Raw genomic sequence first — 57671 nt, 5'->3', positions numbered from 1 at the left:
TCAGAATATCCTTACGATAAATCATGGGGATATCAGGTTACAGGATACTATGCACCAACATCGCGTTATGGAACTCCAAAAGAATTTATGGAATTTGTTAATCTTTGCCATAAAAACAACATTGGTGTTATTTTAGACTGGGTACCTGCTCATTTCCCAAAAGATGCTCATGGTCTTTATGAGTTTGACGGAAGTTATCTTTATGAATATGCCGATGAATTTAAAAGAGAACATCCGGACTGGGGAACAAGAATTTTTGACTATGGAAAAAATGAAGTTAACTGCTTTTTAATTTCCAATGCATGTTTCTGGTTTGATAAATACCATATTGACGGTTTAAGAGTTGACGCTGTTGCATCCATGCTTTATTTAGACTATGGAAGAAAACACGGAATGTGGAGACCTAATAAATACGGTGGCAACGGTAATATGGAAGCCAAAGAGTTCTTACAGAAATTAAATACACGAGTATTTGAAGAATTCAAAGGCGTTATGATGATAGCAGAAGAATCTACAGCGTGGCCTATGGTTACTTACCCTGTGTCTGACGGTGGGCTTGGATTTAACTATAAATGGAATATGGGCTGGATGAATGATTCACTGCTATACATTAAACAGGATCCGTTTATGAGAAAAGGTGTACATAACAACTTAACCTTTTCATTAACCTACGCTTTTTCTGAAAACTTTGTTTTACCTCTTTCACACGACGAAGTTGTTCACGGAAAGCAATCGCTCATTTCCAAAATGCCTGGCGACTATGAAGATAAGTTCGCTAACTTAAGAGCATATTACGGTTATATGTATGCACACCCTGGTAAAAAACTTCTGTTTATGGGCAGTGAATTCGGTCAGTTTATAGAGTGGAACGAAGAGAAAGAACTTGACTGGACGCTTTTGGGCTTTGATAAACACAAAGAATTAAATACCTTTGTTAAAGATTTAAATAATGTTTATATAAATAAAACACCGTTCTGGGAACTTGATAATACATGGGACGGATTTGACTGGGCAGCACTTGATGATGACAATAATAATATAATATCCTTCTTCCGTTATGATAAAGAGGGAAATGCAGTGCTTTGTGTATGTAATTTCTCAGGTGTTACTCATAAAGATTATAAAATCGGAGTTCCAAAAAGCGGAGTATATGATGAGATATTTTCTTCTGACAGTTCTCTTTACGGGGGCAAAGGTATCTCAAATGGTAAAGTAAATGCTAAAAAAGGAAAAATGCATGGCAGAGACTACTATATTTCCATTAGCATCCCTGCTTTTTCAACAACATATTTTTATAAAAAAAATTATAAGAAAAATAAATGACCGGAGGTAATTTAATATGGCTAAAAAGAAAGAAATGATTGCCATGCTTTTAGCAGGCGGTCAGGGAAACAGACTGTATGTTTTAACTAACCAACGTGCAAAACCCGCAGTTCCGTTTGGTGGTAAGTACAGAATTGTTGATTTTACACTTTCAAATTGCACAAATTCAGGTATAGATACCGTCGGGGTACTTACCCAATATCGTCCTTTGGAACTTAACTCGTATATCGGGAACGGTCAGCCATGGGATCTTGACAGAATGAACGGTGGTGTTTATATCTTACCTCCTTACACAGGAAGTTCTGCTTCCTGGTATAAAGGTACAGCGAATGCAATCTATCAAAATATTAATTTTATAGAGCAGTATGATCCTGAATATGTTCTTATACTTTCAGGCGACCATGTATATAAAATGGACTATTCAAAAATGCTTAGTTATCATAAAGAAAAGGGTGCTGACGCAACAATTGCAGTTATGGATGTGCCTATTGAACAGGCTTCAAGTTTCGGTATTATGAATACTAATGATGACCTTTCCATAAGAGAATTTGAAGAAAAACCAAAAGTGCCTAAATCTAATAAAGCATCAATGGGTATCTACATATTCAAGTGGGAAAAATTAAGAGAATACCTTATCCGTGATGAAGAAAAAGGCGAAAATACATCTAATGACTTTGGTAAGGATATAATTCCTGCAATGCTTAATGATAACCAGAAGATGTTTGCATATCCGTTTGAAGGTTACTGGAAAGATGTTGGTACAATAGATAATCTTTGGGAAGCCAATATGGACTTACTTAACCCAAGTATTGCTATAAATATATGGGATCCACTTTGGAGAATTTATTGCAGACATGATGTTACAACACCTCATTATATCGATGATAATGCAAATATCGTAAATTCTATGGTAACAGAAGGGTGTTATGTTAACGGTAAACTTAATTATTCTATACTATTCTCAGATGTAACCGTTGAAAAGGATGCCGATGTTGAATACTCTGTTGTAATGCGTAATACAAAAATAGGCAAAGATGCAGTTGTTAAATATGCTATTATTGCAGATGATGTTGTTATAGAAGATGGCGCAGTTATCGGAGCAGCCCCTGAAGAGTTTAAAAATCCTGAAAAATGGGGAGTAGCAGTTATAGGTCAGGGTGCAGTTGTTAAATCAGGTCAGGTTGTTTTACCTGGCGAAATGATTGCACCAAATCAGGGAAGAGAATAGGAGGAAAGTAATATGAATGCTTTTAGTATATTATTTTCAGACAATTACGGATACGAAACTGAAAGAGTAAATGAACTTGCGAGTAACCGTGCTATTGCATCTATTCCGTTTGGCGGAAGATACAGAGTAATAGATTTCGTTTTATCTGCATTGGTTGGTGCAGGTGTGCATAATATAGGGCTTGTTACAAAAAATAAATACGCTTCTCTTATGGACCACGTAGGCGGAGGTAAAGACTGGGATCTTAACAGAAAAAACGGCGGACTAAAATTCCTTACTCCGTTTTCAGAAAACAGCAGTACAGGTGTTGTTACAAATAAAATTGAAGCGTTAAACAGCGTTATGCACTATATTGAGAGTGCACTTCCTGAATATTGTATCCTTAGTGACTCAAATATTATTATGAATATTGACCTTAAAGATTTTATGAAATTCCATGAGGATAAAAAATCTGATATAACTTTTGCATATTACAAGAGTGGGGCAGGGCAGGAAAACGAACTTGAAGTTTCACTTGATGAAAACTCAAAACTTATTGATACTATGTATCACAGTAAAAATGTTCCTGAAAATGTTAATATTCAGTTAAATATTGTAATAATCAAGAAAGATTTGCTTATTTCTTTAATTGAAAAAGGTATCACTTACGGCTGGTATTCATTAAAGAAAAATGTTATTGCTCACAGTTTTAATGAATATAACATTTACGGTTATAAAGTTGACGGATATGTTTCTTCCATTAACTCATTAGAAGATTTCTATAAAACCAATATGGACTTACTTAATAAAGATGTAAGAATGGAACTTTTCCACGGAAAAAATCATATTCTTACAAGAATTAAAGATTCTGTTCCTACAATGTATGGCGATAAAGCAAAAGTTGTTAATTCACTTGTTGCAGACGGAGCAAAAATTGAAGGAACAATTGAAAATTGTATAGTGTTCCGTGATGTAATAGTTAAAGAAGGCGCAGTTGTTAAAAATTCTATTATAATGCAGGGAACAATTATTGAAAAAGATGCAAATCTTAACTGTGTTATAACAGATGTTGGTGTTAAAGTTACCGAAGGAAAACTTCTTTCAGGAACAGAAAAAATGCCATTTATGATAAATAAAGGTAAAACTGTATAGTAAAAATTGTTCAATATTCACATATGCAATCTATTAAATTTATGTTATAATATAAAAAAATGTATAGCCTTTGCAATATGCAAAGGCTATATGTAAGAATGGAAGGATAAAATATGAAAATTCTTTTCGCAGCGTCTGAGGCCGCTCCTTTTGTAAAAGTCGGAGGGCTTGGAGATGTTATGGGTGGTTTACCCAAAGAACTAAACCAAAAGGGTATTGATGCAAGAGTTATATTACCTTTATATTCTGCCATCAAGCCTGAAATGAGAAACAAATTAGAGTACATTACAAATATTAATGTAAGCAACAGTTGGAGAAACAATTATTGCGGAATATTTAAATGTGAAGTTGATGGAGTTATTTATTATTTTATAGATAATGAGCAGTATTTCCATCGTGAAAAAGTTTACGGAGCATATGATGACGGAGAAATTTTTGCATTCTTTTCACGTGCAGTTTTAGAAGTTCTTCCGATTATCGATTTTATTCCGGATATTATTAACGCGAATGACTGGCATACTGCAATGATTCCTGTTTATCTTAACGCTTATTACAGATTAAGAGACGAATATAAGAATATAAAAACTGTTCTGTCAATTCATAATATTGAATTCCAGGGTAAGTTTGACCCTTATATATTAGGTCAGTTATTTGGTTTAGATTTATGCCATAAATCTGTTCTTATGTATGACGGTGATATAAATATATTAAAAGCAGGTATTGAATCTGCCGACCTTGTTTCTACCGTAAGTAATAATTATGCGGAAGAAATTTTAAGAGAAGAACACTCATTTGGTCTTCATCATATATTAAATGCAAGAAGAGATAAACTAAGAGGAATTATAAACGGTATTGATACTAATGTATTTAATCCAGATAATGATGAATTTATAAAAACAAAATATAATTATTCTAAAATCAGGAATAAAAGATATAACAAGTTAGATCTTCAAAAGAGTATGGCTCTATCAACAGATGAGGATGTTCCTGTTATTGCTATGGTTACAAGACTTACCAAGCAAAAAGGGCTTGACTTATTCTATCCTGTTATGGACGAAATTGCCAACCTGCCTATGCAGCTTTTAATTTTGGGCACAGGTGCAGAAGAATATGAAAATATGCTAAGAGGTTGGGAACACAGAAGACATGATAAGATTAGAAGTATAATTAAATTCTCAGCGTCTATGGCATCAAAACTTTATGCCGGAGCAGACTTGTTCTTAATGCCTTCAAAATCTGAACCATGTGGATTATCTCAGTTAATAGCAATGAGATATGGTACAATTCCTATCGTTCATACAGTTGGCGGGCTTAAAGATACTGTTGAGCCTTATAACCCTGTAACAAAGGAAGGATGCGGTATAACATTCCAAAGTTACAACAGTTACGATATGCTTGACGCTATCAAAAGAGGTATTGAACTTTATTACGATAAAGAAAACTTTAAAACAGTTAGAAAAAATGCTATGGCAAAAGATGTCAGCTGGAATTATCCTGCTGAACAATATATAAAAATGTATAAAGAATTAGTATAATAGGAGTTAAAAATGAACATTACAGCAAAAGATTTTAAAGAAAGAATTGAAAAATATATAAAAATTAATTTTGGTTGCGACTTATCAGGAGCAGGTAAAAGACAGGTGTATCAGGCTGTTCTTGGGGTTACCAATGAAATACTTGCAGAAAAGAGATATAATTTTACTAAAAAAGCAAGAGAACAGGAAGCAAAACAAGTATATTATATGTCTATGGAGTTTTTAGTTGGTACATCTCTTAGAAATAACCTTTGGAATTTAGGCATTGAAGAAGAAATCAGAAAAATGCTTAAAAAGGAAAATTTTGATATAGAAGAACTTTACGAAATGGAACCTGATGCAGGTCTTGGTAACGGTGGTCTTGGTCGTCTTGCATCCTGTTATATGGATTCTCTTACAAGTTTAGGTTATAAAGCGACAGGTTTTTCAATTAAATATGATTTTGGTATTTTTAAACAGGTTATTGTTGACGGATGGCAGACAGAATTCCCTGATGATTGGCTGGATCTTGGCGGTCACTGGTTAGTTCCAAGAAAAGATGAATCTGTTGAAGTTAAATTCTTTGGAGATATCAACGAAATCTGGACAGAAAATGGTTTAAAAACAGAGCATGTAAACTATGTGCCTATAACTGCAACTCCATATGATTTATTTATCTCAGGATACGATACAGAGGCAGTTAATACACTAAGATTATGGGGCGCAAACTCTAAACAGGGATTTGATATGGACTTATTCGCACAGGGCGAACATCATAAAGCAAGTGAAAAAGAAGATATTGCAAGTTCAATTTCAAAAGTATTATATCCTGCTGATGACCATTATAATGGTAAATCACTAAGAGTTAAGCAACAGTATTTCTTTGTAAGTGCTTCTATGCAACAGATTACAAGAAAGCATTTTGAAAAATATAATACACTTGATAATCTTCATGAAAAAGTTATAATCCATATTAACGATACTCATCCGTCTTTATGTGTTCCTGAACTTATGAGAATTCTTATGGATGATTATGGTTACCTTTGGGATAAAGCATGGGATATAACCTGTAAAACATTAGCATATACAAACCATACTGTTATGAGCGAAGCTTTAGAAAAATGGCCAATAGATTTAATAAAATCTCACCTGCCAAGAATTTATTCTATTGTTGAAGAAATTAACAGAAGATTCTGCAATATGATTTATGAAAATCACTCAGAATTTGCAGGGGAAATCAACAATATGTCTATTATCGCTGACGGAGTTGTCAAAATGGCAAATCTTTGTATGGCATGTTGCTTTAATGTTAACGGTGTATCAAAATTACACTCAGAAATATTAAAACAGGATACATTCTCATCGTTTCATAAAATTTTCCCTGATAAACTTACCAATGTTACAAATGGTATTGCCCACAGAAGATGGCTATGTCAGGCAAACCCTCTTTTAACTGAACTGTTAGAAGAAAAGATTGGCGATGTTTATAAGAAAGATTTATCTAAAATTGCAGACTTTAATAAATTTATTGATGATAAAGAAGTTTTGGATAAACTTTGTGATATTAAATATAAAAACAAACAAAGACTTGCAGATTATATTTTAAAAACAAACGGAATTACTGTTAACTGTGATTCAATATTTGATATTCAGGTTAAAAGACTTCATGAGTATAAACGTCAGCTTCTTAATGTGCTTCATATTATATATATGTATCGCAAGATTAAGTTTGAAGGTTTAAGACCTCAGCCTAAAACATATATCTTTGCTGCCAAAGCATCAAAAGGGTATTATATGGCAAAAGATATTATCCGTTTAATATGTGCTTTATCTGATATGATAGAAAAAGACCCTGAAGTTAGAGATTATATGAAGGTTGTATTTATAGCAGATTACAGAGTTTCACTTGCTGAAATTATTATTCCTGCTGCAGATATAAGCGAACAGATTTCTCAGGCAGGAAAAGAAGCATCTGGTACAGGTAATATGAAACTTATGATTAACGGTGCAGTTACATTAGGTACAATGGACGGTGCAAATGTTGAAATTTACGAATCTGTCGGAGAAGATAATATCTTTATCTTCGGTTTAAGAGCAGATGAAGTTGAAAATCTATACAGAAACGGTTATAACCCAAGATATTATTATGATAATGACAAAGATATCCGTGATGTATTAGAATTTATCAAAAACGGAGTAAATGGTAAGAATTTTGACAATATTTATAATAATCTTATCAACTCAGATCCGTTTATGTGCCTTGCAGACTTCAAAGCATACTGCGATATTCATAATGAAGTTGACAAAGCATATGCAGATAAATATAAATTTGCTAAAATGTCTTTGAAAAATATTGCAAACGCAGGTCTTTTTGCCGCAGACAGAAGTGTATCCGAATATGCAAAAGATATCTGGAACATTAAACCTGTTGTATAATTTATTTATATAAAATTTAATAAAAATTTCAGTATACCAACACATACAGAGAAACTGTTAGTGTTGGTATACAAGCATATTTAGGAGAAGTTATGGAAAGAAAAAGTGGGGTTTTAATGCATATTACATCTCTTTTTGGCGATTATTCATCAGGAAGTTTTGGTAAATGTGCAAAAGAATTTATTGATTTTTTAAAAAAGTGTAAATTCTCGTACTGGCAGGTTCTTCCGTTCCTTATGGCAGACGGATTTAATTCGCCATATCAGTCATATTCGGCATTTTCTTCAAATCCGTATTTTATTGACCTTGATATTCTTTTTGAAAAAGGGCTTATAACAAAGGATGAACTATTATCTAATAAACAAACTCAACCATACAGTACAGAGTATGAAATACTTTGGGAAAAAAGATTTGATTTGCTAAGTAAAGCATCAAAAAGAGTTATTGATAAAACAAAAATTAATGATTTTATAAGTTCAAGAGAGCATATAGAAAATTTTTGTATCTTTATGGCAAAAAAAGAAGCCAACGATAATAAATCATGGCACGAATGGGAAAATGATTTATATAGCGAAGAAACGCTCTTTATGTGGAAATTTATCCAGTATGAATTTATAAGTCAGTGGAAAGAAATTAAAAAATATGCAAATGATAACGGAATAAAAATAATTGGAGATATTCCTATTTATGTATCGTATGACAGTTCTGATGTATGGGCTAATAAAGACGAGTTTCTTCTTGATGAAGATAATTTGCCTGTATGTGTTGCAGGTGTTCCGCCTGATTATTTCTCACAGGACGGGCAACTTTGGGGTAACCCCCTATATAACTGGGATAAAATGAAGAAAAACGGTTATAAATGGTGGATAGACCGTATGTCTTTTATGGCAGAACTTTTTGATGGTGTGCGTATTGACCATTTTAGAGGCTTAGAATCTTTCTGGGCTGTTCCTTATGGAAGTAAAACAGCAAAGAACGGGGAATGGAAAAAAGGGCCTGGAATGGATTTAATAAATAAACTTAACGAAAAATTTTCTGATAAACTCATCATTGCAGAAGACCTTGGAGAAATTACTCCCGAAGTTATTAAATTAGTTGAAGACAGTGGTTATCCCGGTATCAGAGTATTCCAGTTTGGTTTTCTTGGAGATGACGACAATCCTCATATGCCTCATAACTATATAAACAACTCAGTAGTATATACAGGTACTCATGATAATAATACACTGCTTGGATATATGTGGGAACTTCCTATGGATAATAAAAAAAGAATGCTTGAATATTGTAATTACATATCATCCGACTGGGAAGGCGGGTATGACAGTATTTTAAGAAGCATTTTTGCAAGTAATGCAGGTATAGTAATTTTACCTATTCAAGACTTATTAGGCTACGGGGGAGATACCAGAATGAATGTTCCGGGCCGTGCAGATGGTAACTGGAGATTCAGAATAACAAAAGAACAACTTAATTCCATAGATATCAGTAAATTCAAAAGATTAAATGAATTATATAAAAGATAATAACCTCACGAAATTCTAACAAACTATGGGTTACACACTTTAAAATTAACCAATCTCAAAGATATGAATAATAAGTGATATTGTGAGACAGGTCTCACAGTGATATTTTGCCTGTGGGCAAAGTGATATTGAAACTTGCAGTTTCAGTGATATTATATTCGCCTCCAAAACTGTCCGAAGGACAATATCACGATGCGTAGCATCATATCACTACAAAGTAATATAACTCGCCTTTGGCGAATATAACTGAGGCACCTTCCTTAAGGAGGGTGCCTCTATGCAAGGTTTTTTTATTGTGGAATTATGATTTCTTGCCCTATATATAAATTAGAGCCGATATTATTTACAGTTTTAATTTCATTTATAAATTTTCTTGTATCAACATTTTTTACATTATATTCCTGAGCAATTTCCCATAGAGTATCTCCGCTTGCCACATAATAGGTAATATATTCGTTAGTTGTTTTGGAATAAACTTTTCCTAAATTAAATACTGATACACATAATAAAGATACCAATGTGAACATTACAAGCAAAAATACTATAAATCTGAATTTGTTTTTTATTACTATTTTTTTCATTTATATCATCCTTTCTTATGAACATTTGTTCGACTGTTATTTGTATTATAAATCGAACAAATGTTTTTGTCAACACTTTTTTCGAACATTTGTTTGACTTTTTTATTTTTTTGTGTTAAAATACAGGTAAATCAACATTTGCGAGGTGTTTATTTATGGAAAATTTAACAAGAAAACAAAAAGAAGTATTTGAATATATAAAAAATTATATTGATAATAATGGTTATCCACCGTCAGTAAGAGATATTTGCACAGGGGTTAATTTAAGTTCTCCATCATCTGTTCACGCACATATCAATTCGCTTGTGGAAATGGGATATCTTAAAAAAGACACTCTTAAGAAAAGAGCATTGACTATATCAGAAGAATATAAAGATGAAGAATCTTACTCAGGAAGTGAAAACGGAGTTGACTACCTTGAAGTTCCTGTTATCGGTCAGGTTGCAGCAGGACAGCCTATTCTTGCAGTAGAAAACATTGAAAGAACATTTCCTTTACCTATGGACTTTGCAAAAAACAAAGATGTATTTATGCTAAGAGTAAAAGGGGACAGTATGATAAATAAAGGAATCTTTGACGGAGATTATGTTATAGTAAGAAGAGAAGATACTGCTTCAAACGGAGATATTATTGTTGCACTTGTTGATGACAGTGCAACGGTTAAAACATTTTATAAAGAAAACGGTTATTTCAGACTTCAGCCTGAAAATGATTCTATGTCTCCGATTATAGTTGATGAATTAAGGGTTTTAGGTAAAGTTGTAGGCTTATACAGAATGATGTAATAAGTTATTTAATATATTTGGTATTTTTTACATTTTATTATTGAATATAGATACAGTATATGCTATAATACTGTAAAGGACTGGGCTGATAATTTTAGCAGAGTCAAAAAATAGAAGGGGGAGTTTAAAATGAAAGCTATTATTAACGGAAAAATCATTTTAAAAGACAGGGTTTTAGAAAACCATGCATTGCTTTATTCCGATGTTATCGAAGGAATAATTCCGGTTGACAATATTCCTTGCGGAGTAGATATAATTGATGCAAATGGCGGTTATGTTTCTCCGGGATTTATAGATATACATATTCACGGTTATCTTGGCAAAGACGTATGCGACGGCGAAGAAGAAAGTATCCGTACTATTTCAAATGGTATTATTGCCAACGGTGTTACAGGATATCTTCCAACCACAATGACAGTTGATATGAAGGTTATAAAAAAATCTCTTCAGGTATTAAGAGACCTTAAAGAAGAGAGTAAAACCTGGGAAGGCAGTGAAATTTTAGGTTGCCATGCCGAAGGGCCTTTTATCAGCGAATCTAAAAAAGGCGCTCAGGACCCTAAATATATATTAAAGCCTGACGCAGATTTTGTTAAAGAATATTCTGACATTATTAAAATTCTTTCATTTGCTCCAGAAGAAGATTCTAATGATTTTGAAGCAATAAGAAGAATAAATAAAGAAACTGATGTTGTTATGTCAATGGGGCATACTTCTGCAGATTATGATACTGCAATGGCAAGTGTTTCCTGTGGTGTTAAACATGTTACACACTTATTTAACGCTATGACTCCTCTTGCTCATCGTGCTCCTGGAGTTGTTACAGCAGCGCTTAACAGTGATGTTTCTTGCGAACTTATAGTTGACACATTCCATGTATCTCCTGCTTTATATGATATGTTATATAAACTTAAAGGCAGAAAACTTTGTTTTATAACTGACTGTTTACCTGCAGGTGGTCTTCCATACGGAGAATATACTCTTGGCGGAAATAAAATAATTTATCGTGATATTGTTTGCCGCCTTGAAGACGGAACAGTTGCAGGAAGTGTTCTTAAACTTAACAAAGGTGTATGGAATGTTTACACAAATTCTACAATTCCTCTATGGGAATGTGTAAACTGTGCATCATTAAACCCTGCCAATGCAATCGGAGTAGGGGATAAAAAAGGCTCTTTAGAAGTTGGAAAAGATGCTGATATAGTTATTTTAACAAACGAATTTGATGTAATAAAAACTATTAAAAAAGGAGATATAAAATATGAATCTTAAAGTTAATGCGAAATTAGACCCTCAGTTTACACCATTATCTTTAGTAATTAAAGAAATGCGTGAAGCAACAAAAGAAAACGGACAGGACATTATAATTGCCATTGAAAGAAACAAAGGATATACTGTTACCTATAAAACCAGAGTGTTTAAAGATGGTACAGGTCATGACGACGAAAACTTTGATTTTGTTGAAAGAATGGTTAAATCTCTTTTATGGGTTGCCGGTGGTTATAAAATTTATATCGCAGGCAGTGAACTTATCGGTAACAAAATTAAAGAAGCATATACAGACGGTGGGCTTAGAGATTTCGATGTTCACTTTATGGAAAGAATATATGAAAATCCTTTTGAAGTTATTGTATGTTCATTAGAAAATGCTCCTGAAGAAAAATCAGCAGCAGCACCTATCGGAAGACATTTAGAAGGCTGCAGAATCGGTTTTGATGCAGGTGGAAGTGACAGAAAAGTTAGTGCTGTTATCGATGGCGAAAGCGTATATTCAGAAGAAGTTGTTTGGTTCCCTAAAATCACTTCTGACCCTGATTATCACTACCAAGGAATTTTAGACGCTATGAAAACTGCAGCATCTCATATGCCAAGAGTTGATGCTATCGGTGTTTCAAGTGCTGGTGTTTATGTTGATAACAGAATCATGGTTGCATCATTATTCCTAAAAGTAAGCGATGAAGACTTTGATAAAAAAGTTAAAAATATGTATATAGACGTTGCTAAAGAAATTGGCGAAAATATTCCGATAGAAGTAGCAAATGACGGGGACGTTACTGCTCTTGCAGGTGCTATGGACTTAAATGATAACGCAGTTTTAGGTGTTGCTATGGGAACATCTGAAGCAGGTGGTTATGTTGACCCTCAGGGAAATATCACAGGCTGGTTAAACGAACTTGCTTTCGTACCTGTTGATGCTTGCAAAAATGCTATGGTTGACGAATGGTCAGGCGATTATGGTTGTGGCGTTAAATATTTCTCTCAGGACGGTGTTATTAAACTTGCACCATATGCAGGAATTGAACTTGATGAAAATCTTTCACCTGCAGAAAAATTAAAAGTTGTTCAGGGTCTTATGAAAGACGGAGACGAAAGAGCAGCTGCTATTTATGATACAATCGGTGCATACTTCGGATATGCTATTGCTTTCTACTCTGAATTCTATGATATTAAACATGTTCTTATCATGGGTAGAGTTACATCAGGCGAAGGCGGAACAATTCTTTTAGAAAGAGCACAGGAAGTTTTAGATAAAGAATTCCCAGAACTTGCTAAAAAGGTTCAGCTTCACATTCCTGATGAAAGTTCAAGAAGAGTTGGTCAGTCTGTTGCTGCAGCAAGTCTTCCAGAAATTAAATAATTTATACATAAAAAAAGGTTTTGCGTAATGAACGCAAAACCTTTTTTATATTTAATCTATAACTTTATATCCTTGTGCTTCAACTGTCTCTTTTAATTTGTTAAAAGGTATTTCTTCTGTCATTTTAACTATTGCAGATGAATTTTCGTGGCTTACTATCGCTTCTGAAACTGCACTTAGTTCTTCTAATACTTTTTTAACTCTTGCTTCACAATGCTTACACATCATACCTTCAATTTTCATTGTAACTTCCATAATTTTTTTCTCCTTATTATTAAACTTAATATTATTTATTCTAAGAGCATTTGTAACCACAAATAAACTTGATATACTCATGGCGAAAGCACCGAACATAGGCGTTAATTTTAAGCCATATAACGGTATAAATACACCTGCTGCAAGGGGAATTCCTATAATGTTATAGATAAATGCCCAGAATAAATTTTCATATATGGTTTTTAATGTTTTTCTGCTTAATTTTATAAGTTTAGGTATATTTTTAAGGCTTGAATCAATAAGCACAACATCCGAAGTATTTATAGCAACATCTGTACCTTGTCCAACTGCAATTCCGACATCGGCAGTTGCAAGGGCAGGGGCATCGTTAATTCCATCGCCCACCATAGCAGTTTTAGACTTACTCATCAATTTCTTTATAATCTGTGCTTTTTCATCAGGTAAAACATCGGATATAACATCATCGGCATTAACTATATTTTTAATCGCTTGTGCAGTTTTTAAATTATCTCCTGTAAGAATTATTGTCTTAATTCCCATATTCCTTAATTCTTCTATTGCACTTATGCTTTCATCTTTTACTGTGTCCATAACAGCGATAACACCTAAAAATTCGTTATCTTTAGTAAAGAATAATGGTGTTTTTCCACTTATAGACAGTTTATCTGTTATTTCTAAAATTTCATTATTTAAACTTGTAAACTGAGAAATATACTTTGCGTTTCCTCCACGGATAATACTACTGTTTATAACTGCTTTAAGTCCGTTTCCAGGATGTATTTTAAAATCAGAAGTTAAAAGGGGAGTAATGCCATAATCTTGCCCCTTTTTTATTATTGCCTTTGCAAGAGGATGTTCGCTCTTTATTTCAAGTGAATATGCATAACTTAAAAGTTCGTTATCGGTTATATTAAATGGAATAATATCTGTAACTTCAGGTTTTCCTTTGGTAATTGTTCCTGTTTTATCAAGCGCAACAGTTTTTATCTTTCCTGTATATTCGAGTGCCTGAGCGTTTTTAAACAGTATTCCATGCTTTGCACCCACTCCGTTTCCAACCATAACTGCAACAGGTGTTGCAAGACCCAAAGCACACGGACAACTTATAACAAGCACTGAAATTGCTCTGGCAAGTGAAAAACCAATATCTTTATTTAATATATACCATATGGTAAAAGTAATAACAGAAATTAAAATAACTATAGGAACAAAAATTCCTGATACCTTATCTGCCACCTTGGCAATAGGAGGTTTTGAATTTGAAGCCTCGGTTACTCTTTTTATAATCTTAAAAAATAATGTGTCTTCTCCTGTTTTTTTCGCCTCACATTTTAAATATCCCGATTCATTATAAGTAGACTGTGAAACACTATCTCCTTTTTCTTTATCAACCGGTATACTTTCGCCTGTTAACATTGATTCGTTAACTGATGCACTTCCTTCTATTACAATTCCGTCAGCAGGAATTATTCCTCCTGGTTTAACAATAAAAATATCTCCTACTACAATGTCTTTTGCATCTATTTTAGTTTCCTTACCGTCTCTTATAACAATAGCAGTTTTTGGGGCAAGTTTTATAAGAGAATTTATTGCATCTGTTGTTTTCTTTTTAGACTTTGATTCAAGCATTTTTCCGAAAGTTATAAGAACTAAAATCATAGCAGCCGATTCAAAATATAATTCGTGAAGTTGATGAGATGCCAAATTTATATTACCTTCAACGTATAAATCAGTCATATAAAATACAACTGCTACACTGTATATAAATGATGCAAATGAACCAAGTGAGACAAGAGAGTCCATATTTGGTGATTTATTCACTATTCCTTTATATCCGTTTATAAAAAACTTTTTATTTATAATCATTATAATCAATGATAAAAGCATTTGTATTATTGCAACGGATAAAGGGTTTTTATCTAAATATCGTGGAAGAGGAAAGGAGAACATTGTGTACCCCATTGAAATATACATAAGAACAAGAAGTATTAAAATAGACGGTATTATATTGTTCTTTGATTCGATGTTTTCTTCTTTTTTTAGGGTATCTTTAAATTTTATGCCATAACCTGCTTTTTCAACAGCATATAGTATTTCTTCGTCGCTAAAACTTCCTGAAACTTTCATAGTATTTGTAAGAAGATTTACCGAACATTCTTTAACATTTTCTAACTTTTTAACTTCCTTTTCAACTCTTACAGAACAAGCAGCGCAACTCATTCCTGTAACAATATATTCTTTCATATAAATCACCTTTAATTTTTAAGTACAACTAAATAAATTGTATAACCCTCAGTATATTTTGTCAATACGAATTTATTTGTAACAATATATTAAAATACTTGAAAATATTGTATCTGTATTATATAATAAATACATAAAGATAACCTGAATACTTGATATTTCATAATAGATATAAATATTTATTATGAAAGAAGTTGAAGATAACGGGATTTCAAAGAGGCATCTCCTTGAGGGGATGCCTTTAAAAAGGAAGAACATATATTTTTTAAACACTACTTTTTATATTTACTGAATATATCATAATAAGAATCTCAAAATAATACTAATATTATTTAAAACAAGGAATTTTAAAAAATGTTTAAATTAAAATCAGATTATTCTCCCTGCGGAGACCAACCACAAGCGATAGAAACGCTTGTTAACAGCATAAAAAATAATAATAAATTTCAGACACTTTTAGGTGTAACAGGTTCAGGAAAAACTTATACAATGGCTAAAATAATTGAAAAGGTAAATAAACCTACATTGGTTTTAGCGCATAATAAAACACTTGCTGCGCAGTTATGCAGTGAATTTAAGTCTTTTTTCCCTGAAAATGCTGTTGAATATTTTGTATCTTATTATGATTATTATCAGCCCGAAGCATATATAGCAAATACTGACACTTATATTGAAAAAGACTCATCTATAAATGATGAAATTGATAAATTAAGACACTCTGCAACAATTTCGCTTTTTGAAAGAAAGGATGTTATAATAGTTGCATCTGTTTCTTGCATTTATGGGTTAGGAGATCCTGAAGATTATACAGATCTTGTAGTATCATTAAGACCTGGTATGGTTAAAGACAGGGATGAAATATTAAAAAAATTAGTAGAAATTCAATATGAAAGAAACGATTATGATTTTTCAAGAGGGAAGTTCAGAGTAAAAGGGGATACTTTAGATGTATTTCCTGCCAATACAAATGAAAATATAATGAGAATAGAGTTCTTTGGAGATGAAATAGAAAAAATATTATCTGTTGACCCTCTTACAGGCGAAATTTTAGGCGAATTAACTCATGCTGCAATTTTCCCTGCATCTCATTATGTTACATCGAGTGAAAAAATGAAAAGGGCAATAAAAACCATAGAGCAGGAACTTGAAGATAGAATAAGATACTTTGAAAAAGAAGGAATGCTTTTAGAAGCACAAAGAATAGCACAAAGAACAAACTATGACCTTGAAATGCTCGGGCAGATAGGATTTTGCCAGGGCATTGAAAACTATTCAAGACATATAAGCGGAAGAGAAGCAGGAAGTTGCCCTTATACTCTTATGGACTATTTTCCTGATGATTTTTTACTTTTTGTAGACGAATCTCATGTTACATTGCCTCAGGTAAGAGGAATGTATGCAGGAGACAGGGCAAGGAAAGACTCTCTTGTACAGTATGGCTTTAGATTACCTTCTGCATATGATAACCGTCCTCTTAACTTTGACGAATTTATGAGTAAGATAAATCAGGCAGTTTTTGTATCTGCAACACCCGGAAAACTTGAATATGAATTATCAAGTGTAACTGCCGAACAGGTTATAAGACCGACAGGGCTGTTAGACCCTGTAATAGAAGTTGTACCGACAAAAGGGCAGATTGATCATTTGCAGTCTGAAATACGAAAGACTATTGATTCAGGAAACCGTGTGCTTATAACTACACTTACCAAAAGAATGGCAGAAGATTTAACCGACTTTTACTTAAAGTCAGGAATAAAGGTAAGGTATCTTCATTCGGATATTGATACAATAGAAAGAATGGAAATTATAAGAGATTTAAGACTGGGCGAATTTGATGTTTTAATCGGCATAAATTTATTAAGAGAAGGTCTTGATATTCCTGAAGTATCGCTTATTGCTATCCTTGATGCAGATAAAGAGGGATTTTTGCGTTCAGAAACATCCCTTATCCAGACAATAGGCCGTGCAGCAAGGAATGTATCAGGCAAGGTAATTATGTATGCCGACAGAATTACCGACTCTATGAGTAATGCTATTAACGAAACCAACAGAAGAAGAAAAATTCAGGATAAATATAACAAATCAAATAATATTACTCCGAAATCAGTATCAAAATCTATTAAAGAAATAATCGAAATAACTAAACCAATTAAAGAAAATATCAATAAAAAGTCTAAAAAAGATATTACCTTAACCATTCAGGAATTAACTGAAATGATGATGGATGCTGCAAAAAATTTAGATTTTGAAACTGCTGCCAAATTAAGAGATAAAATAGAAGAACTTAAAAAATAAGGAGAAACAATGGAAAAAATTATTATTAAAGGAGCAAAAGAACATAACCTTAAAAATGTATCATTGGAAATTCCGAGAGATAAACTTGTTGTTTTTACCGGACTTTCAGGCTCAGGCAAAAGTTCACTTGCGTTTGATACAATTTATGCAGAGGGGCAAAGACGATATGTTGAGTCCTTGTCTTCTTATGCACGAATGTTTTTAGGGCAGATGGAAAAACCCGATGTAGAAAAAATAGAAGGTTTATCTCCTGCAATTTCCATTGACCAGAAAACCACAGGCAGAAACCCTCGTTCAACAGTGGGTACAGTTACAGAAATATACGACTATTTAAGAGTTCTATATGCAAGAATAGGAGTTCCACATTGTCCTAACTGTAAAAAAGAAATCAAGCAACAAACTATTGATCAGATTACAGATGCAGTTATAAATTATGGTGTGGGAAGCAAAATTTTAGTCTTAGCGCCAATTGTAAGAGGCAGAAAAGGCGAACATCAAAAAGTATTTGAAAATGCAAAAAAAAGCGGATATGTGCGTGTAAGAGTCAACGGTGATATATACGAATTATCCGAAGAAATTAAACTTGACAGAAATAAAAAACATAATATTGAAATAGTTATAGACCGTCTTATAGTAAAAGAAGAAATCAAAGCAAGACTTACTGATTCTATTGAAACTGCAACCTCTCTTTCAGACGGTATAGTTATAATTCATAAAATAGATGATAAAGATTACAGTTATTCTTTAAATTACGCATGTCCTGATTGTAATATAAGCATTGAAGAGTTATCTCCGAGAATGTTTTCGTTTAACAACCCTATGGGAGCATGTCCTGAATGCGGTGGTCTTGGCCATTTAATGAAGATAGATAAAAATTATATCTTAAATAAAGAACTTTCTATCCGTGAGGGCGGTATAAACGCAAACGGCTGGAATTTTAAAGGCGAAGATACCATGGCAGATATGTATTATTTAGGGCTTTCAAAGAAATATAACTTTTCTCTTGATGAACCTATTAAAAATTTATCCAAAGAAGCCATTGATGTTATTTTATACGGTACAAAAGGCGTTAAATACGAAATGACCTATAAGAAAAAATATGGTGGCGGAAAATTCATGGGAGATTTTGAAGGGGTCATAAATAACCTTGAAAGAAGATATAAGGAAACAAAATCAAACTGGATAAGAAATGATATTGAATCATTGATGACTAAGGCAGACTGCCATTTTTGCGACGGAACAAGATTAAAACCCGAAGCCTTATCAGTTACTGTGTCAGACAAAAACATAGCACAGATAACAAAATATACAATAGGCGAGTTACTTGATTTTTTTGATAACTTAAAATTAAATGAAAGAGAAGAAAAAATTGCACATTTACTGATAAAAGAAATTAAAGAAAGACTTTACTTTTTAAAGGATGTCGGTTTAGAATATCTTACATTATCAAGAAGTGCAGGTACTTTATCAGGCGGAGAAGCGCAAAGAATTCGTCTTGCAACCCAGATTGGCTCATCGCTTATGGGGGTACTTTATATATTGGACGAACCAAGTATCGGTCTTCATCAAAGAGATAACGACAGGCTTCTTGCCACTTTAAAAAAATTAAGAGATTTAGGCAATACCTTAATTGTTGTTGAGCATGATGAAGATACTATAAAAAATGCTGACTATATTGTTGATATCGGTCCGGGAGCAGGTATCCATGGGGGAGAAATAGTAGCACAGGGAACTATTGAAGAAATCAAGAAAAGCAAAAAATCTGTAACTGCAAAATATTTAACAGGCAAGTTAAAAATAGATGTCCCTGAAAAAAGAAGAAAAGGAAACGGAAATTTCCTTGAAATAACAGGCGCTAAAGAAAATAATTTAAAAAATATCAATGTAAAATTTCCTTTAGGCTGTTTATGCGCTGTTACAGGAGTATCAGGCTCTGGTAAAAGTTCACTAATAAATCAGATTCTTTACAGAGAACTTGCGCATATTTTAAACGGTGCAAGAATAAGGGGCGGAGATTTTGAAGATATAAAAGGTATTGAAAATTTAGATAAAATTATTAATATCGACCAATCTCCGATAGGCAGAACTCCACGTTCAAACCCTGCAACTTATACGGGAGTATTTTCTGATATAAGAGAAGTGTTTGCATCAACTTTGGAAGCAAGGCTTAAAGGATACGATGCAGGAAGATTCAGTTTTAATGTAAAAGGCGGAAGATGTGAGGCTTGTCAGGGAGACGGTGTAGTAAGTATTGAAATGCATTTTCTTGCAGATGTAACTATTCCTTGTGATGTATGTAAAGGAAAAAGATATAACAGAGAAACTCTTGATATAAAATATAAAGATAAAAATATATACGAAGTTCTCGATATGACAGTAGAAGAGGGAATATCATTCTTTGAAAATATCCCTAAAATAAAAAGAAAACTTGAAGTGTTAAAAGATGTAGGGCTTTCGTATATTAAACTCGGGCAACCTTCCACAACTTTATCAGGAGGAGAAGCCCAGAGAATTAAACTTGCAACAGAACTTTCAAAAAAATCAACAGGTAAAACAATCTATGTACTTGATGAACCTACCACAGGTCTTCATACAGACGATGTAAAAAAACTGATTGATGTTTTGCAGAAATTAACAGAAAACGGAAATACAATTATAGTTATTGAACATAATTTAGATGTTATCAAAACTGCCGATTATATAGTTGATTTAGGTCCTGAGGGAGGAAATAAAGGCGGTAAGATTGTAGCGCAGGGAACTCCTGAAGAAGTTGCAAAAAATAAAAAATCTTATACAGGAAAATATCTTTTAAAATATTTAAAATAGGTGCGTATAATGAAAAAACTATTAAAAACAACTGTAATAACTATCCTTTCTTTAATTACTGTGTTTTTCCTTTTTCTGATTTATGCTAATGTTCATGTGTTAAAAACCGGCGAAAAATATATAAAAAATTCTTATGATGTTCCAGAGAGTGAATATCTGCTCGTCTTTGGAGCGTCAGTTCAGGGAAATGAAGTGTCTTTCACTCTTTCCCAAAGGTTAAATAAGGCTATTGAACTTTATAATAATAAAAAATGCGAAAAAATAATTGTATCGGGCGACCACTCAACAAATGATTACAATGAAGTAAAAGCAATGAAAGATTATCTTGTTAATTCAGGTATAGACGAAAATAAAATTATTATGGACCATTTAGGAATAGACACTTTTAATTCTGTGGAAGGTCTTAAGGAAAATGTTAACCTTAATAATGCTATATTTGTTACTCATGAGCAACATCTTAAAAGAGCATTGTATTATGCAGAAAAATTAGGGATAAACGCATATGGAGTTTCATGCGATAATTATTCAGGCGAAAATTTAAAACAACAGAATAAAAGGGAATTTTTAGCAAGAGTAAAAGCGTTTATACTGTGTGAAATTATGGATAACGATATAAACAAATTAAATAAACTGACTAAGAAGATTGAATATGAAATTATTTATTGATGCAGACGGTTGTCCCGTTGTAAATATTACTTGTAAAATTGCAAAGAAATATAATTTAGAATGTATTATAATATGCGATACATCACATAGTTTTAATATTAAGGATATTGAAACAATAACAGTTTCTAAAGGTAATGACAGTGTAGATTTTTACCTTGTAAATAAAATTTCAAAAGAAGATATTGTTGTTACTCAGGACTATGGTCTTGCAGCGATGTGTCTTGCAAAAGGTGCATTACCGATAAATCAGAACGGAATAATATTTGACGATACAAATATATTATCCCTTCTTAATCAAAGGCATACTGCAAAAAAATTAAGAATGAGCGGTGTGAGGCTTAAAGGCCCGTCCAAGAGAAACAAAAAATGCGATGATGAATTTATTAAAAATCTTGAAAATCTTATTGAAAAATATATTTAATTATAGTATTATAATAAGATAGAATGTTTAAATATGGCAGTTTATAGTATAAAAGGAGTTTTACATATGGAAAAATTAGGACTTAATCAAATCAGAGAAGAATATCTTAAGTTTTTCGAAAGCAAAGGTCATCTTAAGATGAAAAGTTTTTCACTGGTGCCAAATAACGATCCGTCATTACTTTTAATCAATGCAGGTATGGCGCCTTTAAAGAAATATTTTACAGGGGAAGAAGTTCCTCCTAAAACAAGAGTTACAACTTGTCAGAAATGTATAAGAACACCGGATATCGAAAATGTTGGTAAAACTGCAAGACACGGTACATTTTTTGAAATGCTTGGTAACTTCTCTTTTGGAGATTACTTTAAAGAAGAGGCTACCCAGTGGGCATGGGAATTTATAACAAAAGTTATGAAAATGCCGGTTGATAAACTATGGGTAACAATATATCTTGATGATGATGAAGCATTTGATATATGGTCAAAGAAAGTTGGAGTTGCCCCTGAAAGAATTGTAAGAATGGGAAAAGAAGATAACTTCTGGGAAATAGGCCAGGGCCCTTGCGGACCATGTTCTGAAATATATTTTGACCGTGGCGTTGAATGTGGTTGTGGCAAGCCTGACTGTAAAATAGGATGCGACTGCGACAGATTTGTTGAATTCTGGAATCTTGTATTTACTCAGTTTGATAAAGATGAAAACGGAAATTATAACAGACTTGCAAAACCTAATATCGATACAGGTATGGGTCTTGAAAGACTTGCTGTTATTATGCAGGGCGTAAACAATCTATTTGAAGTTGACACAATAAGAAGTATTCTTGATACTGTATGTAAAATCAGTGGTAAAACATACGGTGAAAATGCAAAAGATGATATTTCCATCCGTGTTATTACCGACCATATAAGAAGTACAACCTTTATGATAAGCGACGGTGTTATACCGTCTAATGAAGGCAGAGGATATGTATTAAGAAGACTACTTAGAAGAGCAGCAAGACACGGTAAACTTTTAGGCATAAAAGATATGTTCTTAACCGACCTTGCAGATGTTGTTATCTCTCAGTCAAAAGATGCATACAGCGAACTTTATGACAATCAGGAATATATCAAAAAAATTATAAGTGTTGAAGAAAAGAAATTCTATAAGACTATTGACTCAGGTATGCTATTACTTGCAGATATTATAGAAGATATGAAGAAGAACAACAAAACAGTTCTTGACGGAGAAACTGCTTTTAAACTTCACGATACATATGGTTTCCCACTTGATTTAACAAAAGAAATAATGAATGAAAATTCTTTTGAAGTTGATGAAGAAACATATAAAAAAGAAATGAAAAAGCAAAGAGAACAATCTCAGAACGCAAGAGGGGATACATCTACTCTTGGCTGGGAAAGTGATATTGCAAAAATGCTAAAAGAACTAAACAACTGTGAATTTATAGGATACGACAATTTAGTTTGTGATGCAAAAATTATTGCGATTCTTAAAGAAGGCGAAAAATTAGACGAATTAATTTCAGATGAAGAAGCCATTATAATTACTGACAAAACTGTTTTCTATGGCGAAAGCGGAGGTCAGGCAGGGGATACAGGCTTAATTTCATATGAAAAAGGCGAAGCTTATGTTACTGATACAATAAAATATTCTGAAGGAAAAATAGGGCATATCGTAAAACTTACAAAAGGAATGATATGCGTTGGCGACACAGTTAAATTAGAGGTTAACAAAGATTTAAGAATGTCAACAGCAAGAAACCACTCTGCTACTCATTTGCTTCAGAAAGCGCTAAAATCAGTCTTAGGCGACCATGTTAATCAGGCAGGTTCCTTTGTATCAGCCGACAGATTAAGATTTGACTTTTCTCACTTTGAGGCTATGAGAGATGACGAAATTAAAAAGGTTGAAAAAATTGTTAACCTTAAGATTTTAGAATGTCTTGATATAAACTGCAAAGTAATGAATATTGAGGAAGCAAAAAAATCAGGCGCTATGGCTCTTTTTGGAGAAAAATACGGTGAAACTGTAAGAGTTGTATCTATGGGAGATTTTTCTAAAGAATTCTGTGGTGGAACTCATCTTACAAATACTTCTCAGATTGGCTTCTTTAAGATTTTATCTGAAAGCGGAGTTGCAGCAGGTGTAAGAAGAATTGAAGCGGCAACAGGTATAAACTTCTTAAACTTCTTTAATGATAACCTAAAAGTTTTAAATGAAACTGCAAGAATAATCAAAATAAATAATACTTTTGATTTACCTGATAAAATAAACGCATTATTATCTGAAAACAAGGAAAATAAACAGACTATTGAATCTTTACGCCAGAAACTTTCTAAAAACGCTGTAAATGATTTAATTGATGATTATAAAGAAATTAACGGTGTTAAAGTTATAATTTCCTCACAGGATAATTTAAGCGTGAGCGGTCTTCGTTCATTAAGCGATGCTATAAAAGAAAAACTTTCAAATGAAGCAGCAGTTGCTGTACTTTGCGGAATAGAAGACGAAAAGATTATGTTCCTTGCAAGTGCTACAAAATCTGCTCTTGAGAAAGGCGTTCACTGTGGTAAAATCATAAAGGATGTTACAAGTATTGCCGGAGGTTCAGGAGGAGGAAAACCTGATATGGCTCAGGGCGGAGGAAAAGACAAAGATAAAATAGAATCTGCTCTTAATTCTTCCTATGATATTATATCTGAACAAGTGAAAGGATAATAAATATGGACTGTCTATTTTGCAAAATTATAAATGGCGAAATACCATCACAAAAAGTTTATGAAGATGAATATGTATATGCTTTTAATGATATAAGCCCGACAGCACCTGTCCATGTGCTTATTATCCCTAAAAAACATATAAGCACAATAAATGATATTGAAGAAACTGACATAGAACTTATCGGTAAAATATTTATAGCAGTCAAGAAAATAGCAAAACAGTTAAATATAGCCGAAGACGGATACAGAATTATATCAAACTGCAATAAAAACGCAGGGCAGACAGTATTCCACATTCATTTTCATTTAATTGCAGGAAGAGAATTAGGATGGCCTGCAGGATAATTTAAAAACTATAAAACCATTGCTATCAGGCGATGGTTTTTATATATAAAAATTTTACAAAAAAATGCAAAAAAACTATTGCAATTTAAAAAAATATTTGTTATAATATTATGGCTAATGCGCACGGTTTATGATAATTTAAGTGGTGCCTAAATGGTTCTTACATTAGATGATTAAGCCGGAGGAAAAATAAAAACCAAAAAATGGAGGAAAAAAACATGAGCGTAATCTCAATGAAACAACTTTTAGAAGCAGGTGTTCATTTCGGACATCAGACAAGAAGATGGAACCCTAAAATGGCTGAATACATCTTCACAGAAAGAAACGGTATCTACATTATCGATCTTCAGAAAACAGTTAAGAAAATTGTAGAAGCATACGATTTTGTTAGAGATATCGCAGCAGAAGGCGGAGAAGTGCTTTTTGTTGGTACAAAAAAACAGGCTACTGATGCTATCAAAGAAGAAGCTGAAAGAGTAGGTATGTACTACGTTAACGCAAGATGGTTAGGTGGTATGCTTACAAACTTCAAAACTATCAGAAAAAGAATTGACAGATTATTCCAGTTAGAAAAAATGGAAGAAGACGGAACATTTGATCTTTTACCTAAAAAAGAAGTTATCAAACTAAAAGGGGAAAGAGAAAAATTAGAAAAATTCTTAGGCGGTATTAAAAATATGAAAAAATTACCAGCAGCATTATTTGTTGTTGACCTAAGAAAAGAAAAAAATGCTATCTTAGAAGCTAAAAAATTAGGTATTCCTGTAGTTGCTATCGTTGATACAAACTGTGATCCTGACGAAGTTGATTACGTTATCCCTGGTAACGACGATGCTATCCGTGCTGTTAAACTTATTGCAGAAACAATGTCTAATGCTATTATCGAAGGCAGACAGGGCGTTGATTCTTCTATCGAAGTTAAAGAAGAGGAAGAAACTACAGAAGAATAATTAAATATATTGGAGGATTAGTGTTATGATTACACCAGCTATGGTTAAAGAATTAAGAGAATCTACCGGTTGTGGTATGATGGATTGTAAAAAAGCATTAACAGAAGCAAACGGTGATATGGAAAAAGCTACAGAAATCCTTAGAGAAAAAGGCTTAGCTGCAGCTCAGAAAAAAGCAGGTAGAATTGCTGCTGAAGGTATAGTTGCTGACTACAGAGACGATAACGTTGCTGCTTTAATAGAAGTTAACTCTGAAACAGACTTCGTTGCTAAAAACGAAAGTTTTGTTGAATTCGTTTCTAAATTAGCTGAAATAGTTGCTAAAGAAAATCCTAAAGATGTTGAAGCTTTAAGTGAATTAAAATTTGATGCAGACAACACTGTTGCAGATGCATTAAGAGAAAAGATTTTAGTTATCGGCGAAAATATGAACATCAGAAGATTTGTTAGATACGAAGGTTCTGTTGCTACTTATATTCACGGTGGGGGAAGAATAGGTGTTGCTGTTTTATTTGACACAGACGTTGCATCTAACCCTGGTTTCGTTGATTTCGGTAAAGATATCGCTATGCAGATTGCTGCTGTTAAACCTTTATATGTTTGTCAGTCAGAAGTACCTGCTGAAACTGTAGAAAAAGAAAAAGAAATTCTTATGGCTCAGGCATTAAACGAAGGAAAACCTGCAAATATTGCTGAAAAAATGGTTATGGGAAGAATTGCTAAATACTACAAAGAAGTATGTTTAGTTGACCAGGAATACGTTAAAGACCCAGACTTATCAGTTAAAAAATATGTTGAAGCTAAAGCAAAAGAATTTGGCGGTAAAATTGAAATCAAAGCATTTGCAAGACTTGAAAAAGGCGAAGGCTTAGAAAAGAAAGAAGATAACTTTGCTGACGAAGTTGCAAATATGATTAAATAATTAAATACTAAAAATAAAGGGAGTGAGAAATCACTCCTTTTTTTTAATTATTTTTAAAGGGAATAACACCATTATATATAACTTACACTCTTTTTTATAATATAGGTTTTTATACAAAATAAGAATTTTGTATAAAATGGTAACTAAAAAATATAATGCTTTAAAAAATAAACAGTATTTGGAAGATTACAGTATTCCCAGGGGGTTTGATAAGTCTTTTATTACATTTTATCATATACTGATATTTATTTTATAATAATTATAATTAAATATAAAAATATTTTATAATTTTTCTTTTTATAATTTTTTAGAATATTTTTTAATAAAATTATTATCTTATATCTTTCTTTTATTTTTTACACTTAATTTTTGGCGATAAAAAATTTCCTTATGATACTTGGTATTCTTTAAATAATTTAAATCGATTTTTTGATTTGCTTTTTTATTTAAATAATGTTATTTTATCTTAATTTAATCAATTAATATGTTATTTATTTAATCAAACCATTTTTAATCTATATTCATCTATATTATAAAAAAATTGTTTTTTATCAATATAGCACCTGTTTTTCCTATTATCATTTATACTTAAATTAACTCTACTCTATTTTTCTAAATTATAACTTACTCCCTATTTGTTATTTTTTTAACAAACAGGGAGTAATATCTTTTGCATTTTATTTTTTCAAATTATCCCAGTTTACAAGTTCTTTAAAGCCAATGTTTTTAACTAAATCTTCATACTCATTAAACTTATTTAAAAGAGTATTTTTACTGTGGCTGTCGCTTGAGAGGATAACCTTACCTCCCCTTTTATATATATACTCTAAAAGTTCTATATCAGGATATGCTTTAGTTCTGTATCCTCTGGATATTGCTCCTGTGTTAATTTCAAACGGTTTATTAAAAGGAATAAGCATATCTATCGCATTTTTTGCAATATTTAGATATTCCTTATTATTCATATCAAACAAAGCATTATTTTCGTTATACTTTGTAACCAAGTCGAAATGGCCTATAATATCAGCATTTGTTTTATTAACAACATTGGATATAAGATTATAATAGTCCTTTGCAAAAAGATTATAATTATCGTTATAATTATCCTTAACAATGTTAATTAAATCTTCTTTTGAAGTGTCTATTGAATAATAAACATTATTTTTATATATATAGTGAACTGAGCCTATAACATAATCAAACTCATCTGTGGGATAATCGGAAAAATAGTCTTTCTCTATACCCAGACAAAGGCTTATTTTTCCTTTATATTTACTTTTAAGCCTTTTTACTTCATCGATATACTCTAATGTTTTTTCTTTTGTAAGACAGTAAGAATTATCGAATGAAGTATATATATGCTCGGAAAACCCAAGCCTTTTCATTTTTAAATCAATGGCAGCAAGAACCATATCTTCCAAAGAATCATTACCGTCTGTATATGAAGTATGAACATGGAAATCTTCTAAAATCATTTTGTCATTTTCTCCTGTTTTACTTTATGGTCAATAATATGACGGGATGCAAGTTCATCATGAATATCCTCATATGATATACCCATTTCAACCATAAGCACCATAATATGATATGCAAGGTCAGCAATTTCATATATAGTTTCTTTTTTATCGTTACCTTTACCTGCAACAATAACTTCTGTTGATTCTTCGCCTATTTTTTTAAGTATTTTATCTATACCTTTTTCAAAAAGATATGTAGTGTAAGAACCTTCTTTTTTCTCTTTTTTTCTTGATTTTAAAAGTTCTAAAAGGCTTTCTAAGGAAAACTCTTTATAATTATCATTTATATATAATTTGTTTTCAAAGCAACTGTCACATCCTAAATGACATGCAGGGCCGTCTTTTCTTACTGTAACCACCAATGCATCATTATCACAGTCAGAGGTTATAGATACTATATGTTGATAGTTTCCACTGGTTTCGCCCTTTAACCACAGTTCATTTCTTGAACGGGAGAAAAAGCAGGTTAACCCTTTTTCGATGGAAATTTCCAAACTTTCTTTATTCATATATGCCAAAGTCAGAACCTTTTTTGTTATTTCATCAACTACAATAGCCGGTATAAGACCTTTTTCATCAAACTTTAACTTGTTTGTATCTATCATAATAAGCCTCCTATAATCTTACATCTATATTATTTAATCTTAAATGGTTTTTCAAATCTTTTATCTTAACTTCGTTAAAATGGAAAATAGATGCTGCAAGACCTGCATCCACAAGGGGAACTTTTTTGAAAAGTTCAACAAAGTGTTCTATATTCCCTGCGCCACCTGATGCTATAACAGGCACCGAAACAGCATTGCACACTTTATCAAGTAACTCTATATCAAATCCGCCTTTGACACCGTCTGTATCAATAGAGTTAACAACAACTTCTCCTGCACCAAGTGATACACATCTTTTTATCCAGTCTATTGCATCCATACCGGTATTTTCTCTTCCACCTTTTGCAAATACCATAAACTTATTATCAACTCTTTTTATATCAGCAGATATAACAACACATTGACTTCCGTATTTTTTGGCTCCCTGATATATCAAATCAGGGTTCTTTATTGCTCCTGAATTTACGCTGACCTTATCAGCCCCACATTTTAAAACTCTGTCAAAATCGTCCAAAGTATTTATTCCACCTCCAACAGTCAGTGGTATAAATATCTTTTTTGCAACTTCTTTTAAAATATCAGTAAACAGTTTTCTGCCTTCAAAGGATGCAGTTATATCATAAAAAACAAGTTCATCTGCCCCTGACTTACTGTAAAATTCTGCAAGTTCAACAGGAGATGATACATCGGATATACCTTCAAAATTAACCCCTTTTACAACTCTTCCGTCTCTTACATCAAGGCAAGGAATTATTCTTTTTGTAATCATTTTGCCACCTCGATTGCTTCTTTTAAGGATATTGCCTTTAAATAATAAGCCTTACCTATAATTGCGCCATACATATCAATTTTTCTTAACTTGTTAACATCATCAATAGATGAAACTCCACCTGATGCAATAAAGTTTGCATTAAATTTTTCCGATAAATCTTTATACAACTTATGATTTGCGCCTTCCATTGCACCGTCTTTTGATATATCTGTGCAAATAAATGTGAAAATTCCTAAACCTATCATCTTTTCTATAAATTCTTCAAATTTATATTCAGATTTTTCTGTCCACCCTTTAATTGCAACATATCCGTCTTTAATATCAACGCCGACTGCAATTTTTTCTTTATACTGTGATACAGCGTCTATTAAAAACTGCTCATCCATTACAGCACTTGTTCCGAGAATAACTCTGTCCACTCCGCAATCTATGTATTTTTTTACTACCGATATATTTCTTATTCCCCCACCCACTTCAACAAAAAGGTCGGTATTTTTAACAATTTCTGAAATAATATCAAGATTAGGAGTATCCCCTGTTTTTGCACCTTCCAAATCTACAATGTGGATATATTCTGCTCCCTCATTGTAAAAATCATATGCAACACTTAAAGGGTTATCATTATAAATAGTCATATTATCATAATCGCCTTTATAAAGACGAACTGCTTTTCCTTTGTACAAGTCAATAGCAGGAAATATCTTCATATTTTTATCCCTCCCATTCACAGAATGCTTTTAATATATTAAGCCCAACATCTCCGCTTTTTTCAGGATGAAACTGGCATCCCATAACATTGCCTTTTGCAACTGCGGCAGTAAGCATTGAAGAATACTCTGTCTGAGCGATTACATGGTCGCATTTTGCTCCGTAATAAGAATGAACAAAATACACATAATCTCCCTCATTTATATACTTAAACAAAGGATGTTCTTCTTTATTAAACTTAAGATAATTCCATCCTATATGGGGAATTTTAAGGGTGTTATCTATAATTTCTCCTATATATCTTATTTCCCCTTCAATAAGTCCAAGACCCTCGTATTCTCCGTTTTCAAAACTCTTGTCAAAAAGCATCTGCATACCAAGGCATATACCTAAAATTGGCTTATTGTTTTTTGCTTCTTTTATAATTACTTCAAACAAACCTGTTTCTTTTAGTTTGTTTACAGCATCGCAAAATGCCCCAACGCCTGGAAGAACAATTTTTGACGCTTTTTTAATTGTATCTATATCCCCTGATACGATAGTTTCAACTCCTATCCTATCAAAAGAACTTTTAAGAGAAAATAAATTTCCAACACCATAGTCTATTATAACAATCACTATAAAACTCCTTTCGTTGAAGGAATTTCATCTTTATATTTTTTACTTAGACAAACTGCTTTTCTAAGGCTTCTTGCAACTGACTTAAATGTACCCTCAATAATATGATGAGTGTTTTTTCCGTCAAGTTGAGATATATGGAGTGTTATTTTTGCACATCTTGTAAATCCTAAGAAAAATTCTTCTATAAGTTCAGTATCAAATGTTCCTACCCTTAAAGACGGAATGCAAAGTCCGTATGCAAGATATGCTCTTCCTGAAATATCAACTGCTGATAAAATAAGCGTTTCGTCCATAGGCAGTATCATATAGCCATATCTTAAAATTCCTTTTTTATCTCCCAAAGCATTATTAAATGCTTCGCCAAGACATATGCCTATATCTTCTACTGTATGATGATAATCAACATTAACATCGCCATCACATTTTACATCTAAATCAAATTTACCATGACTTGCAAACAAGGTTAACATATGGTCTAAAAAACCACAGCCTGTATCGATATTACTCTCGCCGTTACCGTCAAGATTAAGTTTTATGTAAATTTTAGTTTCATTTGTATTTCTTACAATTTCGCTTATTCTCATTATATATCCTCCAGAATTTCTTTAAGATTTTTTATAAGAATTTTCATTTCGTTTTTTGTACCGATTGTGATGCGAAGATAATCTTTTATTCTGTCAATGTTAAAATGACGAACTAAAATATTTCTTTCTCTTAAAAGATTATATAAATCTTCCCCATTTATTTTATCGTGTTTTACAAAAATAAAATTAGCAGTAGAATCGGTCATTTTAAAACCTAAATTTTTAAGTTCTTCTTTTAAAAATTCCCTGTTTTCGCAGATTTTTTCAATATTTTCTTTAGTATATTCTTCGTCGCAAAGCACACCAAAACCTGCCGCAAGAGTCATTCGATTAACATTATAGGGATTAGTCGAAAATCTTAAAGTGTTTAAATCTTTTATAATATTTTCGTTCGCTATACCAAACCCTAATCTTGCACCTGCCATAGACCTTGATTTAGAAAATGTGCCTGTAACTAGCAAATTATCATATTTTTTTATTAAGTTGACAGCACTTTCGTTACCAAAATCAACATATGCTTCATCTATAACGACAATATTATCAGGATTATTTTTAAGTATTTCTTCTATTTTTGAAAGTTCGAGATATAAACCTGTCGGCGCATTTGGGTTTGCTATAAAAATAGTTGAATTAATATTCTTATAGTCATTTATATCAATAGAAAAATCTTCTTTTAAAGGTATCAACTTATAATCAATATTATGAAGTTTCGCAAAAACTTTATAAAATCCATATGTAATATCGGCAAACGCAGCAGGGGTTTTATCATCACAATAAGCCATAAATGCAAAGTTTAAAACTTCGTCAGACCCATTGGTTACTATAACCTCTTTATTAGTTACACCATAAGTTTTTGCCAGTTTATTCACAAGATTTGTGCAGTCCGGGTCAGAATAAAGGTTAAGTCGTTTTAATTCCTTTTTTGCTTCTTTAATTCCCTTTTTTGATGGACTAAAAGGAGATTCGTTTGTATTTAATTTTATTAAATTGTTAACCTTAGGTTGTTCCCCCGGTGTATAAGGTGTAAGTTTATCAAACTTTTTAATAAAAAATCTGCTCATATTTGTTCCTCAAATCTTATCAATGCACTTTTTCCATGTCCTGTAAGACCTTCATTATCTGCAAAGACTGAAATATCTTTATAAACTTTTTTAAATGCTTCTTTAGTATAATATGTATATTGAGTTTTCTTAACAAAATCATCAACCGAAAGCGGACTTGAAAATCTTGCAGTTCCGCTTGTAGGAAGAGTATGATTTGTGCCAGAATAATAATCCCCCAATGCTTCAGGGCAATATCTTCCCATAAAAATTGAACCTGCGTGGCGAATTTTATCAAGGTAATCAAAAGGGTTATCTACACATAATTCCAAATGTTCAGGGGCAATTTCGTTTGAAATATCGATAGCCTGACTTAAATTATCGCAAACAATAATCTTACCGTTATTATCAATAGAACATCTTGCGATTTCTTTTCTTTCAAGTTTAGGAATCTGAATTTCAAGTTCTCTTTGAACTTCTTTTGCAAATTCTAAACTATCAGTAATTAAAACTGCATTCGCAAGTTTATCGTGTTCTGCCTGAGAAAGCATATCAGCTGCAACAAATTTAGGGTTACTTTTATCATCTGCTATAACAAGAATTTCACTCGGACCTGCAATCATATCAATAGAAACTTCGCCAAATACCTGTTTTTTAGCCTCTGCTACAAAACTGTTTCCCGGGCCGACAATTTTATCAACCTTTGGAATAGTTTCTGTGCCATAGGCAAGAGCCGCAATAGCCTGTGCTCCGCCAACTTTAAAAATTCTGTCAACCCCTGCAATCTTTGCAGCAGCAAGAATAACAGGGTTTATATTACCCAAAGAATCAGGAGGAGTAACTATAACTACTTCTTTACATCCTGCAATTTTTGCAGGAATAGAGTCCATTAAAACAGTAGACGGATATGCTGCTGTGCCACCGGGAACATATAGTCCTGCGCTGTCAACAGGTGTTATCTTTTGCCCTATAATAATTCCGTCTTCATCCTTTATAGAAAAACCGTCTCTTACCTGTTTTAAATGAAATTTCTTTATATTTTCTGCCGCTTTATTTAAAATTCTTAAAAATTCTTTATCAACCTTGTTGTATGCTTCATCAATTTCTTCTTTTGTTACCTCAAGTGAAGATAGTTTTGCTTTATCAAATTTTTCACAGTAGTAATAAAGCGCTTTATCTTTCTTTTCTTTAACATTTTCTATAATTTCCGATACAATACAAGAAACATCTACTTCATTTACAACACGGGAAAATATTTCTTCTTTTGTAACCTTTTGAAACTCTAAAATTTTAATCATTATTTTCCTCCGTTTGAAGTTTTAAAGATTTAACTATCTTCTCAATTTTTTCGCTCTTAAACTTAAAATTTGCCTTGTTGGCTATAAGCCTTGCACTAATTGGAATAATATCCTCTAAAACACATAAGTCGTTTTCTTTAAGAGTTGTTCCTGTTTCCACAATATCAACTATAACATCAGATAAACCAAGAATAGGTGCAATTTCTATTGAACCGTTAAGTTTTATAATATCTATTTCTTTTCCTATTTTTGCATAATAGTTTTTAGCAATATTCTGAAATTTTGTGGCAACGCGTATTGACTTTTTATCTTCATATAAAAAATCTTTTTTCCCTGCCACTGCCATTTTGCATTTTCCTAACTTTAAATCAAGAAGTTCATATATATCCGGCTCATATTCAAGAAGTATATCCTTCCCTGCAACCCCTATATCTGCTGCACCATGTTCAACATAAATTGCAACATCAGACGGTTTAACCCAGAAATATCTGACTTTTAACTTAGAATTTTCAAATATCAGTTTTCTATTATTCTCTTTTATAGCAGGACACTCAAACCCTGCTTTTTCAAACATTGAATATACTTTTTCGCCCAATCTTCCTTTTGGAAGAGCGATATTTAACATGTCCATTACTCTTCTCCTTATATACGGTCTAACATATCAAGATAAACTGCAAAGCCTATAGCTCCTGATTTTTTGCCCATTTTGTCCATCAGTTTATCATATTGCCCCCCGGATAAAACTCCTCCAGGCACTCCGTTTATAAACCCTTTAAATGCTATACCATTATAATAATTCATATTATTTATTACAGAAAAATCTATCCTTACTCTTTTATCCATGCCATTTTTCATAAGATTATCTGAAATTGCTGTCATTAAGTCAATTTCTTCTTTTATTAAAGGATAAAATTCTTCGTCTTTTAGTTTATTTATTGTTTCATATAAAGGCCCGTATGTAGATATAATTGTTTTTATATACTCTCTTAGTTTATCATCTATATCTATTTCATAAAGGGCTTCTTTATTTTTTTCGCCTATTGCCTTTAATATGCTTTTTCTTAAATTTGAGGTAACATTAAACGAATCAATGATTTTTTCTATTATACCAAGATTTGATATATCAAGAATATAATCTTCTTTTATAAGCGATAAACTTTTTGCAGCAAGTAAAATATTTTCACAAATACAGTTTGAATCTATTTCCCCTATACATTCAACGCCAACCTGCATTATTTCTTTAAAAGAGTGTGATGCATTTGATGCTCTGTATACATTTTCATTATAGTAAAGTTTTGTAACCTCATTTTTATTATCCTTGGTGTTTTTTATAATAGATAGTGTTACGTCAGGCTTTAGTGCCATAAGTTTACCGTCTATATCTGTAAATGTGATAATATTCTGAGATATTAAAAAATCTTTATTTGAAACATATAAATCATATTCTTCAAACTTACTCATTCTGTATTTTTTATATCCGTATTCTTTATACAGTTTTCTTAATGTGTATATAATAAGTTCATCTTTTTCAAGAATGTTTATAAGACTGTCCATTACTTTTCCTCCAACTTTTCCAAAGCAAGTTTATATCCGTCGCTTCCATATACAAGGCATTTGTTAACACGACTTATTGTTGCTGTACTTGCACCTGTTTTTTCAGAAATTTTTATATAACTTATATTCTCATTAAGCATCTTTGCAACTTCTAATCTTTGTGCCATATCCTGCACTTCTTTTATAGTGCATAAATCATCAAAGAAATTATAGCACTCCTCTATTGTAGATAATTTTAATATTGCACTAAATAATTGGTCTTTTGCCACAGTTCTTTTTTTATCCATATTTATCACCTCATAAAATATTACTTTAACATTTTAGCACATTAAAGCGTTAAAGTCAATACAAATATAAAATTTTATCAAAAATTAAGAACTTAAGGAATTGCACCTTAAGTTCTTAAAAATTATTTAATTTTTCTTGCTTCTATGTAGAATCTTTTATCTGGTGCTTCTCCCATTGAAAATGTTTTTCTTGGTAATGCACCGTCTAAAATTACTGATTTATACAAGTCTTTCTTTTCCATAGCGTCAAATATTATACCAAAGTTTGATTTATCCTGACATAGTTTTAAAACAACATCTTCGCCGTGAATATAGTCAATTTCGCCTTGTGTATCTTTAGTAAATTCATCAAGCGCTTTCTGAACGGTGGCAACTGTCAGATATTCTTTAGGGTTTAAAACAGTAACTTTTTTCTTTTCATTTCCAAATACTAAATAAAAACTCTGGCCATTTGCATCTTCATCAAAACTTAAATTATATTCTTTTGACATTTTTTCTATAAATTTATCAGCATTCATATTAAATACAACTCTGTGAATTGCCTCAAATTCAAGCGATTTATCATGTAGATTAACAAGTTCGCAAAGAGCATATCTTGCTTTAGATTTTTTTGCTTCATCTCCGATTTTTTCTTTAAGATTTTCATAGTATGCTTTCGCAGTTGCCAAAGAATGATTACCGTCCCCCATTGCATAAATAAGAGGGTTTTTCTCATTTGTGTTATATTTTTTATTAAAATCTTCTATTGAATTTAATGCATTTAACTTTTTATCTAAAATTTCACATGCCTCGTCTGACATTTTATAACCTGCAATATAACCTGAATCCATTACAAGTTCAAAATCATATAATTTTTGGAAACTGTCTTTTATAGTATCGTTATATTCAATGATATTACAGTCTTCATCATCAATAAGCATCATAATATGAGGAAGTTCTATCAAAGCATCTTGTCTTACCTTAAGTCTTGGAGGAATTCTTGATACAACTGTGCCTTCAGTTGCTCTTATTTTAGTCTTAGAGCCTACTTTATAATCATAATCTTCAAGGTCAACTGCACCGATTATTCCAAGCCTTTTCACTCCGTTTTTTAAAGTTCTTTCAACAAAGATATATGTATTTTTATATTCGTTAAATATACCCTCTTTAATATACTTATTCATATATTCATTAGTTCTTTTAATTCTTAAATCAATATCAGAATCGTTAAGATATATTTCAGGTATAGTTAGATTTATTGTTGAAGAATCTTCCCCTACAATTTTTAATACTTCTTCCCAGTATTCAGGCTCAGATGTATACTGGTCACAAGCAACCACACTCCATTTTTTCATTTTTTCACTGTCTTTGCAAAATACAGGAAGTAGAATATCAGTTCTGTTAAATGTCATAAAAATCCCCTTTTCTTACTAATGTATATTGAAATAATTATACCATAATTTATACCCAATGTAAACAATGAATATAAAAAATAAGCTGAAGAATAACTTTTAATTCTTCAGCCTACTTTTCTATTAATCAGATAAATTATTTCATACTGTTTTCGTATGCTTCTACCATTTTTTTAACCATCTGTCCGCCGATTGAACCTGCTTCTCTTGCTGTTAAATCACCGTTATATCCGTTTGATAAGTTAACACCAACTTCTGAAGCTGCTTCCATTTTAAATTTTTCAAGACCGGCTTTAGCCTGTGGTACTAAAGTTTTTTTAGACATTTAATTTCACCCCTTTATTTTTTTTAAGCAATGAATGTTTTTCATTACACTACTATTATTATATATTTTTCAAATTATATTAGAGGTAAAATTATGAAAATATTTGTCGTATTATTTAATTCGTTTTCTTAATAAAACCATCGCAAGATCTTTTTTATTAAAAGGTATAAGTGGGTATAAATAGCCTTTATTATTAAGAGCCCTTGTTGTACATAATGTAACCACTGCAAGAATTGTTCCTCCTATCAAACCATACAGTCCGAAAAATTCAGTGAGTAAAATAGTTATAATTCTCATAAATTTTAAAGCATATCCTAACTCTACACTCGGCTGAGCAAAATTAGCGAGTGCAACTATGGACATATAAAGTATAGTATCAGGAACAAACCAGCCTGTTTTTACTGCAAACTCACCTAACAGTAATGCACCGATTATACTAAAAGAACTTACTAAACTGCTGGGTGTATTTACTGACGCTATTTTCAAACCATCAATAGCAAATTCCAAAAGTAAAATCTGAACAATTAAAGGTACTGAATTTTTTTCGGCTATTTTTATTACACTAAGCCAATCGGGAATAAGATGTTCATTATTCATAAAAAAGAGCCATAACGGAATAAAGAAAAATGAACTTACGAAAAATATATTTCTTATAACTCTTAAATATCCTCCTACAACAGGAGGAAAATAGAAATCTTCTGCCTCCTGCACAAAATCGAATATTGAAGTTGGGAGAATTATTGCAAGTGGAGAGTTATCAACAAATACTACAATTTTTCCTTCTAAAATAGATGCCGATGCAACATCGGGACGCTCAGTATATCTTACTTTGGGAAAGGGGTTTAAAAATCCGTTTGAAGTTATTGCTTCAACAAGAGCCTGTTGTGCCATAGTTACGCTTTTAATTTTCAAATTATCAATTTTATCTTCAATTTTTTTTAACATTTTTTTATCAACTATATCGTCAATATAGCCGATAGCAACATCTAATTTACTTCGCTCTCCAAGTTCTTTGATTTTAAATATAAGTTTAGGGTCTCTTATTCTTCTTCTTACTAAAGCAGTATTAGAAATAATAGTTTCTACAAAACCGTCTTTTGAGCCTCTTAAAGTTTTTTCTTTATCGGGCTCTTCTGTTGTTCTTGCAGGATAACTTCTTAAATCTATAAAAATTGCGTCTGAAAACCCATCAATAAACAGAATAGACTTACCGCTTAAAAGTTCTTTTATAACGTCATCCCATTTATTTGTAGTTTCAACCTCTACATATGGAAAGGCTTTATCAACAAACTCCTGTGCATTGGCACATTCGCTCATAACTTTTGGATTTACGCCATATAAAAAGTCCATTATTCTTTGCATAACGCTTCCTTTAACGAAACCGTCAATAAAATAAAAGCATGAGTCAACTCCGCCGATTTTATATTTCTTCTCCAAAACATCATAACTGTCTTCAACAGGGAAAATTTCTCTTGCTTTTTGAATATTTAAATTAAGGTTGTTATAAATCATAAAAATCTTCCTTTTACAGTAAAAAAAATACTTTAATACAAATATTATGTATTAAAGCATTTAAAACTATTCTCTAAAACCAAAAAACATTTCTTCATCTTCGGTTGAAATGTACTGTCCGTTTGAAATTTCTGAAAATCTTTTATTCATTTTCTCAAAAAAGGATGCTTTACATATACCGAGAATATCAACACTTTCTAAGAACTCTTTTTCAAGTATTATAACATTAAAGTTTTTAAATTCGTTTTCATATTTACCTAAAAGATTATAAGGAATAGACAATATAAACTTTTTGGCTTTTTGCATCACAACAATTTCTCCTGCACCCAAGGCTTCCTTTGCGCTTTTTGAATATGCTTTAACAAGGCCTCCTGTACCAAGAAGTGTTCCCCCGAAATACCTTGTTACTACAACTACAAGGTCAGTAAGTTCTTCCTTTTCCAAAACATCAAGTATGGGAGCACCTGCTGTTTTTGCAGGTTCGCCGTCATCTGAACATCTTGAAATATTATTGTTTCTTATTTTATATGCATAAACATTATGAGTAGCGTCCCAGTGTTTTTTACTTATGGTATTTACAAATTCCATCGCTTCTTCTTCGCTCGATGCAGGACTTACATATCCAATAAAGCGTGATTTTTTTTCAGATATTTCACTGGTTGCAAACCCTGATATTGTTTTATATTTCTCCATTTTCAAATTCCTTAATCTTATTGTAAATTTCTAAATCACATACTATTTCCATATGGAAACCGTCTTCTTTTGATTCTTCTGAAACTATTGTAGAAGTTTTATAAAGCAAGCCCAAAAGCCCACCCTGAGAAAACGGAATAATAACTTTAACTCTTTTTTTAGTGCTGAAAATTACTTCTTTTATTTTTTCTAAAAGTATATCAATATTTTTTCTTTCCTTAACAGAGATATTAACAGTATTCATATTCTGATAATATAAAGGTGGTTCTTTTATATCGCATTTATTAAAAACAGTTATAACCGGTTTATTATCTTCGTTAAGTTCATTTATTAGTTTATTTACCACTTGAATTGATTTATCAAGTTCATCATTTGATGCGTCTGCAAGATGAATTATAAGGTCGGCATATTTAGTTTCCTCAAGGGTAGATTTAAACGCCTCTATTAAATGATGAGGAAGTTTTCTTATAAAACCAACAGTATCGCATATTATAAACTCTGTTTTGTCAGACAGAGTAATCTTTCTCATAAGAGGGTCTAATGTTGCAAAAAGTTTATTTTCAACATAAGCGTCATCCGATTCGCTTAGTAAATTAAGCAGTGAAGACTTACCCACATTGGTATATCCGACTAATGCAACAACAGGAATTGAATCTTCTGTTCTTTTTTTCCTTAAGTTACTTCTGTGTTTTTCAATTTCTTTAAGTTCATCGGAAAGATGTTCTATCTTTCTTCTTATATGACGCCTGTCGCTTTCTAATTTAGTTTCCCCTGGACCTCTTGTGCCTATACCACCACCAAGACGGGATAAACTCTGCCCTATCCCTGATAAACGAGGAAGAATATATTTAAGCTGAGCAAGTTCAACCTGACATTTACCTTCTTTTGACTTTGCTCTCATTGCAAAAATATCTAAAATAAGTCTGCTTCTGTCAATAACAGTAACTCCAAGCTGACTTTCAAGGTTTTTTGTTATCGAGCCTGAAAGTTCAGTATCAAAGACAGCCATATTAACATCATTATTATCTATAAACTCTTTAATTTCCTGAACTTTTCCGCTTCCTATAAATGTGGCAGGGTCAATAGTTTTAATATTTTGAACAATCTCGCCGATTACTTCGCCATTGGCAGTTTTAACAAGTTCATTAAGTTCTTTCATAGATGCTTCGTCTGTGTCATTAAGACTTTTATCGCCCAATGACGCACCAATTAAAACAACTCTGTCTTTTCTTTCTTCCATAATATCTCCTATAACAATTCGTAAATTACTTTATGTAAAACATTTCCCTTTGTAACAGTTAAATCGGCTTTATCAATAAGTGCCTTACAGTCATTTAAAACACAAATACCAATGTCTGCTTTTTCTATAAATTCCAAATCATTAAGATTATCGCCTATTGTGATAATCTTTGAATTTTCAAAATGATACATATTTTTTATAAAATCTACTGCATTGCCTTTATTTATTGATTTATCAATTATCTCATAAAGATACTTATTACTTTTTGAAAAATATATTTTATCAAGATATTTTTTATATTCTTCATTTAAAAAATCAAGAATATCATCAAATGAAATAATAACAATTTTATTTAAAGGTGTATTTATATTATCAATATTTTCTTTATAAATATTAAAACCGTCTAAGTTTGCACCTGTTTTTTCAAACTTATCAATATTAAAAAAATAATCTTTATTACCCGAATATACTATAATGCCATTTTGAGGGAATTTATGATGAAAATCTCTTATTACTTTTCTTGCACTCTCATCCATAAACTTTTCCCACAGCACTTTTTTATCGCATAAGTTGGCAATAGTTGCCCCGTTGGAAAATATACCAGGAAAGTCAAGCAAAATACAATCGTTTAAAAAATAAGTTCTGTTAACTGTTCTTCCCGTTGCGATAGAAAATTTTCCACCCTCACTTTTAAAATACTCTATTGCTTTAAGGTCATATGAAGAAATATTACCATTATCGTCTAAAAGTGTTCCGTCAAGGTCGCTTATAATAATCACATTATCAAATTTACCCATTATATATCCTCTTTAACAATATAGTCTTTTATTTCTTCGTTTTTAACTTTAAGACTATTTAAATTAAATTCTTCTATCAGTTTATTTATATTTGATTTTTTATTACCTATAATTTTAGATGTGTTTTTCTTATTGCAGTATATTACTATATCTTTGGCTTTTATATTCTTTATATCACATCTTAATTTTTCATAGTATATATAACTTTCAACAAGTTCTCTAAATGATGAATGATAAGGACCATAAACATTTTTTTCATTTATATCTTCTCCCGACATAAGCCCTATTCTTATTACATCAATCTTAGCATCGTTAAACTTTTTTAGAATTTTAGAACAAACCTCAACTGCTTTATCAAGAGTGTACGGAATATATTTTTTCTCCTTATACAGTTTATAAAGTTCTGTTTCTTTTATAACAACAGTAGGATATATACGCACAAAATCAGGCATAAGTTTTATGATTTCTTCTGCTGTATATAAATCTCGTTCTTCATCCGAACCATACATTCCAACCATCATCTGAAGCCCTAAACTAAAATTATATTCTCTTATTAACTTTACAGCATTTTTGGTTGCGTCGCTTTTAAGTCCCCTTTTATTAAGAGTAAGAACATTATCATCCATAGACTGAACTCCAAGTTCAATAGTTGTTACTCCGCTATTATAAAGGTTATCAAGAATATCTTTTGTTATATAATCAGGGCGTGTAGAAACTCTTATGCCTTTAACTCTCCTGTCATAAAAGAATTCTTTTGCAACCGATAAATACATATCCTGCTCTTCTTTTTCAATTCCTGTAAAACTGCCTCCAAAAAAAGATATTTCTATTTCGGAAGTCTCATCTGCTGTGGCTAAATATGATGAGATTTTTTCTTTTATTTCCTGATATTTTTCTTTTTTATATACACCTGTTATCTTTTTCTGATTACAGAATATACAGTCATTAGGACATCCCTGATGGCTTACAAAAACAGGAATATTTATTTTACGCATATTTTAGCCCTCATTTTATTTTTTTAAGCAAACAGGCAGAATATGATTTTACGCCCTCCATTCTTCCTGTATACCCTAATTTTTCCTCAGTGGTTGCCTTTACGGATATATTGTCTATATCTGTATTTAAAGTTAGAGCAATATTTTCTCTCATTTTATCTATAAAAGGAAGCATTTTTGGTTTTTCACAAACAATTACACTATCAATATTTCCTATTTCATAGCCTTTTTCACAAATAAGGTTATATACATATGATAAAAGTTTAATGCTTGATATCCCCTTGTATTTTTCATCAGTATCAGGAAAGTGTTTTCCAATATCTCCCAGTGAAAGTGCACCAAGAAGCCCGTCCATTATTGCATGGACAAGAACATCTGCATCAGAATGGCCTAAAAGACCTTTTTCATAGGGTATTTCCACTCCGCCTAAAATAAGTTGTCTGTTATCACAGAATTTATGAACATCATATCCAAAACCAATTCTCATTTACATCAATTCCTTTAAATAAATTAAATCTTCGCTTGTTGTTATTTTAATATTTGAATAACTGCCAATTGTTATTTTTGTTTTTACTCCCATTTTCTCCATAACCATAGTATCGTCTGTAAAAAGTGTATCTCTAAATTCAGTATGCCCACTAAGGAGAATATCAAGTTTTGCAACCTGCGGAGTCTGAACACTTATAAGTTCATCTCTATTTAAAGTGTTTTGCGAAAAACCGTTTTCATCCACTGTCTTAATTGTATCTTTAACTTTTACACCCAGTGTTGCACAGCCATAAGAAATGCCGTCTTCTATAACATTTTCTATATCCTTGCCATTAACTAAAGGTCTTGCAGAATCATGAATTAAAACAAAGTCATATGTTTTATCTATAATTTTAAGAGCATTATAAACCGAGTCCTGTCTTCTTTCTCCTCCTGCAATAACATTATGTACTTTGTCAAATTCAAATTCTTTAATTAAACCGTTAACATAATTTATATCTTCTTTACCTGTAACAACTATTATTTCTTTAATACACTCAACTTCTGATATTGTTTTTAAAGAATAATAAAATAAAGGTTTAGAGTTAATTTCCATAAATTGTTTTTTAACCTTGCTGTTCATTCTGCTGCCAGTACCTGAAGCAAGAAGTATTGCGCAAATTTTTTTATTCATATAAAATTACCCTCAAATTAAAAATTTATATTTTAAGAAGTTCTTTTATGTTTTTTGAAAAAATCTTCTCTAAAGCGCTGTTTTTAAGCCCTAAAGACATCAGTCTTGTATATTCATCCGAAAAATCCCACATAGGATAGTCAGTTGCAAATAAAACTCTGTCTTCTCCATAATGATTTATAAGTTCTAAAATAAAATCATCTTTTATAAATTTAAATGACGATGAGGTATCAACCCACACATTTTCGCCTTTTAAAATATCTTTAGATTCTTCCCATACTCTATATCCTCCCATATGGGCTGCAATAGGTTTTAACTTAGGAAAATCTTTTAAAACCTTTTTTAACCTTAATGGGTTTGAGTAATCTTTAGTAACATCGCCGATATGAAAAAGAATAGGAATTTTATCAGAAACTACATCATAGATTTTATACATTTTTTCATCGTCAATATTTCTCATCTGAAAATCAGGGTGAATTTTAATTCCCTTAAGACCGGCATTTATTATTCGTAATATTTCCTCTTCAATATTTAAAAAATCAGGATGCATTGTACCGTAACCGATAAACTGAGGATAAGTTTTTACAGTTTCTATTATAAAATCGTTTATAGATACAACCTGTTCAGGCTTTGTAGCAGTTGAATGAACTACCGCTCTTGATACACCATATTTTTCAAGCCTTAAAATAAGGTCTTCACTTGTTCCGTTACAGTGCATATCAATATCATAAAACCTGCCTATTGCTTCTACTGCTCTTGATGCAATTTTATGAGGATAAATATGACAATGTGAATCAATAATTTCCATTAAATAAATCTCCTAAAAAAAGATTCTCCGAATGTGAGTATCGGAGAATCTCAGTAATTTTTATAAAAACAATTTATTATTCCTGACAATCGCAATCTTCACAGTCGCAATCATAATCTAAATCGATTTCTTCGCCACAGTTAGGGCATACAACGGAGTCGTTAAATAATTCGCTGTCTTCAAAACAAATTGTTTCGCTGCAATTAGGACATTCTAATTCAAAGAATGCACAATCGCCGTCACAGTCGCAGTCGCAATCACAATCGTCATCACAATCGCAATCACATCCGCAATCGCAGTCTCCATAGAATTCTTCTTCAAGGCTGCCTAAATCTTCATCAATTTCATCAATAAGTTCCTGCATTTCAAACTGGTCGTCTTCAATATCCATAATAGAAGCTGCCATTTCATCAAGAACGTCTAAAATGCCGATAATCATTTTACCTTCTTTTGTTTCATGGTCAATTTCAAGTCCGTCACACAGACCTTTTAAATAAGAAACCTTTTCTAATAAATTTTCCATTATATATATCCTCCTTAGGAATAATTATGCTCTTTCCATATATGTTCCAGTTCTTGTATCAACTCTAATAACATCGTCAATATCAATAAATAATGGAACGTTAATGGTCGCACCTGTTTCTAATGTAGCAGGTTTTGTAGCGCCGGTAGATGTATCTCCCTTAAAGCCAGGTTCAGTTTCTGTAACAACTAACTCAACAAAGTTTGGTGGTTCAACACCGAAAACATTACCTTTGTAAATAAGTAGTTTTACCATTTCGTTTTCTTTAACAAATTTTAAAGCATCTCCCAACTGAGCTTCGCTAAGTGGCATCTGGTCATATGTTTCAACGTCCATAAAATAGAACAGTTCTCCATCGTTGTAAAGATATTGCATATCTTTTCTTTCAATGTGAGCTTTTTCAAATTTATCTGTAGGTCTGTATGTTTTTTCAACAACACCGCCTGTTATAACGTTTCTTACTTTTGCTCTAACAAAAGCAGCACCTTTACCCGGTTTAACGTGTTGGAATTCTACTATCTGGCATACGTTACCATCTTCTTCAAATGTAACGCCGTTTCTAAAATCGCCTGCTGTAATCATTGGAATTTACCCCTCTCTTTATCTTTACATATTTATACATTTCTATTCTAATAAAAAATGTCAAAAAAAGCAAGTCTTTTTTATAATATTTATATAATAACTAAAGATTTTTCTATATTTGCAATAGATTTGCAGCCGTTATTTGTAATTATATAGGTATCCTCTATTCTTATACCGAATTTATTTTCAAAATAAAGCCCCGGTTCAATGGTTACAACCATTCCCTCTTCTAAAACATCTTCGCATTTTGAATTTAGGGCAGGATATTCATGAATATCAATTCCAACGCCATGACCTAAAGAGTGAAGAAAGTTATCTAAAACACCGTATTTTTTAAAAACTTCTACTGCAATATTATGAACTTCATGGCATTTAACACCAGGCTTTAAAAACTCTGCACACTTTTTATGTGCTTCAAGCACTAAATCATACATTTTTTTCTTTTCTTCATTTATATAACCTAATGCAACAGTTCTTGTTATGTCATTTCTGTAACCGTTTTTGGTTGCACCGAAATCAAATAAAATAAGGTCTCCGTTTTTAACTTTTTTATAACTTGGAACACCGTGGCAATCAGCACTTTCCTCTTCGTTTACAACAATGGTGGAAAATGCGTTTTCTTCGCTACCATATTCACTCATTTTATAGTCTAAATAAGCACTTATTTCCTTAGTTGTCATACCTTCTTTAATAAATTTTAAGGTGGCAAAAAATGCCTTTTCGCTGATTTTTTGCGCTTTAATTATACTGTCTATTTCCTGATTATCTTTTATTATTCTAAGACTTTTTGTAACAGATGATAAATCATATAAATTTACACTCTTAAAAATCTTCATATAATTTTTGTGGCTTATATGTTCAGAGTCAATAATAACTTTTTTAAGACCTAAATCACATATAAGTTCTGTAACACTTTCGATAATAGGTTTCGTTATACAATAAGGTTTATATACATTTTGCCTTTCTATAACAAATTTATACCTTGCATCAGATAAAACATATGAGTTGTCAAGTGTTATAAGAAGAATTATATTTGAAGATTTTATACCTGATAAATATAATATATCACTGTTATTTGCAACAATATACCCGTCGCAATTATTACTAACTAAAATTTCTTTTATTTTTTCTAATTTATTCTTCATTTAAAAGTCCTTCTAATGCTAATATATATGAATAAGCGCCAAAACCTGATATAAGCGCTTTTGATGCTTTTGCAGTAACAAGGTTTTCTCTCATATTTTCTCTTTTAAATACATTGGAAATATGAACTTCTATGGAATTTATTGATACTGCTTTTAAAGCGTCATAAATTGCAAGTGAATAGTGAGAATAAGCACCGGGATTTATTATTATCCCGTCCATCTTACCATATGCACTGTGAATAGCATCCACTATTTCTCCCTCAATATTGCTCTGGAAAAATTCAACTTCAAGGTTTAATTCATCCGCTTTTTTCTTTATCATTTCATTTATTTTTTCCAAAGACATTTCTCCGTATATTTCCTTTTCTCTTATACCAAGCATATTAAGATTAGGCCCATTGATAACAAAAATTTTTTTCATCTATTTTACCAGCCTTTCATAACAGTTTTTCATATAAATTGCGTCTATTCCCTGCGTTCCTGCAGATTCACATATGATTACAGGTGTAAGATTTTTTTTATAAATAAGTTCGGCAAGAGGCTCAAACTGAGGACCGTATACATCATCTTCAAATGTTAGATGTTTAACTTCTCCGCCCTTATTTGAATACTCTATTTTAGAAAAATGAGAGTGAAATACTTTTAATCTGTCATACCCTAATTTATTTTCTATTTTGTCTAATATTTCTTCGTAGTCTTTTATTGTTTTAATCCCACCGAATGTACGGGAATTTAGATGCCCGAAATCTATTGTAGGGATAAAGGAATCATCAACAAGGCATAACTCTATAACTTCATCAAGTGTTCCAAGTTGATTTATTTTACCCATAGTTTCAGGGCAGATATGGATATCATTATACCCTTCATCTTTCGCTCTTAATATTGTTCTTTTTAAAGTATCTTTGGCAAGATGCAATGCTTCTTCTCTTGACATTTTAGAAGCCGAGCCACTATGCACAACAATTCTTTTTGCACCAAGAATTTTAGATATTCTCATACAGTCCATTATATACTCAATACTTTTATCTCTCTTTTCACTTTCAACACTGGATAAACTTATATAATACTGACTGTGAACGGATAAATATATATCATTGAAAACAGCCTTATCACACAATTCTTTAGCAGTTTTTTCAGAAATTTTAACGCCTTTATTACATTGATATTCATACGCATTAAGCCCTATTGATTTTAAATACTCAGGCATAGAAACTGATGATTTAAAACCTGCCTCACTAAACGCTAAAGGATTACCTCCAGGCCCGAATTTTATATTCATTTTAATTTTCCTCCAGTAAAAAAATATCAAGTATATTATATATAAATAACAGACAAATTTCAATATAAATTTATTTTATATAAAAAGCCAACCGTTCAGGTTGGCTCTTATAATTTTATGATGGTATTTGCTTTTTTGTTTCTTTCTTTATTATCTGAGGTTTTTCGCTCTTTAACGATGCTTTTTTAGTTACCAATACTTTTTCAATATTTTTAATAGATGGCACTTCAAACATAGTTTCCTGCATTATTTCTTCCATAATCGCTCTTAAACCTCTTGCCCCTGTGTTTCTCTTTATCGCTTCTTTTGCAATATTTTTAAGGGCTTCGTCTTCGAATTCAAGTTCTACACCGTCAAATTCAAAGAGTTTTTCATACTGTTTAACCAATGAATTTTTAGGCTCTTTTAATACTGAAATCAAGGCTTTTTCATCAAGATTATCAAGAGTAACTATAACAGGTACTCTTCCGCTGAATTCAGGGATAAGACCAAACTTGATTAAGTCCTGAGGCATAATATTTTTAAGTATATTATTAGTTTTATCGCTTTTTATGATAATATCAGAATTAAAACCTAATGTGCTTTTACCTGTTCTTTTTTCTATAATTTTTTCAATTCCGTCAAAAGCACCACCACATATAAATAAAATATTGGATGTATCAATCTGAATAAACTCCTGATGAGGATGTTTTCTTCCACCTTGAGGAGGAACTGATGCAACAGTGCCTTCCAAGATTTTTAAAAGTGCCTGTTGAACTCCCTCGCCACTGACATCTCGTGTTATAGAAGGGTTTTCGCTTTTTCTTGCAATTTTATCAATTTCATCTATATAGATAATACCTTTTTCAGCAAGTTCTACATCGTAATCAGCAGCCTGAATAAGTCTTAAAAGAATGTTTTCAACATCTTCTCCCACATATCCTGCTTCTGTTAATGTAGTAGCATCTGCAATAGCAAAAGGAACATTTAAAATTTTTGCCAAAGTCTGAGCAAGAAGTGTTTTACCACATCCTGTCGGCCCTAAAATCATTATATTGCTTTTTTGAATTTCAACATCATCATATTTTACTTTTGAGTTAATTCTTTTATAATGATTGTATACAGCAACTGATAATGCTTTTTTTGCTTCTTCCTGACCGATAACATACTGGTCAAGAATTTCTTTTATTTCTTTAGGCTTTAAAAGAGGACCGTTATCATCTGTATATTTTACGCCCTCGTCCATTTCCTCGAATACAATTTCGTTACAAAGTTCAATACATTCATTACAAATATTTGCATTCGGCCCTGCGATAATTTTATCAACCATATCTGATGTCTTACCGCAGAATGAACAACGGCTCAGTTCAACTTTATTTTTATCCATAAACACTCCTGTTAATTATCTTTTTTCTATTACTTTATCAACAATACCGTATTCCATGGCTTCATATGCAGACATAAAGTTATCTCTTTCAGTATCATTGCAGATAACATCATAAGGTTTGCCGGTATTGGCACTTAAAATTTCGTTTAAGTGTTTCTTCATTTTTATAATTCTTTCTGCATGAATCTGTATATCTGTTGCCTGACCCTGAGTGCCGCCTAACGGTTGATGAATCATTATTTCACTGTTTGGAAGAGCAAATCTCTTACCCTTTGCACCGCTTGAAAGTAAAAATGCACCCATACTTGCAGCCATACCTACACAAATAGTTGAAACATCAGGTTTGATATACTGCATAGTATCATATATAGCCATTCCTGCTGTGATAGAACCACCAGGACTGTTAATATAAAAACTGATATCTTTTTCAGGGTCTTCCCCTTCTAAAAACAATAATTGAGCAACTATTAAACTTGCAGTAACGTCGTTAACTTCCTCTGATAAAAATATAATTCTGTCTTTAAGCAAACGGGAATAAATATCGTATGATCTTTCTCCCCTGCTTGTTTGTTCAACAACATATGGTATTAATGCCATAATAATCGCCTCCATTTTTATTATAGTTATGAGGTTTAAAACATTACATTTTAAACCTCAATTAAAATTACTATTCAGCGTCTTTTTTTGTAGTTTTCTTAGTTGTAGTTTTTTTAGCAGCAGGTTTCTTTTCTTCGCCTTCGCCTTCTTCTTTTTCTAACACAACTGCATTTTTAACTATAAACTCAACTGTTTTTGACATCTTTAGGTCTTCCTTAATATCGTCAGGGTTGATAAACTGTTTGATTTTATCAACTTCCATATTATATGCTTCAGCCATTTTCTTAAATTCGGCTTCAACATCTTTATCTGAAACTTCAATTTTTTCTATTTTAGCAATTTCTGCTAAACCTAAAGACATTTTAACCTGACTTTCGGCTCTGTCTTTAAACTGGTTTTTAAATGATTCTTCATTTAAACCTGTATACTGAAGATATGTATTAAGTTCCATACCCTGAGTTTTTAATCTGTAAGCAAAGTCATTTGCTAAAGATTCGCATCTTTCTTCAATCATACAATCAGGAATTTCAACTTTAACTAAATCAGAAACCTGTTCCAATACTGCATTTTCAAATTCCTGTTTTGATCTTTGTTTTGCGCTTTCTGTAAGTTTTTTCTTGATATCTGCTTTTAATTCTTTAAGTGTATCAAATTCACTTACATCTTTTGCAAAATCATCATTTAACTCTGCGTATTCTTTATATGAGATTTTATTTATTTTAATTTTAAATGTAGCATTTTTGCCTTTTAAGTCTTCAGAGTGGTACTCTTTAGGGAACTTAACTTTAATTTCAGTTTCGCCTAATTTTGAACCGATAAGAGCATCTTCAAAGCCAGGGATAAACTGATTTGAACCGATAGTTAAATCAAAGCCTTCAGCTTTTCCGCCTTCAAATGCAACTCCGTCAACAAAGCCTTCATAATCGATGTTAACAATATCGCCTTTGTTAACTTCGCCATCTTCTTTTTCAATGATTCTAACTGTTTTTTCTTTTAGAGCATCGATTTCTTTATTTACATCACTTGCTTTTACAGTATACTCATTCTTCTCTGCTTTTATACCAATGTATCCATCAATTTTAACTTCAGGTTTAAGTGCTACTTTTGCAGTAAAAACAAAACCTTCTTCAACACTGATTGAAGTAATATCAATTTCAGGTTTAGATACGATATCTAATTTAGAATCGATAGCCGCTTCTTCGTATTTTGCAGGAATAATTTCGTTAACTGCATCTTCAAAAAGCACTTCAACTCCATAATACTTTTCAACCATTTTTCTTGGTGCTTTACCTTTTCTGAATCCAGGAATAGCAAAATACTTTTTATTTTTGTTAAAAGCAAAATCTAATCCGTTTTTAAATTCATCACTTGAAACAACTATTTCTAATGTTGCTTCCTTTTTGGTATTCTCTTTAATAGAATAGTTCATTTGTTTTTCCTCCCTAATATAACTCACTAATTAGTAATTATATCATATAAATTTAAAAATTTCCAGTATTTTATAAAATTTTTATCGGTGTAAAGTCAAGATAATCACTTGACACCAGTTTAAAATCAATTCCGTCTATATTTTCACAATATGCAAGATGATGAGAACGCGAATGAAGATGCCCGTAAAAACACTGCCTGATATTGTATTCTTTAAGAATATAATAAAAAAGATTGTTATTATACTTGCCTTCTTTTATAATAGGCGGATAGTGCATAAACACTAAAATATCTTCATACCCTGCTTTTTTTGCATCTAAAATAGATTTTTCAAGTCTTTGTGCTTCTCTGTTTTCTAATTTAACCGCTTCTTCGGTAGATGGTTTTTTAGTAATATCCACACCTTTTGTTCCGCATATTGCATAATTTTCATATGTATAAAAATTATTATGAAGCATTTTAATTGTTGAAATATTGTTTTCTTCAAAAAAATTATAAAGTTTATTTACTGTTAAAAACCAGAAATCGTGATTCCCTTTTGAAATAATTTTTTTACCGTTTAATTTATCAAGAAATTTAAAATCGCAGACCGAATCTTCAAGATATGTTTCCCAGGATATATCTCCTGGAATAACCACCAAATCATTTGATGTTACAACTTTGTTCCAATTAGTTTCAAGTTTACTTATATAATCTTTCCATGCTCCACCGAATACTTCCATAGATTTATTAGTATTAAGAGAAAGATGTAGGTCTGAAATAGAAAATAATGCCATTATAATTTTCCTCCGTAAAATAATAATATCAATGTGGAGTTTTTCTCTGTAAATTTAAAAATCAGAAAGGAAGTTTATTATGGAAAACAAAGTTTACTGTAAAGCAAGTCATTGTAAATACCACAACACAAAAGATGAATGTGAAGCATCAAAAATTATGGTAGGTAACCCTTCTGCTTGTACTTCAAGCGAAACTTGTTGCGATACTTTCGTTGCAAAAAATTAGTAAATGGTCGGCATTTATGCCGACTTACATACAAAGCGCATCTTTAACAGTCTGTTTCATATTTTCTTTTTCACATATATTTTTAAATCTGATTTCTTTATTTTTTAATTCTTTAAGTGATTTCGGCACAATAGTATTTGTTATAGATGACAAATCATCAAGTTTAATAAAATCATTCTTTAAAATGTCATACTCAGGGTTTATAGCCGATATAACACTGTTTAAAAACTTATAAGGACTTGCAGTTGATGCAATAACGCAAACTTTATCATCCCCTGTTTTTTCAACATATTCGTCATAAACTGCCTTGGCAACTGCTGTGTGAGTATCAATAAGATATCCGTACTTATCATAAGTATTTTTAATGGTTTGTAAAGTTTTTTCATCATCACAGTATCCACCATAAAAATTATCGCATACCTTTTTCTTCATATCGTCGGATATTTTATATACACCGTTTGTATTAAGGCTTTCCATATATTCTTTTATCAATTTATCATCCTGATTACTGATGTGATATAAAAGCCTTTCAAGATTACTTGAAATAAGTATATCCATTGATGGCGAACAAGTTAAATTAAATGCTCTGTTTTTATCATAAACACCGGTATTTATAAAATCTGTCAAAACATTATTTTCATTGGAAGCACATATAAGTTTATCAACAGGAAGCCCCATCATTTTTGCATAATATGCTGCCAATATGTTTCCAAAATTACCTGTTGGAACTACAACATTTATTTTATCGCCAAGTGAAATTTTATTATTCTTAAGTAAATCTATATATGATGAGAAATAATATACAACCTGAGGAACAAGTCTTCCGAAATTGATTGAATTTGCAGAAGAAAAAACAATATTGTTATTTAAAAGTTCTTCCTTAAATTCATTATCGGTAAATATTTTTTTAACACCTGTCTGAGCGTCATCAAAATTCCCTGTAACCCCGTTTACAAAAACATTATTTCCTTCCTGAGTTATCATCTGTAATTTCTGAATATCAGAAACCCCGTCTTTAGGATAGAAAACTATAATCTTTGTACCGTCAACATCTTTAAAGCCTTCTAATGCGGCTTTACCTGTATCGCCTGAGGTTGCAACAAGAATTGTTATAAGTTTATCTTCCCCTGTTTTTTTTGCAGAAGTAGTTAAAAGATAAGGAAGAATCTGAAGCGCAACATCTTTGAATGCGCATGTTGGCCCATGCCATAATTCAAGAAAATGAACACCGTCTTTTAGTTCATATAAAGGCACAGTGTTATCAGATTCAAATTTTTCCTTTGTATATGCACTTTCTATACAAAAATCAAGTTCTTCTTTTGTAAAATCAGTAAGATATTTCGATAAAACAAATTTTGCAATATCTACATATTTTTTATCTTTAAGGCTACCGATTTCTTCAAGGCTTACCTTTGGAAAACACTCAGGAACAAATAACCCTCCGTCTTCTGATAACCCTTGTTTAATAGCCTGACTTGATGAAATTTTTAAGTTGTTATTTCTTGTGCTTAAATATAACATATTATTCTCCTTCGGAGCATGAATGACAGTGTGAACAGCATCCGTTGCATCCGGTAATTTTTGATGTATCAAGCCCGTTTTTTTCATAGTAATCTAAAATGGCTGCTTTTATTGCTTCTTCTGCTAAAACTGAACAATGCACTTTAGGAGCAGGAAGACCGTCTAACGCTTCTATAACTGCTTTATTGGTTATTTCAAGCGCATCTTCAACCTTTTTGCCCTTTACAAGTTCGGTAGCCATACTGCTTGTTGCAATGGCTGCTCCGCAACCAAAAGTTTTAAATTTAACATCTTTGATAATGCCGTCTTCGATATCCATATATATTTTCATTATATCTCCGCATTTAGCATTACCAACTTCGCCAACACCGTCAGCATTTTCTATTTCTCCAACATTTCTCGGATTTGAAAAATGGTCCATTACTTTTTCGCTGTACATAATATTATTTCCTTTCTACATTTTCATATAAAGGAGACATTGCTCTAAGTCTTGCAACAATTTCCTTTAATTTTTCTATAATATAATAAACATCTTCTTTAGTGTTAAAATCTCCAAAAGTTATTCTTAAAGAACCGTGGGCAATCTCGTGAGGAAGCCCGATTGCAAGAAGAACGTGAGACGGATCAAGCGAACCTGATGTACACGCTGAACCGCTTGATGCACAAATGCCGACTAAATCTAAAGATAAAAGCAGGGCTTCCCCTTCTATGAATCTAAATGACATATTGGCATTGTTACAAAGCCTTTTAGTTCTATGACCATTAAGCCTTACATAAGGAATTTCTTTTAAAACAGTATCTATATATAAATCTCTTAATCCGGATATTTTTTTAACTTTATTATCTATATCAGAAACAGCCATTTCAATAGCCTTTCCAAAACCGACAATACCGGCAACATTTTCAGTACCTGCTCTTTTTCCCTTTTCCTGACCTCCGCCATGGATATAAGGAGAAAGTTTAATGCCTTTTTTTACATACAAGGCACCAACGCCTTTTGGCCCGTATATTTTATGAGCAGTTACACTCATTAAATCAATATTTAATTCTTTAACATCTATTTTTACATTACCCACTGCTTGTACAGCATCGGTATGAAAGAACACATTGTGTTTTTTTGCAATTTTGCCAATTTCTTTTATTGGCGAAATGGTGCCAATTTCATTATTAGCAAAAATTATTGTTATAAGAATTGTTTTATCTGTAATGGCATTTTCAAGATTATTTAAATCAATAAGCCCATCTTCGTCAACATCAAGATAAGTTACACTAAAACCTTCTTTTTCCAATGCTTCTAAAGTATGAAGAACAGCATGATGCTCAATTTTTGTAGTAATAATATGGTTACCCTTGTCTTTCATTGAGTATGCAATGCCTTTAATTGCCCAGTTATCTGCTTCCGATGCGCCTGAAGTAAAAATTATTTCTTTCGGATCTGCATTAAAAGAAGATGCAATTTTACATCTTGCATTTTCAATGGCAGTTTTCGATTTTGATGCAAACTGGTATATTGAAGACGGATTGCCATAATTATCGGTTAAATAAGGCATCATTTCTTCCAATACTTCAGTTTTTAATTTTGTTGTTGCTGCGTTATCAGCATATATAAATTTATTCATATTTTTACAAACCTTCTTAAAATTATTATACACTTATTATATAATACACTATTTTTTTCTATTTTACAACTGTTTATATATAAAATATTACTAAATATTTTTATATAATTTTATTAATTTTATACTAAAAAATGGCTTGAATGATATCTTAAACTGTTATATAATAAATTAAAATGCAGTATGAAAGGGTTTATTATGAAATTATATGACACTATTTGTGCAATTTCAACGCCTTTGGGCACAGGCGGAATATCTGTTATAAGAGTCAGTGGTGACAGAGCGTTTGAAATTTGCGAAAGAAATTTTAAATCAAAATCAGGTAAATCTATCTTAGATATGAATACACATACAATATCTTTTGGGTTTATACTGGATAAAGATTCACATATTATAGACGAAGTATTACTTTCTAAATTTATTGCTCCAAATTCTTTTACAGGGGAAAATGTTGTTGAGATCTCTTGTCACGGTGGTATGGCTGTTACTAAAATGATTTTAAAGGAACTTATAAAATCAGGGGCAAGAATGGCAGAAAACGGAGAGTTTACCAAAAGAGCATTTTTAAACGGCAAGGTAGATTTATCACAGGCAGAGGCAATTATTGATATTATAAATGCAAATGATGAATATAATGTATATTCAGGAGAAAATCAGTTAAAGGGTAAATTATCCGAAAAAATAAATATGATACGCCAGAATCTTATAGACGCTACTGCCAATATAATAGCAGTTATTGATTATCCTGAAGAAGATATTGATGAACTTACAACTTCCGAGATTATCACTTCTCTTTCACATGCAAAAAAAGATATAGACGATTTAATTAAAACATACGACACGGGTAAAATAATAAAAGAGGGCGCAAAAATAGTAATCTGCGGAAAACCAAATGTTGGAAAATCTTCCCTGCTTAATGCACTTTTAAAGGAAAACCGTGCTATTGTTACCGATATTGCAGGTACAACAAGAGATATATTGGAAGAATCAATTAATATTGACGGCTTAAAAGCAAGAATTATTGATACTGCAGGGTTAAGAGAAAGTGAAGATGTAGTTGAAAACATAGGCATTAAAAAGGCTCAGGAACAAATAAATGATGCTGATTTAATATTGTTTTTATTAGACAGCAGTGTTGAATTATCCGAGGAAGACATTAAAATTGCCAATGAAATCAAGGATAAAAATGTTTATGTTATAGTAAATAAAACTGATTTATTAAGTAAAATTGATATATCAGTTATTGAAAATATTTTAAATAATTCCAGATATACATTTATAAGTGCCAAAGAATTTACAGGTATAAATGAACTTACAGATACCATTAAATCTTCTATATTAAACGGAGAGATAAATATAAAAGAAAATCTTTATATTACTAACGAAAGGCATTTTGAAAAACTTACATTTGCAAATACTTTTATTGAAAAAGCAATATCAGATTTAAAATCAGGAATTTTCCCTGATATTGTATCAATAGAGATAGAAAATGCCATATCAAGTCTTGGAGAAATTACAGGGCTTACTGTGAGCGAAGAAATAATAAGTAATATATTTAAAAGATTTTGCTTAGGTAAATAAAACATAAAAAACCGTAATACAGATTAAGTATTACGGTTTTTTAACTATTAAGAATCAATCTTAAATACCATTCTTAATATTTTATTTAAAAATTTCTTCGGTTTATATACTACAATTTTCATACTACCCTTCCCTCCTGATTACATGCTAACAATTTTTAAAAATTAAAAAGCCTATGTAAATAACAATTAAGGTTAGTATTACGATTAAAAATTCCATAGGCAGAATAAAACTTATTATAAGGCCGAACCCAAATATCATAAGTATTATTCCCATTCCTCTATTCCAGCAATTTCGCATACACATACACCTTTTCTCGTTATTTCTATTATATTAT

54 protein-coding genes (1 of these 54 running past the window's edge) are annotated in these 57671 nt (G+C 31.7%); 19 read left to right on the top strand and 35 right to left on the bottom strand.

Annotated features, from left to right (window positions below; all coding sequences use genetic code 11):
- The 6 genes from glgB to malQ all read left to right on the top strand — a co-directional run.
- Positions 1 to 1323, top strand: partial view of a 1,4-alpha-glucan branching protein GlgB gene (gene glgB / locus IKZ35_03860; GenBank protein ID MBR4893098.1) — the 3' portion only. 567 nt of this gene lie to the left of the window's left edge; only the last 1323 of its 1890 coding nucleotides appear in the window; the start codon falls outside the window, past its left edge; the stop codon is at positions 1321 to 1323.
- A 16-nt stretch (positions 1324 to 1339) separates the two neighbouring features.
- The gene (locus tag IKZ35_03855) at positions 1340 to 2551 is read left to right on the top strand and encodes a glucose-1-phosphate adenylyltransferase (protein ID MBR4893097.1); all 1212 of its coding nucleotides are present in this window, start codon (positions 1340 to 1342) and stop codon (positions 2549 to 2551) included.
- Positions 2552 to 2563: 12 nt separating this feature from the next.
- The gene (gene glgD, locus IKZ35_03850; protein MBR4893096.1) at positions 2564 to 3682 is read left to right on the top strand and encodes a glucose-1-phosphate adenylyltransferase subunit GlgD; all 1119 of its coding nucleotides are present in this window, start codon (positions 2564 to 2566) and stop codon (positions 3680 to 3682) included.
- Positions 3683 to 3795: 113 nt separating this feature from the next.
- Positions 3796 to 5217, top strand: a complete 1422-nt coding sequence (gene glgA / locus IKZ35_03845) for a glycogen synthase GlgA (GenBank protein MBR4893095.1) — start codon at positions 3796 to 3798, stop codon at positions 5215 to 5217.
- An 18-nt stretch (positions 5218 to 5235) separates the two neighbouring features.
- Complete coding sequence (locus tag IKZ35_03840) at positions 5236 to 7632, top strand: glycogen/starch/alpha-glucan phosphorylase (protein MBR4893094.1); 2397 nt, start codon at positions 5236 to 5238, stop codon at positions 7630 to 7632.
- A 92-nt stretch (positions 7633 to 7724) separates the two neighbouring features.
- Positions 7725 to 9155, top strand: a complete 1431-nt coding sequence (malQ, locus tag IKZ35_03835) for a 4-alpha-glucanotransferase (protein ID MBR4893093.1) — start codon at positions 7725 to 7727, stop codon at positions 9153 to 9155.
- Positions 9156 to 9445: 290 nt separating this feature from the next.
- On the opposite strand, the gene IKZ35_03830 is transcribed toward malQ, so the two are convergent.
- Positions 9446 to 9736, bottom strand: a complete 291-nt coding sequence (locus IKZ35_03830; GenBank protein ID MBR4893092.1) for a LysM peptidoglycan-binding domain-containing protein — start codon at positions 9734 to 9736, stop codon at positions 9446 to 9448.
- A gap of 155 nt (positions 9737 to 9891) precedes the next feature.
- Between IKZ35_03830 and lexA the strand changes: the two genes are divergently transcribed.
- The 3 genes from lexA (at position 9892) to IKZ35_03815 (ending at position 13159) form a co-directional block, all read left to right on the top strand.
- Positions 9892 to 10521, top strand: coding sequence for a transcriptional repressor LexA (lexA, locus tag IKZ35_03825; protein MBR4893091.1), 630 nt, complete (start codon positions 9892 to 9894; stop codon positions 10519 to 10521).
- Positions 10522 to 10650: 129 nt separating this feature from the next.
- Entirely contained in the window at positions 10651 to 11793 is a 1143-nt protein-coding gene (nagA, locus tag IKZ35_03820) for an N-acetylglucosamine-6-phosphate deacetylase (GenBank protein ID MBR4893090.1), read from the top strand.
- A complete protein-coding gene (locus IKZ35_03815; GenBank protein ID MBR4893089.1) occupies positions 11783 to 13159 on the top strand; it encodes an ROK family protein in 1377 nt (458 codons plus the stop codon). The genes nagA and IKZ35_03815 overlap by 11 nt, the downstream gene beginning before the upstream one ends.
- Before the next feature lie 51 nt (positions 13160 to 13210).
- Here the strand turns inward: IKZ35_03815 and cadA are convergent, their stop codons facing one another.
- A complete protein-coding gene (gene cadA / locus IKZ35_03810) occupies positions 13211 to 15640 on the bottom strand; it encodes a cadmium-translocating P-type ATPase (GenBank protein MBR4893088.1) in 2430 nt (809 codons plus the stop codon).
- A gap of 354 nt (positions 15641 to 15994) precedes the next feature.
- Between cadA and uvrB the strand changes: the two genes are divergently transcribed.
- From uvrB to IKZ35_03770, 8 genes are all read left to right on the top strand, one after another.
- On the top strand, positions 15995 to 17935 hold the full coding sequence (uvrB, locus tag IKZ35_03805) for an excinuclease ABC subunit UvrB (GenBank protein MBR4893087.1): 1941 nt from the start codon (positions 15995 to 15997) through the stop codon (positions 17933 to 17935).
- Between the two features lie 9 nt (positions 17936 to 17944).
- Entirely contained in the window at positions 17945 to 20761 is a 2817-nt protein-coding gene (uvrA, locus tag IKZ35_03800; GenBank protein MBR4893086.1) for an excinuclease ABC subunit UvrA, read from the top strand.
- A 9-nt stretch (positions 20762 to 20770) separates the two neighbouring features.
- Positions 20771 to 21427 carry a YdcF family protein gene (locus IKZ35_03795; GenBank protein ID MBR4893085.1) on the top strand — a complete coding sequence of 219 codons (657 nt, stop codon included), beginning with the start codon at positions 20771 to 20773 and terminating at the stop codon, positions 21425 to 21427.
- Positions 21411 to 21848: a YaiI/YqxD family protein gene (locus IKZ35_03790; GenBank protein MBR4893084.1), complete on the top strand. Its 438-nt coding sequence runs from the start codon at positions 21411 to 21413 to the stop codon at positions 21846 to 21848. Before IKZ35_03795 ends, IKZ35_03790 begins: the two co-directional genes overlap by 17 nt.
- A 66-nt stretch (positions 21849 to 21914) precedes the next feature.
- Complete coding sequence (gene alaS, locus IKZ35_03785; protein ID MBR4893083.1) at positions 21915 to 24566, top strand: alanine--tRNA ligase; 2652 nt, start codon at positions 21915 to 21917, stop codon at positions 24564 to 24566.
- A 5-nt stretch (positions 24567 to 24571) separates the two neighbouring features.
- Positions 24572 to 24913, top strand: a complete 342-nt coding sequence (locus IKZ35_03780; GenBank protein ID MBR4893082.1) for a histidine triad nucleotide-binding protein — start codon at positions 24572 to 24574, stop codon at positions 24911 to 24913.
- Positions 24914 to 25131: 218 nt separating this feature from the next.
- Positions 25132 to 25863, top strand: a complete 732-nt coding sequence (gene rpsB / locus IKZ35_03775) for a 30S ribosomal protein S2 (protein ID MBR4893081.1) — start codon at positions 25132 to 25134, stop codon at positions 25861 to 25863.
- A gap of 25 nt (positions 25864 to 25888) precedes the next feature.
- Positions 25889 to 26785: an elongation factor Ts gene (locus tag IKZ35_03770; GenBank protein ID MBR4893080.1), complete on the top strand. Its 897-nt coding sequence runs from the start codon at positions 25889 to 25891 to the stop codon at positions 26783 to 26785.
- A 677-nt stretch (positions 26786 to 27462) separates the two neighbouring features.
- Here the strand turns inward: IKZ35_03770 and IKZ35_03765 are convergent.
- From IKZ35_03765 to IKZ35_03620, 30 genes are all read right to left on the bottom strand, one after another.
- A complete protein-coding gene (locus IKZ35_03765; GenBank protein MBR4893079.1) occupies positions 27463 to 28260 on the bottom strand; it encodes a histidinol-phosphatase HisJ family protein in 798 nt (265 codons plus the stop codon).
- Positions 28257 to 28907 (bottom strand): bifunctional phosphoribosyl-AMP cyclohydrolase/phosphoribosyl-ATP diphosphatase HisIE, encoded by a 651-nt coding sequence (locus tag IKZ35_03760; protein MBR4893078.1) that lies wholly within the window; start codon positions 28905 to 28907, stop codon positions 28257 to 28259. The genes IKZ35_03765 and IKZ35_03760 overlap by 4 nt, the downstream gene beginning before the upstream one ends.
- Positions 28908 to 28917: 10 nt before the next feature.
- Positions 28918 to 29676, bottom strand: coding sequence for an imidazole glycerol phosphate synthase subunit HisF (gene hisF, locus IKZ35_03755; protein MBR4893077.1), 759 nt, complete (start codon positions 29674 to 29676; stop codon positions 28918 to 28920).
- Entirely contained in the window at positions 29673 to 30386 is a 714-nt protein-coding gene (gene hisA, locus IKZ35_03750; protein ID MBR4893076.1) for a 1-(5-phosphoribosyl)-5-[(5-phosphoribosylamino)methylideneamino]imidazole-4-carboxamide isomerase, read from the bottom strand. Before hisA ends, hisF begins: the two co-directional genes overlap by 4 nt.
- Before the next feature lie 4 nt (positions 30387 to 30390).
- On the bottom strand, positions 30391 to 31005 hold the full coding sequence (hisH, locus tag IKZ35_03745; GenBank protein MBR4893075.1) for an imidazole glycerol phosphate synthase subunit HisH: 615 nt from the start codon (positions 31003 to 31005) through the stop codon (positions 30391 to 30393).
- Positions 31005 to 31592 carry an imidazoleglycerol-phosphate dehydratase HisB gene (hisB, locus tag IKZ35_03740; protein MBR4893074.1) on the bottom strand — a complete coding sequence of 196 codons (588 nt, stop codon included), beginning with the start codon at positions 31590 to 31592 and terminating at the stop codon, positions 31005 to 31007. Before hisB ends, hisH begins: the two co-directional genes overlap by 1 nt.
- A complete protein-coding gene (locus IKZ35_03735) occupies positions 31592 to 32653 on the bottom strand; it encodes a histidinol-phosphate transaminase (protein ID MBR4893073.1) in 1062 nt (353 codons plus the stop codon). The genes hisB and IKZ35_03735 overlap by 1 nt, the downstream gene beginning before the upstream one ends.
- A complete protein-coding gene (gene hisD, locus IKZ35_03730) occupies positions 32650 to 33930 on the bottom strand; it encodes a histidinol dehydrogenase (protein MBR4893072.1) in 1281 nt (426 codons plus the stop codon). Before hisD ends, IKZ35_03735 begins: the two co-directional genes overlap by 4 nt.
- Positions 33923 to 34555 (bottom strand): ATP phosphoribosyltransferase, encoded by a 633-nt coding sequence (locus tag IKZ35_03725; GenBank protein MBR4893071.1) that lies wholly within the window; start codon positions 34553 to 34555, stop codon positions 33923 to 33925. The genes hisD and IKZ35_03725 overlap by 8 nt, the downstream gene beginning before the upstream one ends.
- Before the next feature lie 17 nt (positions 34556 to 34572).
- The gene (locus IKZ35_03720; protein MBR4893070.1) at positions 34573 to 35484 is read right to left on the bottom strand and encodes an ATP phosphoribosyltransferase regulatory subunit; all 912 of its coding nucleotides are present in this window, start codon (positions 35482 to 35484) and stop codon (positions 34573 to 34575) included.
- Entirely contained in the window at positions 35484 to 35771 is a 288-nt protein-coding gene (locus tag IKZ35_03715) for a hypothetical protein (protein MBR4893069.1), read from the bottom strand. Before IKZ35_03715 ends, IKZ35_03720 begins: the two co-directional genes overlap by 1 nt.
- Positions 35772 to 35893: 122 nt before the next feature.
- Positions 35894 to 37162 (bottom strand): DUF1015 domain-containing protein, encoded by a 1269-nt coding sequence (locus IKZ35_03710; GenBank protein ID MBR4893068.1) that lies wholly within the window; start codon positions 37160 to 37162, stop codon positions 35894 to 35896.
- Positions 37163 to 37298: 136 nt separating this feature from the next.
- Positions 37299 to 37487, bottom strand: a complete 189-nt coding sequence (locus tag IKZ35_03705; protein MBR4893067.1) for an alpha/beta-type small acid-soluble spore protein — start codon at positions 37485 to 37487, stop codon at positions 37299 to 37301.
- A gap of 111 nt (positions 37488 to 37598) precedes the next feature.
- Positions 37599 to 38999, bottom strand: coding sequence for a spore germination protein (locus tag IKZ35_03700; protein MBR4893066.1), 1401 nt, complete (start codon positions 38997 to 38999; stop codon positions 37599 to 37601).
- A gap of 66 nt (positions 39000 to 39065) precedes the next feature.
- Positions 39066 to 39692, bottom strand: coding sequence for a YigZ family protein (locus IKZ35_03695; GenBank protein MBR4893065.1), 627 nt, complete (start codon positions 39690 to 39692; stop codon positions 39066 to 39068).
- Positions 39679 to 40932, bottom strand: a complete 1254-nt coding sequence (gene hflX / locus IKZ35_03690; protein MBR4893064.1) for a GTPase HflX — start codon at positions 40930 to 40932, stop codon at positions 39679 to 39681. The genes IKZ35_03695 and hflX overlap by 14 nt, the downstream gene beginning before the upstream one ends.
- Before the next feature lie 8 nt (positions 40933 to 40940).
- On the bottom strand, positions 40941 to 41729 hold the full coding sequence (locus tag IKZ35_03685) for an HAD-IIB family hydrolase (GenBank protein ID MBR4893063.1): 789 nt from the start codon (positions 41727 to 41729) through the stop codon (positions 40941 to 40943).
- Complete coding sequence (locus IKZ35_03680; GenBank protein ID MBR4893062.1) at positions 41729 to 42724, bottom strand: radical SAM protein; 996 nt, start codon at positions 42722 to 42724, stop codon at positions 41729 to 41731. The genes IKZ35_03685 and IKZ35_03680 overlap by 1 nt, the downstream gene beginning before the upstream one ends.
- A 10-nt stretch (positions 42725 to 42734) precedes the next feature.
- Positions 42735 to 43211 (bottom strand): 2-C-methyl-D-erythritol 2,4-cyclodiphosphate synthase, encoded by a 477-nt coding sequence (locus IKZ35_03675; protein MBR4893061.1) that lies wholly within the window; start codon positions 43209 to 43211, stop codon positions 42735 to 42737.
- Positions 43212 to 43886, bottom strand: coding sequence for a 2-C-methyl-D-erythritol 4-phosphate cytidylyltransferase (ispD, locus tag IKZ35_03670; protein ID MBR4893060.1), 675 nt, complete (start codon positions 43884 to 43886; stop codon positions 43212 to 43214). It abuts the gene before it with no gap.
- Positions 43887 to 43911: 25 nt separating this feature from the next.
- Positions 43912 to 44694: an amidohydrolase family protein gene (locus tag IKZ35_03665; protein MBR4893059.1), complete on the bottom strand. Its 783-nt coding sequence runs from the start codon at positions 44692 to 44694 to the stop codon at positions 43912 to 43914.
- A 76-nt stretch (positions 44695 to 44770) separates the two neighbouring features.
- A complete protein-coding gene (locus IKZ35_03660) occupies positions 44771 to 45217 on the bottom strand; it encodes a hypothetical protein (GenBank protein MBR4893058.1) in 447 nt (148 codons plus the stop codon).
- Positions 45218 to 45241: 24 nt separating this feature from the next.
- Positions 45242 to 45799, bottom strand: a complete 558-nt coding sequence (efp, locus tag IKZ35_03655) for an elongation factor P (protein MBR4893057.1) — start codon at positions 45797 to 45799, stop codon at positions 45242 to 45244.
- 89 nt (positions 45800 to 45888) lie between these two features.
- Positions 45889 to 46944 (bottom strand): aminopeptidase P family protein, encoded by a 1056-nt coding sequence (locus tag IKZ35_03650; protein MBR4893056.1) that lies wholly within the window; start codon positions 46942 to 46944, stop codon positions 45889 to 45891.
- Positions 46934 to 47365: a type II 3-dehydroquinate dehydratase gene (gene aroQ / locus IKZ35_03645; protein ID MBR4893055.1), complete on the bottom strand. Its 432-nt coding sequence runs from the start codon at positions 47363 to 47365 to the stop codon at positions 46934 to 46936. The genes IKZ35_03650 and aroQ overlap by 11 nt, the downstream gene beginning before the upstream one ends.
- Positions 47366 to 48223 (bottom strand): TIM barrel protein, encoded by an 858-nt coding sequence (locus tag IKZ35_03640; protein MBR4893054.1) that lies wholly within the window; start codon positions 48221 to 48223, stop codon positions 47366 to 47368.
- A gap of 115 nt (positions 48224 to 48338) precedes the next feature.
- A complete protein-coding gene (gene clpX / locus IKZ35_03635; GenBank protein MBR4893053.1) occupies positions 48339 to 49589 on the bottom strand; it encodes an ATP-dependent Clp protease ATP-binding subunit ClpX in 1251 nt (416 codons plus the stop codon).
- 15 nt (positions 49590 to 49604) lie between these two features.
- Positions 49605 to 50186: an ATP-dependent Clp endopeptidase proteolytic subunit ClpP gene (clpP, locus tag IKZ35_03630; GenBank protein MBR4893052.1), complete on the bottom strand. Its 582-nt coding sequence runs from the start codon at positions 50184 to 50186 to the stop codon at positions 49605 to 49607.
- A gap of 70 nt (positions 50187 to 50256) precedes the next feature.
- Positions 50257 to 51615: a trigger factor gene (locus IKZ35_03625; protein ID MBR4893051.1), complete on the bottom strand. Its 1359-nt coding sequence runs from the start codon at positions 51613 to 51615 to the stop codon at positions 50257 to 50259.
- 70 nt (positions 51616 to 51685) lie between these two features.
- Positions 51686 to 52390 (bottom strand): metallophosphoesterase, encoded by a 705-nt coding sequence (locus IKZ35_03620; GenBank protein ID MBR4893050.1) that lies wholly within the window; start codon positions 52388 to 52390, stop codon positions 51686 to 51688.
- Positions 52391 to 52469: 79 nt separating this feature from the next.
- Here IKZ35_03620 and IKZ35_03615 point away from each other — a divergent pair, with 79 nt between their 5' ends.
- Positions 52470 to 52616: a DUF1540 domain-containing protein gene (locus tag IKZ35_03615; protein MBR4893049.1), complete on the top strand. Its 147-nt coding sequence runs from the start codon at positions 52470 to 52472 to the stop codon at positions 52614 to 52616.
- 24 nt (positions 52617 to 52640) lie between these two features.
- On the opposite strand, the gene IKZ35_03610 is transcribed toward IKZ35_03615, so the two are convergent.
- The 3 genes from IKZ35_03610 to nifS are packed head-to-tail and all read right to left on the bottom strand — an operon-like array spanning position 52641 to position 55756.
- Positions 52641 to 54137: a threonine synthase gene (locus tag IKZ35_03610; protein ID MBR4893048.1), complete on the bottom strand. Its 1497-nt coding sequence runs from the start codon at positions 54135 to 54137 to the stop codon at positions 52641 to 52643.
- A 1-nt stretch (position 54138) separates the two neighbouring features.
- Positions 54139 to 54576, bottom strand: coding sequence for a Fe-S cluster assembly scaffold protein NifU (gene nifU / locus IKZ35_03605; protein MBR4893047.1), 438 nt, complete (start codon positions 54574 to 54576; stop codon positions 54139 to 54141).
- Between the two features lie 4 nt (positions 54577 to 54580).
- A complete protein-coding gene (gene nifS, locus IKZ35_03600) occupies positions 54581 to 55756 on the bottom strand; it encodes a cysteine desulfurase NifS (protein ID MBR4893046.1) in 1176 nt (391 codons plus the stop codon).
- Between the two features lie 195 nt (positions 55757 to 55951).
- Here nifS and mnmE point away from each other — a divergent pair, with 195 nt between their 5' ends.
- Positions 55952 to 57334, top strand: a complete 1383-nt coding sequence (gene mnmE / locus IKZ35_03595; protein ID MBR4893045.1) for a tRNA uridine-5-carboxymethylaminomethyl(34) synthesis GTPase MnmE — start codon at positions 55952 to 55954, stop codon at positions 57332 to 57334.
- The last annotated feature ends 337 nt before the right edge of the window (positions 57335 to 57671 follow it).

Source organism: Clostridia bacterium (genome assembly GCA_017554615.1).
Taxonomy (GTDB): Bacteria; Bacillota; Clostridia; order UMGS1840; family HGM11507; genus SIG450.
Note: the sequence above shows the minus strand (reverse complement) of the source record. Positions and strands in the feature narration are given on the sequence as shown.

What these genes read in the sequence shown, in the direction of transcription:
- IKZ35_03855 (MBR4893097.1), top strand. Translation starts at nt 1,340, where the DNA reads ATGGCTAAAAAGAAAGAAATGATTGCCATGCTTTTAGCAGGCGGTCAG.
- glgD (MBR4893096.1), top strand. Translation starts at nt 2,564, where the DNA reads ATGAATGCTTTTAGTATATTATTTTCAGACAATTACGGATACGAAACT.
- glgA (MBR4893095.1), top strand. Translation starts at nt 3,796, where the DNA reads ATGAAAATTCTTTTCGCAGCGTCTGAGGCCGCTCCTTTTGTAAAAGTC.
- malQ (MBR4893093.1), top strand. Translation starts at nt 7,725, where the DNA reads ATGGAAAGAAAAAGTGGGGTTTTAATGCATATTACATCTCTTTTTGGC.
- IKZ35_03830 (MBR4893092.1), bottom strand. Translation starts at nt 9,736, where the DNA reads ATGAAAAAAATAGTAATAAAAAACAAATTCAGATTTATAGTATTTTTG.
- lexA (MBR4893091.1), top strand. Translation starts at nt 9,892, where the DNA reads ATGGAAAATTTAACAAGAAAACAAAAAGAAGTATTTGAATATATAAAA.
- nagA (MBR4893090.1), top strand. Translation starts at nt 10,651, where the DNA reads ATGAAAGCTATTATTAACGGAAAAATCATTTTAAAAGACAGGGTTTTA.
- IKZ35_03815 (MBR4893089.1), top strand. Translation starts at nt 11,783, where the DNA reads ATGAATCTTAAAGTTAATGCGAAATTAGACCCTCAGTTTACACCATTA.
- cadA (MBR4893088.1), bottom strand. Translation starts at nt 15,640, where the DNA reads ATGAAAGAATATATTGTTACAGGAATGAGTTGCGCTGCTTGTTCTGTA.
- uvrB (MBR4893087.1), top strand. Translation starts at nt 15,995, where the DNA reads ATGTTTAAATTAAAATCAGATTATTCTCCCTGCGGAGACCAACCACAA.
- uvrA (MBR4893086.1), top strand. Translation starts at nt 17,945, where the DNA reads ATGGAAAAAATTATTATTAAAGGAGCAAAAGAACATAACCTTAAAAAT.
- IKZ35_03795 (MBR4893085.1), top strand. Translation starts at nt 20,771, where the DNA reads ATGAAAAAACTATTAAAAACAACTGTAATAACTATCCTTTCTTTAATT.
- IKZ35_03790 (MBR4893084.1), top strand. Translation starts at nt 21,411, where the DNA reads ATGAAATTATTTATTGATGCAGACGGTTGTCCCGTTGTAAATATTACT.
- alaS (MBR4893083.1), top strand. Translation starts at nt 21,915, where the DNA reads ATGGAAAAATTAGGACTTAATCAAATCAGAGAAGAATATCTTAAGTTT.
- IKZ35_03780 (MBR4893082.1), top strand. Translation starts at nt 24,572, where the DNA reads ATGGACTGTCTATTTTGCAAAATTATAAATGGCGAAATACCATCACAA.
- rpsB (MBR4893081.1), top strand. Translation starts at nt 25,132, where the DNA reads ATGAGCGTAATCTCAATGAAACAACTTTTAGAAGCAGGTGTTCATTTC.
- IKZ35_03770 (MBR4893080.1), top strand. Translation starts at nt 25,889, where the DNA reads ATGATTACACCAGCTATGGTTAAAGAATTAAGAGAATCTACCGGTTGT.
- IKZ35_03765 (MBR4893079.1), bottom strand. Translation starts at nt 28,260, where the DNA reads ATGATTTTAGAAGATTTCCATGTTCATACTTCATATACAGACGGTAAT.
- IKZ35_03760 (MBR4893078.1), bottom strand. Translation starts at nt 28,907, where the DNA reads ATGATAGATACAAACAAGTTAAAGTTTGATGAAAAAGGTCTTATACCG.
- hisF (MBR4893077.1), bottom strand. Translation starts at nt 29,676, where the DNA reads ATGATTACAAAAAGAATAATTCCTTGCCTTGATGTAAGAGACGGAAGA.
- hisA (MBR4893076.1), bottom strand. Translation starts at nt 30,386, where the DNA reads ATGAAGATATTTCCTGCTATTGACTTGTACAAAGGAAAAGCAGTTCGT.
- hisB (MBR4893074.1), bottom strand. Translation starts at nt 31,592, where the DNA reads ATGAGAATAAGCGAAATTGTAAGAAATACAAATGAAACTAAAATTTAC.
- IKZ35_03735 (MBR4893073.1), bottom strand. Translation starts at nt 32,653, where the DNA reads ATGAGCAGATTTTTTATTAAAAAGTTTGATAAACTTACACCTTATACA.
- hisD (MBR4893072.1), bottom strand. Translation starts at nt 33,930, where the DNA reads ATGATTAAAATTTTAGAGTTTCAAAAGGTTACAAAAGAAGAAATATTT.
- IKZ35_03725 (MBR4893071.1), bottom strand. Translation starts at nt 34,555, where the DNA reads ATGTTAAATATCGCTCTTCCAAAAGGAAGATTGGGCGAAAAAGTATAT.
- IKZ35_03720 (MBR4893070.1), bottom strand. Translation starts at nt 35,484, where the DNA reads ATGGACAGTCTTATAAACATTCTTGAAAAAGATGAACTTATTATATAC.
- IKZ35_03715 (MBR4893069.1), bottom strand. Translation starts at nt 35,771, where the DNA reads ATGGATAAAAAAAGAACTGTGGCAAAAGACCAATTATTTAGTGCAATA.
- IKZ35_03710 (MBR4893068.1), bottom strand. Translation starts at nt 37,162, where the DNA reads ATGACATTTAACAGAACTGATATTCTACTTCCTGTATTTTGCAAAGAC.
- IKZ35_03705 (MBR4893067.1), bottom strand. Translation starts at nt 37,487, where the DNA reads ATGTCTAAAAAAACTTTAGTACCACAGGCTAAAGCCGGTCTTGAAAAA.
- IKZ35_03700 (MBR4893066.1), bottom strand. Translation starts at nt 38,999, where the DNA reads ATGATTTATAACAACCTTAATTTAAATATTCAAAAAGCAAGAGAAATT.
- IKZ35_03695 (MBR4893065.1), bottom strand. Translation starts at nt 39,692, where the DNA reads ATGGAGAAATATAAAACAATATCAGGGTTTGCAACCAGTGAAATATCT.
- hflX (MBR4893064.1), bottom strand. Translation starts at nt 40,932, where the DNA reads ATGGAAGAAAGAAAAGACAGAGTTGTTTTAATTGGTGCGTCATTGGGC.
- IKZ35_03685 (MBR4893063.1), bottom strand. Translation starts at nt 41,729, where the DNA reads ATGGGTAAATTTGATAATGTGATTATTATAAGCGACCTTGACGGAACA.
- IKZ35_03680 (MBR4893062.1), bottom strand. Translation starts at nt 42,724, where the DNA reads ATGCGTAAAATAAATATTCCTGTTTTTGTAAGCCATCAGGGATGTCCT.
- IKZ35_03675 (MBR4893061.1), bottom strand. Translation starts at nt 43,211, where the DNA reads ATGAGAATTGGTTTTGGATATGATGTTCATAAATTCTGTGATAACAGA.
- ispD (MBR4893060.1), bottom strand. Translation starts at nt 43,886, where the DNA reads ATGAATAAAAAAATTTGCGCAATACTTCTTGCTTCAGGTACTGGCAGC.
- IKZ35_03665 (MBR4893059.1), bottom strand. Translation starts at nt 44,694, where the DNA reads ATGGAAATTATTGATTCACATTGTCATATTTATCCTCATAAAATTGCA.
- IKZ35_03660 (MBR4893058.1), bottom strand. Translation starts at nt 45,217, where the DNA reads ATGGAAAATTTATTAGAAAAGGTTTCTTATTTAAAAGGTCTGTGTGAC.
- efp (MBR4893057.1), bottom strand. Translation starts at nt 45,799, where the DNA reads ATGATTACAGCAGGCGATTTTAGAAACGGCGTTACATTTGAAGAAGAT.
- IKZ35_03650 (MBR4893056.1), bottom strand. Translation starts at nt 46,944, where the DNA reads ATGAAGAATAAATTAGAAAAAATAAAAGAAATTTTAGTTAGTAATAAT.
- aroQ (MBR4893055.1), bottom strand. Translation starts at nt 47,365, where the DNA reads ATGAAAAAAATTTTTGTTATCAATGGGCCTAATCTTAATATGCTTGGT.
- IKZ35_03640 (MBR4893054.1), bottom strand. Translation starts at nt 48,223, where the DNA reads ATGAATATAAAATTCGGGCCTGGAGGTAATCCTTTAGCGTTTAGTGAG.
- clpX (MBR4893053.1), bottom strand. Translation starts at nt 49,589, where the DNA reads ATGGATAAAAATAAAGTTGAACTGAGCCGTTGTTCATTCTGCGGTAAG.
- clpP (MBR4893052.1), bottom strand. Translation starts at nt 50,186, where the DNA reads ATGGCATTAATACCATATGTTGTTGAACAAACAAGCAGGGGAGAAAGA.
- IKZ35_03625 (MBR4893051.1), bottom strand. Translation starts at nt 51,615, where the DNA reads ATGAACTATTCTATTAAAGAGAATACCAAAAAGGAAGCAACATTAGAA.
- IKZ35_03620 (MBR4893050.1), bottom strand. Translation starts at nt 52,390, where the DNA reads ATGGCATTATTTTCTATTTCAGACCTACATCTTTCTCTTAATACTAAT.
- IKZ35_03615 (MBR4893049.1), top strand. Translation starts at nt 52,470, where the DNA reads ATGGAAAACAAAGTTTACTGTAAAGCAAGTCATTGTAAATACCACAAC.
- IKZ35_03610 (MBR4893048.1), bottom strand. Translation starts at nt 54,137, where the DNA reads ATGTTATATTTAAGCACAAGAAATAACAACTTAAAAATTTCATCAAGT.
- nifU (MBR4893047.1), bottom strand. Translation starts at nt 54,576, where the DNA reads ATGTACAGCGAAAAAGTAATGGACCATTTTTCAAATCCGAGAAATGTT.
- nifS (MBR4893046.1), bottom strand. Translation starts at nt 55,756, where the DNA reads ATGAATAAATTTATATATGCTGATAACGCAGCAACAACAAAATTAAAA.
- mnmE (MBR4893045.1), top strand. Translation starts at nt 55,952, where the DNA reads ATGAAATTATATGACACTATTTGTGCAATTTCAACGCCTTTGGGCACA.